This is a genomic window from Paraburkholderia sp. RL17-373-BIF-A (assembly GCF_046030175.1).
GTDB lineage: Bacteria > Pseudomonadota > Gammaproteobacteria > Burkholderiales > Burkholderiaceae > Paraburkholderia.
Window position 1 is genome coordinate 114294 of record NZ_JARESO010000004.1, and the last position, 57671, is coordinate 171964.

42 protein-coding genes (1 of these 42 only partly in view) are annotated in these 57671 nt (G+C 62.5%); 18 read left to right on the forward strand and 24 right to left on the reverse strand.

All coding sequences use genetic code 11. The features are described 5' to 3' along the window. A protein-coding gene (locus P0D80_RS06365) for an SLC26A/SulP transporter family protein (RefSeq protein ID WP_408282150.1) crosses the window boundary here: on the reverse strand, window positions 1-2100 show its 5' portion. It extends 129 nt beyond the left edge of the window; 2100 of the gene's 2229 nt are visible here — the first part of the coding sequence; it begins with the start codon at window positions 2098-2100; its stop codon lies off the left edge, out of view. Window positions 2101-2365: 265 nt separating this feature from the next. Between P0D80_RS06365 and P0D80_RS06370 the strand changes: the two genes are divergently transcribed. Next, window positions 2366-5659, forward strand: coding sequence for an adenylate/guanylate cyclase domain-containing protein (locus tag P0D80_RS06370; RefSeq protein WP_408282152.1), 3294 nt, complete (start codon window positions 2366-2368; stop codon window positions 5657-5659). Window positions 5660-5917: 258 nt separating this feature from the next. On the opposite strand, the gene P0D80_RS06375 is transcribed toward P0D80_RS06370, so the two are convergent. From P0D80_RS06375 to P0D80_RS06385, 3 genes are all read right to left on the reverse strand, one after another. Further along, on the reverse strand, window positions 5918-7426 hold the full coding sequence (locus P0D80_RS06375) for an MltF family protein (protein WP_408176621.1): 1509 nt from the start codon (window positions 7424-7426) through the stop codon (window positions 5918-5920). Between the two features lie 256 nt (window positions 7427-7682). Further along, a complete protein-coding gene (gene gfa / locus P0D80_RS06380) occupies window positions 7683-8258 on the reverse strand; it encodes an S-(hydroxymethyl)glutathione synthase (protein ID WP_408176622.1) in 576 nt (191 codons plus the stop codon). A gap of 73 nt (window positions 8259-8331) precedes the next feature. Next, window positions 8332-9441, reverse strand: a complete 1110-nt coding sequence (locus P0D80_RS06385) for an S-(hydroxymethyl)glutathione dehydrogenase/class III alcohol dehydrogenase (protein ID WP_132374385.1) — start codon at window positions 9439-9441, stop codon at window positions 8332-8334. A 370-nt stretch (window positions 9442-9811) separates the two neighbouring features. Between P0D80_RS06385 and P0D80_RS06390 the strand changes: the two genes are divergently transcribed. The 3 genes from P0D80_RS06390 to P0D80_RS06400 all read left to right on the forward strand — a co-directional run bounded on the left by P0D80_RS06390 (window position 9812) and on the right by P0D80_RS06400 (window position 12675). Beyond that, entirely contained in the window at window positions 9812-10774 is a 963-nt protein-coding gene (locus tag P0D80_RS06390; RefSeq protein WP_408282485.1) for an aromatic ring-hydroxylating dioxygenase subunit alpha, read from the forward strand. Window positions 10775-10793: 19 nt separating this feature from the next. After that, window positions 10794-11768 carry a PDR/VanB family oxidoreductase gene (locus P0D80_RS06395; protein ID WP_408282157.1) on the forward strand — a complete coding sequence of 325 codons (975 nt, stop codon included), beginning with the start codon at window positions 10794-10796 and terminating at the stop codon, window positions 11766-11768. 100 nt (window positions 11769-11868) lie between these two features. Next, complete coding sequence (locus tag P0D80_RS06400; protein ID WP_408282487.1) at window positions 11869-12675, forward strand: transporter substrate-binding domain-containing protein; 807 nt, start codon at window positions 11869-11871, stop codon at window positions 12673-12675. 97 nt (window positions 12676-12772) lie between these two features. On the opposite strand, the gene hutH is transcribed toward P0D80_RS06400, so the two are convergent. The 3 genes from hutH to P0D80_RS06415 form a co-directional block, all read right to left on the reverse strand. Continuing rightward, window positions 12773-14347 carry a histidine ammonia-lyase gene (gene hutH, locus P0D80_RS06405; protein WP_408176626.1) on the reverse strand — a complete coding sequence of 525 codons (1575 nt, stop codon included), beginning with the start codon at window positions 14345-14347 and terminating at the stop codon, window positions 12773-12775. A 197-nt stretch (window positions 14348-14544) separates the two neighbouring features. Beyond that, the gene (locus P0D80_RS06410; protein ID WP_408282160.1) at window positions 14545-15465 is read right to left on the reverse strand and encodes a LysR substrate-binding domain-containing protein; all 921 of its coding nucleotides are present in this window, start codon (window positions 15463-15465) and stop codon (window positions 14545-14547) included. Window positions 15466-15789: 324 nt separating this feature from the next. Next, a complete protein-coding gene (locus P0D80_RS06415) occupies window positions 15790-16686 on the reverse strand; it encodes a fructose bisphosphate aldolase (RefSeq protein WP_459252755.1) in 897 nt (298 codons plus the stop codon). A 338-nt stretch (window positions 16687-17024) separates the two neighbouring features. Between P0D80_RS06415 and P0D80_RS06420 the strand changes: the two genes are divergently transcribed. Together P0D80_RS06420 and P0D80_RS06425 are read left to right on the forward strand one after the other, a co-directional pair. Then, window positions 17025-17423 (forward strand): RcnB family protein, encoded by a 399-nt coding sequence (locus P0D80_RS06420; RefSeq protein WP_408282166.1) that lies wholly within the window; start codon window positions 17025-17027, stop codon window positions 17421-17423. Between the two features lie 191 nt (window positions 17424-17614). Then, window positions 17615-18199: a TMEM175 family protein gene (locus tag P0D80_RS06425; RefSeq protein WP_408176632.1), complete on the forward strand. Its 585-nt coding sequence runs from the start codon at window positions 17615-17617 to the stop codon at window positions 18197-18199. Window positions 18200-18264: 65 nt separating this feature from the next. On the opposite strand, the gene P0D80_RS06430 is transcribed toward P0D80_RS06425, so the two are convergent. The 5 genes from P0D80_RS06430 to P0D80_RS06450 all read right to left on the reverse strand — a co-directional run bounded on the left by P0D80_RS06430 (window position 18265) and on the right by P0D80_RS06450 (window position 25454). Further along, the gene (locus tag P0D80_RS06430) at window positions 18265-20028 is read right to left on the reverse strand and encodes an MOSC domain-containing protein (RefSeq protein ID WP_408282168.1); all 1764 of its coding nucleotides are present in this window, start codon (window positions 20026-20028) and stop codon (window positions 18265-18267) included. Between the two features lie 79 nt (window positions 20029-20107). Further along, a complete protein-coding gene (locus tag P0D80_RS06435) occupies window positions 20108-21646 on the reverse strand; it encodes an efflux transporter outer membrane subunit (RefSeq protein ID WP_408176635.1) in 1539 nt (512 codons plus the stop codon). Then, a complete protein-coding gene (locus P0D80_RS06440) occupies window positions 21643-22722 on the reverse strand; it encodes an HlyD family secretion protein (protein ID WP_408176636.1) in 1080 nt (359 codons plus the stop codon). Before P0D80_RS06440 ends, P0D80_RS06435 begins: the two co-directional genes overlap by 4 nt. Before the next feature lie 12 nt (window positions 22723-22734). Continuing rightward, window positions 22735-24360, reverse strand: coding sequence for an MFS transporter (locus P0D80_RS06445; RefSeq protein ID WP_408282171.1), 1626 nt, complete (start codon window positions 24358-24360; stop codon window positions 22735-22737). Window positions 24361-24779: 419 nt separating this feature from the next. Then, window positions 24780-25454 carry an antibiotic biosynthesis monooxygenase family protein gene (locus tag P0D80_RS06450; protein WP_408282174.1) on the reverse strand — a complete coding sequence of 225 codons (675 nt, stop codon included), beginning with the start codon at window positions 25452-25454 and terminating at the stop codon, window positions 24780-24782. Between P0D80_RS06450 and P0D80_RS06455 the strand changes: the two genes are divergently transcribed. Together P0D80_RS06455 and P0D80_RS06460 are read left to right on the forward strand one after the other, a co-directional pair. After that, a complete protein-coding gene (locus P0D80_RS06455) occupies window positions 25453-25857 on the forward strand; it encodes a hypothetical protein (RefSeq protein WP_408282176.1) in 405 nt (134 codons plus the stop codon). The genes P0D80_RS06450 and P0D80_RS06455 overlap by 2 nt on opposite strands. A gap of 78 nt (window positions 25858-25935) precedes the next feature. Then, window positions 25936-26892: a LysR family transcriptional regulator gene (locus P0D80_RS06460; RefSeq protein WP_408176637.1), complete on the forward strand. Its 957-nt coding sequence runs from the start codon at window positions 25936-25938 to the stop codon at window positions 26890-26892. Between the two features lie 60 nt (window positions 26893-26952). On the opposite strand, the gene mug is transcribed toward P0D80_RS06460, so the two are convergent. Continuing rightward, window positions 26953-27489: a G/U mismatch-specific DNA glycosylase gene (gene mug / locus P0D80_RS06465; RefSeq protein ID WP_408282180.1), complete on the reverse strand. Its 537-nt coding sequence runs from the start codon at window positions 27487-27489 to the stop codon at window positions 26953-26955. A 180-nt stretch (window positions 27490-27669) separates the two neighbouring features. After that, window positions 27670-28698, reverse strand: a complete 1029-nt coding sequence (locus P0D80_RS06470) for a GlxA family transcriptional regulator (protein WP_408282183.1) — start codon at window positions 28696-28698, stop codon at window positions 27670-27672. 515 nt (window positions 28699-29213) lie between these two features. Between P0D80_RS06470 and P0D80_RS06475 the strand changes: the two genes are divergently transcribed. The 7 genes from P0D80_RS06475 to P0D80_RS06505 all read left to right on the forward strand — a co-directional run bounded on the left by P0D80_RS06475 (window position 29214) and on the right by P0D80_RS06505 (window position 41297). Then, a complete protein-coding gene (locus tag P0D80_RS06475) occupies window positions 29214-32045 on the forward strand; it encodes a 2-oxoglutarate dehydrogenase E1 component (protein WP_408282185.1) in 2832 nt (943 codons plus the stop codon). Window positions 32046-32441: 396 nt separating this feature from the next. Next, a complete protein-coding gene (gene ilvB, locus P0D80_RS06480; protein ID WP_408282187.1) occupies window positions 32442-34307 on the forward strand; it encodes a biosynthetic-type acetolactate synthase large subunit in 1866 nt (621 codons plus the stop codon). Between the two features lie 83 nt (window positions 34308-34390). Further along, window positions 34391-34756, forward strand: coding sequence for a hypothetical protein (locus tag P0D80_RS06485; RefSeq protein WP_408282189.1), 366 nt, complete (start codon window positions 34391-34393; stop codon window positions 34754-34756). Window positions 34757-34868: 112 nt separating this feature from the next. Then, window positions 34869-36170, forward strand: coding sequence for a TolC family protein (locus P0D80_RS06490; RefSeq protein WP_408282191.1), 1302 nt, complete (start codon window positions 34869-34871; stop codon window positions 36168-36170). Window positions 36171-36181: 11 nt separating this feature from the next. Further along, complete coding sequence (locus tag P0D80_RS06495) at window positions 36182-37732, forward strand: efflux RND transporter periplasmic adaptor subunit (RefSeq protein WP_408282193.1); 1551 nt, start codon at window positions 36182-36184, stop codon at window positions 37730-37732. Continuing rightward, complete coding sequence (locus tag P0D80_RS06500) at window positions 37729-40947, forward strand: efflux RND transporter permease subunit (RefSeq protein WP_408282195.1); 3219 nt, start codon at window positions 37729-37731, stop codon at window positions 40945-40947. Before P0D80_RS06495 ends, P0D80_RS06500 begins: the two co-directional genes overlap by 4 nt. After that, window positions 40944-41297 (forward strand): copper-binding protein, encoded by a 354-nt coding sequence (locus tag P0D80_RS06505; protein ID WP_408282198.1) that lies wholly within the window; start codon window positions 40944-40946, stop codon window positions 41295-41297. Before P0D80_RS06500 ends, P0D80_RS06505 begins: the two co-directional genes overlap by 4 nt. 109 nt (window positions 41298-41406) lie before the next feature. Here P0D80_RS06505 and P0D80_RS06510 read toward each other — a convergent pair whose 3' ends face one another. Continuing rightward, entirely contained in the window at window positions 41407-43026 is a 1620-nt protein-coding gene (locus tag P0D80_RS06510) for a PqiB family protein (protein ID WP_408282199.1), read from the reverse strand. Between P0D80_RS06510 and P0D80_RS06515 the strand changes: the two genes are divergently transcribed. After that, window positions 43012-44124 carry a hypothetical protein gene (locus tag P0D80_RS06515; RefSeq protein ID WP_408282202.1) on the forward strand — a complete coding sequence of 371 codons (1113 nt, stop codon included), beginning with the start codon at window positions 43012-43014 and terminating at the stop codon, window positions 44122-44124. The genes P0D80_RS06510 and P0D80_RS06515 overlap by 15 nt on opposite strands. A 257-nt stretch (window positions 44125-44381) precedes the next feature. Here P0D80_RS06515 and P0D80_RS06520 read toward each other — a convergent pair whose 3' ends face one another. The 5 genes from P0D80_RS06520 to P0D80_RS06540 form a co-directional block, all read right to left on the reverse strand. After that, window positions 44382-45335 carry an isocitrate lyase/PEP mutase family protein gene (locus tag P0D80_RS06520; RefSeq protein WP_132374409.1) on the reverse strand — a complete coding sequence of 318 codons (954 nt, stop codon included), beginning with the start codon at window positions 45333-45335 and terminating at the stop codon, window positions 44382-44384. Window positions 45336-45374: 39 nt separating this feature from the next. Beyond that, the gene (locus tag P0D80_RS06525) at window positions 45375-46265 is read right to left on the reverse strand and encodes an amidohydrolase family protein (protein WP_408282205.1); all 891 of its coding nucleotides are present in this window, start codon (window positions 46263-46265) and stop codon (window positions 45375-45377) included. A 26-nt stretch (window positions 46266-46291) separates the two neighbouring features. Beyond that, complete coding sequence (locus P0D80_RS06530) at window positions 46292-47227, reverse strand: isocitrate lyase/PEP mutase family protein (protein WP_408282206.1); 936 nt, start codon at window positions 47225-47227, stop codon at window positions 46292-46294. A 48-nt stretch (window positions 47228-47275) separates the two neighbouring features. Beyond that, window positions 47276-47839 (reverse strand): hypothetical protein, encoded by a 564-nt coding sequence (locus tag P0D80_RS06535; protein WP_132374412.1) that lies wholly within the window; start codon window positions 47837-47839, stop codon window positions 47276-47278. A gap of 398 nt (window positions 47840-48237) precedes the next feature. Further along, complete coding sequence (locus tag P0D80_RS06540) at window positions 48238-49170, reverse strand: LysR family transcriptional regulator (RefSeq protein WP_408282210.1); 933 nt, start codon at window positions 49168-49170, stop codon at window positions 48238-48240. Between the two features lie 177 nt (window positions 49171-49347). On the opposite strand from P0D80_RS06540, the gene P0D80_RS06545 reads away from it, so the two are divergent. Next, window positions 49348-50379, forward strand: a complete 1032-nt coding sequence (locus P0D80_RS06545) for an isocitrate/isopropylmalate dehydrogenase family protein (protein WP_408282212.1) — start codon at window positions 49348-49350, stop codon at window positions 50377-50379. An 81-nt stretch (window positions 50380-50460) separates the two neighbouring features. On the opposite strand, the gene P0D80_RS06550 is transcribed toward P0D80_RS06545, so the two are convergent. From P0D80_RS06550 to P0D80_RS06560, 3 genes are all read right to left on the reverse strand, one after another. Continuing rightward, complete coding sequence (locus tag P0D80_RS06550; RefSeq protein WP_408176658.1) at window positions 50461-51831, reverse strand: MFS transporter; 1371 nt, start codon at window positions 51829-51831, stop codon at window positions 50461-50463. A 116-nt stretch (window positions 51832-51947) separates the two neighbouring features. Further along, window positions 51948-53120 (reverse strand): porin, encoded by a 1173-nt coding sequence (locus P0D80_RS06555; RefSeq protein WP_408282490.1) that lies wholly within the window; start codon window positions 53118-53120, stop codon window positions 51948-51950. A gap of 49 nt (window positions 53121-53169) precedes the next feature. Beyond that, on the reverse strand, window positions 53170-55008 hold the full coding sequence (locus P0D80_RS06560; RefSeq protein ID WP_408282215.1) for a thiamine pyrophosphate-dependent enzyme: 1839 nt from the start codon (window positions 55006-55008) through the stop codon (window positions 53170-53172). 143 nt (window positions 55009-55151) lie between these two features. Here P0D80_RS06560 and P0D80_RS06565 point away from each other — a divergent pair, with 143 nt between their 5' ends. Continuing rightward, complete coding sequence (locus tag P0D80_RS06565; protein WP_408176660.1) at window positions 55152-56162, forward strand: LysR substrate-binding domain-containing protein; 1011 nt, start codon at window positions 55152-55154, stop codon at window positions 56160-56162. Window positions 56163-56219: 57 nt separating this feature from the next. On the opposite strand, the gene P0D80_RS06570 is transcribed toward P0D80_RS06565, so the two are convergent. After that, window positions 56220-57614: an MFS transporter gene (locus P0D80_RS06570; RefSeq protein WP_408282219.1), complete on the reverse strand. Its 1395-nt coding sequence runs from the start codon at window positions 57612-57614 to the stop codon at window positions 56220-56222. Window positions 57615-57671: the final 57 nt, after the last annotated feature.

Below are 57671 nucleotides of genomic sequence, written 5' to 3' on the forward strand. Positions count from 1 at the left end.
CAGCCTGCGCACGCGCGTCGGCACCTCGGCGAACACGTCCGCGCTGCGCGGCTGCTGCGTGTACACGGCCATTTCGCCGACGACCGTGCCCGGGCCGGAAGCGCGCAGCCTCACCGACCGCCCGTTGCCGAGCGGCAGCGAAACCGCGACCCGCCCGCGCTCGATGATGTAGAGTGCGTCGCCCGGCTCCCCGCGACGAAACAGCGGCTGGCCGGCTAGCAACTCATGCACTTCGAGATAGGTGGACAGGGTGTCCAGCGCGCTGGCCGTGAAATGCCGCGCGAGCATCGCGTGGAGGTCGTCACCGCGTTTCGGCGCCAGCGCGTTTGAGGCGAGCAGTTGGTCTTCGACCCATTCCAGGCCCGCATCGAGCGTGTCGAATTCACGAATCCGCAGATTGAGCGTGCCGGTTTTAGTCAGCAGATCGCGCGAGTGCGGCGGCAGCGCGGTCAAGATCAAGTCTGCGTGGGTCGCCGCGCAGAGCTGCCGCAGTTTGACGAAGCTGATCGATACCGACGCGTCTATGCCTTGGGTCGACGCGAAGTCGAGCACGACGAATCGGACCGACGCCGGTTCGCGCGCGGCGAGCCGCTCGCGTATGCGGTGGAGAATCGAGTTGGCCGTGCCGAAGAAGAGAAACCCTTGCAGGCACATTCCGCACACCTGTGCGCCGAGCCCGCACAGCGATTCGGTCTCCTCGATGTTGCGCTCGACATTCGATGTCCGGGTGAGCAGGTCGAATTCCATGCGTATGCAACTAACCCGCCCGTAGAGCAGCGTGAACATCACGCAGGCGGCGACGACGCCTGCGACCACGCCGATGATCACGCCCCAGGCCGCGATCGTGCCGAGTATGACGGGCACGAGCAGGTACTCGTACCAATTGAGCTTCGCATAGGCGCCGACAAGCCACTGCACGAGGAGGCGCAGCCCCATGAAAAGCTGGAGGCCGACGAGCACCGGCACGGGAAAGAGCGCGACGAGACCGGGCGACGCGGCAAGCACGACGAGGCACGCGAGCGACGCGAACACGCCCGCCATCCGGCTCGTCGCGCCAACGCGCGCGTTGAGCATCGAGCGATTGAACGACTGGTAGCCGACCATTCCGCCCAGAAGCCCGCTCGCGAGATTGGCGAGGCCCGCGGCCCGCATCTCGCGATTGAGATCGACTTCCTCGCCCGTCGCTGCGCCGATTGCCGTCGAATTCATCAGGATGGTGACAGCCGAGACCGACGTGACGATGAGGGTCTCCGGAAGATGTGCGGCGATCGCCGACCAGTCGATGCCACCCTGCGCGAGCTGCGCTGTCAGGTGCAGCTCCGGAAACCCCGAGAGCCGCAGCGCCACGCGCGGCAGCAGCAGCCCCATGCCGCGCGCTTCGTCGATCGACAGGCCCGCGGCGCGCAGCAGGACGTAGAAGAGGACGATCCCGAAGGCGAGCGTAAGCGGCAGCGCCGCGACGTGCTTCCAGGTGCGCATCAGGATGGTGGCCAGCACCCCTACGACAAGCGCGGGGATCCACGCGAGCCAGTGAAGATGCGTCAACAGCACGAGCGTCAGCCATTGCAGGGACTCGCCCGTCAGCACGCGGAACGCGCCGGCGAGGAGCAGATAGCCCGTGCCGGCGAGGAATCCGCCGAGGACCGGGTAAGGCAGGAACTGCAGCGAGCGGCTGCGCTTCGACGAACCAATCGCGTAGAGCACGATGCCGGTCACGAGTGAACAGAGCGCGATCGCGATCAGCACGGTCAGCAGGAGGGTCTGCGGGGAGCCGCCGTCCGCGCGCACGCTGCTCGCGACGCCTGCCGCCACACCCGCGAGAAACGCCGCCGCATTGCTGTCGGGGCCGCCGATGTTCAGGCGCATCGAGCTCGTCAGGGAAATCACGAGCGCCGTGACGACACAGCTGACGAGCGCGGTGGGCACGCCGAGCATCGCGTAGCGGGCGAGATCGGCGCTGAAGATCATCGTGCCGAGGCTCATCGCGTAGCACAGCATGACGAGCGCCGATACCGCCCCGGCCGCCAGATCGCCGGGCAGCCCCGCGAGGCGCGAGCGTGGCGGGACGTCGGAGACGGAAACGGTCTTGCCCGGCTTCACGTGAATTCCCGGTGGAATGCGGAGGGGCGATAGGGAGCCGTCCAGTATCCGTCCTCGATCGAAAGCCTGTCAAACGCATACGCGGGCCGTGGCGGACGCCTACACTGGGTATTCATCGGCACGATCCCCGACAGGCTCGGGGCCATTCGCATCGGCAAGCGGCGCGCGCTTTTCGTCTGCGCTTTGAGCCCATGGGAAGGAACCGGAAGCGGACCCGGGCGGCAGAGCGGCGCGCGCCGCCCGGCATTGGATGCAGGCGGCGAACATGGATATCGAGCAATGGCTGCACGTCCTGGGACTTGAGCAGTACGCGCTAGCGTTCGCGGCAAACGACATCGATCTGTCGCTGCTCGCGCAGCTGACCGATGGCGACCTGAAGGAGCTCGGGGTGCAGTCGCTCGGCCACCGCAAACGCATCCTCGCCGCCGCCGCGCGGGACTCGGCGACCGCGGGCCAGCCGGCGGCGCGGGCGCCCTTCGCCGTGGACACCCCCGCGGACGAACGCAGGCAGGTCACGATCCTCTTTGCCGATCTCTGCGGCTTCACGGCGCTGTCGCGCACGCTCGATCCGGAGGAACTGCGCGCGCTGATCGGCCGCTACACGGCGCTCGTCGACGGCATCGTGCTCGCCTATGGCGGCACGACCGACAGGCACATCGGCGATGCGGTGATGGCGCTGTTCGGCGCTCCCCGCGCGCACGAGACGGACACGCTGCGCGCGGCCCGCGCGGCGCTCGACATCCATGACGCGTTGACCCAGTTGAGCGCGCAAGCGGGGCGGACGTTGCAGGCACATGTCGGCATTGCGAGCGGCGAGGTGGTCGCGGGCGCGCTAGGCTGCGTCGACGCGCGGGACTACACCGTGACCGGCAATCCGGTGAACCTGGCCGCACGGCTCCAGACCGCGGCGGCGGCCGGTGAGACCTGGCTTTCCGATGACGTGGCGCGCGCGCTCGGCGATGCCGTTGTCTGCGACGCGATCGGTGAGCAGCGGTTCAAGGGCATCGATACGCCGGTGCGGGCATGGCGGCTGCGCGCCATCGCGAGCGAATCGGCGAAGGCGAGCCAGAGCCTTTTCGTCGGACGCCAGGCGGAGCTCGAACAGTTTCACGGTATCGTCCACGCGTGCATCGCGAGGCGGGCCGGCCACGTGGTCCTGGTGCGCGGCGAAGCGGGCATCGGCAAGACGCGTCTCGTCGACGAGATGCGCCGCTACGCGCAGTCGCAGGGCTTCGCGATCCATCGGGGCCTCGTGCTCGACTTCGGCGTGGGCAAGGGGCAGGACCCCGTGCACGCGATCGTCGGCAGCCTGCTCGGCCTGCCGGCCGGCGCATCGAGCGACGCGCGCCAGGCCGCCGCCGCGCGTCTCGCCGCTGAGGGCGTCGTCAAGGCCGAGCAGCTCGCGTTTCTCCACGATCTCCTCGATCTCCCGCTCGCGGGCGAATGGCGAGCCCTCTACGACGCGATGGACCACGGCGCGCGCAAGCGCGGCAAGCAGGCGCTCGCCGCAAGACTGACCGAGGACGCGTGCAGGCAGGCGGCGACGCTGATCGTCGTCGAAGACCTGCATTGGGCTGACCCCGAAGTGCTCGACTATTTCGCGGCCTTCGCGTCGGGCATCGCAAACGGCCCGGGCCTCCTCGTGACGACCTCGCGCGTGGAAGGCGATCCGATCGATGCGGCGTGGCGCGCGCGCTGCCGGGACACCCCGTTCGCGACGATCGATCTCGGACCGCTGCGAAAGGACGAGGCCCTGAGCCTCGCGGGCAACTTCATCGACGCGACGCAGCGTGTCGCGCGCGCCTGCATCGAGCGCGCGGGCGGCAACCCGCTGTTCCTCGAGCAGCTGTTGCGCAACGCGGAGGAGGGCGGCGGCAGCGCCGTGCCCGCCTCGATCCGCAGCCTCGTGCTCGCGCGGATGGACCGGCTCGCGTCACACGACCGCCTGGCCTTCCAGGCGGCCGCCGTGATCGGCCAGCGTTTCGACATCGCGTTGCTGCGGCGGCTCATCGACGATCCCGGCTACGTCTGCGACGGCCTGCTCGCCAATGCGCTCGTCCTGCCGGAGGGCGAGGACTTCCTGTTCGCCCATGCGCTGATTCAGGAGAGCGCGTACTCGACGCTGCTGCGCGCGCGCCGGCGCGAGTTGCACCGCTGCGCGGCCGACTGGTTCGCGCACGGCGACTCCACGCTGCACGCCCAGCATCTCGACCGCGCCGAGGACGAACACGCGCCGCGGGCCTATCTGGCGGCCGCGGGCGCGCAGCGCACGGCCCACCTGGTCGAGGCCGCGCTGCGCCTCGCCGAGCGGGGCCTCGAGATCGCGCAGACAGATGCGGACCGGCACGCCCTGAGCTGTTGCAAGGGCGAGCTCCAGCGCGACCTCGGCGACATCGCGGGATCGACCGCTACCTATCGCGCGGCGCTGGCGGCCGCCCCCGACGACGCGAGTCTGTGCCGCTGTCAGCTCGGGCTTGCGGAAGGCCTGCGCGTGAGCGAAGGTCTCGACGAAGCGCTAGACCTGCTCGCGGCCGCGCAGCGGATCGCGGAGCGCGACGACCGGGTGGCCGAACTCGCGAGCCTTCACCATCTGCGCGGCAACATCCTCTTTCCGCTCGGGAAGATCGATGCCTGCAGCGCCGAGCACGAACGCGGGCTCGCCTATGCGCGGCGCCTCGGCCTGCCGGAGGCGGAGGCCCGCGCGCTCGGCGGCCTCGCCGATGCCGCGTACGCGCAGGGGCGGATGCAGACCGCGTTCCGCCATTTCAGCGATTGCGTGGCGTTGAGCCGCGAGCATGGGTTCGGCCGCATCGAAGTCGCCAACCGTTCGATGCAGGGCTTCAGCCGCATCTATCTGAACGACGCGCGGCAGGCGTGCGAAGACGCCGTTGCCGCCGCGCGCGCCGCCGAGCTGATCGGGCAGCCGCGCGCGCAATTGCTGGGCGAGACGCTCGGCGTATTCGCCTGTTACGAGCTAGGCGATGTGCAGGCTGCGCGGGTTCATCTGGAGCAGGAAATGCGGGTGATCCGGCAGTTAGGCGCGCGCCGATTCGAAGCGCAGAACCTGGAGATGCAGGCACGCGTATGGCTGGACGATGGATGCCGCGGCGAAGCGGTGAAAGCGCTTCGCGAGGCGCTCGCGATCTCGCGCGAAGTCGGCACGCAGTTCTGCGGGCCGAAGGTCCTGGGCGCTCTTGCCCGCGCGGTCGACGAGAACGACGAGCGTGCGCGGCTGCTGGTGGAAGGCGAGAATCTCCTGCGCCTCGGCGCGGTCGGCCACAACCACCTCTGGTTCTACCGCGACGCCATCGAAGCGATGCTGTCGGCCCGCGATCCGGCCGGCGTGCTGCTCTACGTGACGGCATTAGAGGACTACACGCGCCGCGAACCGCTGCCTTGGGCCGAGCTGTTCGCGGCGCGCGGCCGCGTGCTCGCGCGCACCCTGCGGGAGCACGCGGACGAAGCCGTGCGAAGCGAGCTCGGGCGCGTGCGAATCGAGCTGCTGCAGGCTGGCTTTCGGCACTACGTTGCCGCGGTCGATGCCGCGCTCGCCGCTTGAGGCGAGCGTCACGCCAGCGCCGCGTGTCTATCCGTCCGGCCGATCGAGTCCGCGCGGTTGCATGTCGGCCGGGGTCGAAGTGAGGCCTGAGCAGATGTAGAACTTCAGGCCTGGCGTTGCGACCTTGCGAGAAGTGACGGCCACGCTCGGCATCAGCGCAACATATGTCGGCGACCTGGATGGTCAAGACGCGGCCATGTACGTCATTCGCGCGCAAGGCCATCGAGCATTCGGACGTCGGCTGCGCACCGGCAACGATCAACCGCCGGGACGCATGTTGCGAATCGCCTTGTCGCGCGTTTGCTGCGCATCGACGATCAAGCGGTATGCGGCGTAATACTTGTAGATGTTGCGCACATACGTCGTGGTTTCGATGCCGATCTTCTCCGCGACTACGATCTCGACGTTATTGAACCACTTGTCCCGATCCAGCCCACGTGCGGTGGCTTCCGCGCGCATCCTGGCAATATTGGCGGCCCCCGCGTTATAACTCGCGAACGCAAACAATGCACGATTGGTGTCATCGAAGTGCGCGTCCTGAAAGTAGCGTGTCATCAGCCGATCCATGTATTTGGTGCCCGCATGGATGTTTGATTCGGTTACACCAATGTTTCCGACTGCCATTTCCTTGCCTGTTCCCGGCATCAACTGCATGACGCCGACCGCGCCAACGTGACTGCGCGCCGACTGGTTCAGCTGCGATTCCTGATAGCCCTGGGCGGCCAGCATCAGAGGATCGAAGCCATACTGCTTGCCATACTTCTCGAAGAGGGTCAGTGTTTCTTCGAAACGCTTGCGCTCCGCAGCACCTGAAGCATCAGTGACCTGCTTGATACGCTTCATGAACTGTGCGAGCCGATAGTCGATGACACCCTGCTTTTTGGCGAACTCGTTATAGAAATCGGTCGCCGCAGCCTGCAACTGCGGGCTGTTTTTCCTGATCGCCCAACCGACATAGCCTTCGCTGCGTACCACGAGATCCTCCCTGACCTTGATTCTGGGCAGAACCTGGGCCCATATCTTTGCTTTCCAGTCGTCGACCACCACGATGCCGAGCATCCCCGCATTTAGCATTTCGAGTATGTCCTCATCTTCTAGTGCGTCGGGCAGCAGCGTGATCTGCATGACCGGCTTGCCTCCTTTCCTGAACCGGTCGTTGAGCGCGGTCAGACTCTCGTAGTAACTCGTCACCTTGCGTACATACACCTGCTTTCCCGCGAGGTCGTCCAGCGTGGCGATAGCCGGAGCGCGAGGACCGGTCACGATCAGTTCGCGGACCGGCTTGCGGTCACGCGGCGCAACAAAGTCGACAAGCTTGCGTCGTTCATCGGTCGCCGTCAGGTTGCCCGCCGAGATATCGCCCAAACCGGCCTGCAGGTTCGTCAGAAGTTTGTCCCGGGTTGTCGGAATCAGAAAGACCGTGACCGGGCGTTTGCCAAGCCGGCTGGCGTAGCGGGTGTTGACGTAACGTTCGAAGTCTCGTGCGAGTTCAGCGGTCAAACCGCGTTCTTGACCTTTGTCGGCGAAGTACAGCGTCCGGCTGTACGGCACGAGAAAGCGGATCATGCGGCGCTCGAGCATCGCGTCGAAGTCGCCGGTCCACGGTTTGACCGCGAGGTTCAACCGGCGGGCTTTCGCGACCGCGGCCGGGGGCGATGATGCGGGGGCGGCAGCGGACGCACTCTGTCCCGGCTCGGCTCGCGCCGGCGACGACGAGAGCACCGAGATCCCAACCAGCAGGGCGGCAAGAAAACGAAGTCCCGTCATGGCGTACCCTTCCCATGCGAACGATTGCCGGGAAAACGTATGACATTTTGCGTCGGCGTATTCGCGGTTCTGTCGCAGCAGGTCGCTACGGAGCTTCGACTGGCGATCGCGGTTGCACGCCCCCTGAGCCCGTGCATCGGATGCGGGGCGTGACAGCTAAAGGCTGCCACATATGCCGCATCGCTGCCACTCTATCCGTTCCATTGCGAATCCTGTGGACGGGCGGATCGGTACGGACGAGCCGCCCTGAGTTGCACTACTTCAGCACGCCAGTGCGCTTGGCGATATGCGTGGACATCGCGTCCATCAACGGCGGGTTGAGCGCGTCGTACGGTGGGAGTCCGAGCTCAGTGAGCCGCGCACGCACATCGTCCATCTGTTCCGGTTTCGCGCCGCCAGCTTCGATTACCGACGAGACGAAAGCCGCAAAGCGCGGCTCTTCCCAGCCGCTTTCATCGGAGAGTTCGACGTGAATGAAGTCGAGACCGTAGAACGGATGGTCACGGTTTTCTATCCGGCCATACATGTGCGCTCCGCACGCCTTGCAGGCATGACGTTGGATGGCCGCTTTCTCGTCGACGATCTGGAGCTTCTCGGCATGAGCGGTGACCGTGACCTTGTCGCGCGGCACCACGCCTATCATTGCGAAAGCTGCGCCAGCCGGTTTCCAGCATTTCGTACAGCCGCAAATGTGGTTGTGCGCGACGTTACTCTCTACCCGGACTTCGACTTTGTCGCTCGGGCATTGGCAGTGGAGCGTGCCGCCGGTGAAACCGGGCGTGCCCTTCTTGACGCCGGCGTCCACTGACGGGTGTATTGTCAAGGTACTCATTCTGTCACCTCCAATGTTTCTGAATGAAAATCGGCGCGATGAAGTTGCACCGAAGACGGCGCACAGTCGTGTCCTAGTAGTTGATCACCGTGCGAATCGATTTGCCGTCGTGCATCAGATCGAATGCTTCGTTAATCTGATCAAGCGGCAATCTGTGCGTGACGAACGGGGCAAGCTGAATATCGCCTCGCATGGCGTCTTCCACCATGCCCGGCAGTTGTGAGCGGCCCTTCACGCCACCAAATGCTGTGCCTTTCCATGTGCGGCCGGTCACCAGTTGGAACGGGCGTGTCGAGATTTCCTGACCGGCCCCCGCAACACCTATGACGACGGACTGTCCCCAGCCGCGGTGTGCGCACTCGAGCGCCGCACGCATGATATTGACGTTGCCGATGCATTCGAATGAATGGTCGACGCCCCAACCGGTCATCTCGACGATGACCTGCTGGATCGGCTTTTCATGGTCTTTCGGATTCACGCAATCCGTGGCGCCGAAGACTTTCGCCAGCTCGAACTTCGAAGGGTTTGTGTCGATCGCGATGATCCGGCCGGCCTTGGCCTGGCGAGCCCCCTGAATGACAGCGAGCCCTATGCCGCCGAGTCCGAACACGGCGACGCTGTCGCCAGGCTGCACCTTCGCGGTATTGTGCACGGCGCCGATACCCGTTGTGACGCCGCAACCCAGCAGGCAGACCTGTTCGTGATTCGCAGCCGGATTGATCTTTGCAAGGGAGACTTCGGCGACCACGGTGTACTCGCTGAACGTCGAGCAACCCATGTAGTGATAGATCGGCTGGCCGTTGTAGGAGAAGCGGGTGGTACCGTCCGGCATCACGCCTTTGCCTTGGGTGGCGCGTACGGCGACGCACAGGTTCGTCTTGCCGGACTTGCAGAACAGGCATTCGCCGCACTCAGCGGTGTAGAGCGGGATCACGTGGTCGCCGGGCTGGACCGAGGTGACGCCTTCGCCGATTTCCACGACAACGCCTGCGCCTTCATGGCCGAGCACGCAGGGAAACAGGCCTTCAGGGTCGTCGCCCGAGAGCGTGAAGGCGTCCGTGTGGCATACGCCCGTATGGGAGATCTTTACCAGCACTTCGCCTTTCTTCGGCGGCGCAACATCGATCTCGACGATTTCCAGGGGTTGTCCTGGACCGAATGCAACTGCAGCACGTGATTTCATGACTGGTCCCTTAGTGACTTGCGCGACAAAATTTGTATAGACAAGTCTGCACAATTAAAACATCTGCCGCAAGAGGTTTTGATCCGGAAGCGGTCAATCCTCGGGAAACTCCTTACATATTAAGAGTACTTAGCATCATGCCGGGAAGCGTTGCACGAAGCGAATTGAAGTGCCCTCGCGAGAGTCTTTAGAAAAACTAAGCCTCGGCTGTAGTTCAAATCGTTTGATGATCTGCTGCTGTTGTTCCTATTCTTTGCCCACTGGACGATTGATTGAACACGAAAGGGGGCAGGGAATGTATTTGCGGAACGCGTGGTATGTCGCTGCCTGGAGCGACGAGATCGAAGACAAGCCGGTGAGGTGAATCCTTCTGGAGGAGCCGGTCGTACTCTATCGCGGTTCGGAGCATGCGGTGACCGCGCTTGAAGATGCGTGCCCGCATCGCAAGCTGCCTCTTTCGATGGGCGAGGTGACGGGCGACAACCTGCGCTGTGGTTATCACGGACTGGAGTTCGGTCCCGACGGCGTTTGCGTGCATGCGCCAGGTCTTGCGAGGATTCCACCGAAGGCTTGCGTGAGACGCTATCCGGTAGCCGAACGCTACGGATTGGTCTGGATCTGGACGGGCAACCCCGAGTTGGCTGATCCGGACGAAATACTGACCGTTGCGCACTACGACGATCCGGCGTGGGGCGTCAATCTCGGTCCTGCGATGGACGTCAACTGCGGCTATCAGTACATGACGGATAACCTGCTCGATCCGTCTCACGTCACGTATGTCCACAAGACTTCGCTGGGTAACGTTGCCACCGCGGATGTACCGGTCAGGATGTCGGTCCTCGACAACGGCGTGCTCGCCTCGCGATGGATGCTGGATTGCGAACTCGCGCCGTTCTTCCGCCCGTATGTGAGCTTCGCCGGACATGCCGACCGGCTGCAGCATTATGAAGTGCGCTATCCGTCGCACGCGATTATTCGCGACATCATTGCACCGGCGAATTCAGGCGCGCCGCAGGGGCGGTTGCATCCGGACGTGTTCCTGCTCGACTCATATAACTTCGTTACGCCGGTGACCGGGCATACCTGTCGCTACTTCTGGTTTCAGGTGCGCAACTTCCGGCCTGATTGCGCAGCGACAGACCGCGCGCTCACCGACGATTTCATCAGCGCCTTCAATGAGGATCTGGTCGTGCTGTCCGCGGTCGATGACGGCATGACGAACAAGCGAACGCCTAATACGGACATTGAAACCGACGCTGCGCCGCTGCGTTTTCGCCGCATGCTGCAAAAGATGATCGAAGCCGAACATGCGCCGCAACAGGTCACGTCGTGACATGCCCGGAGATACTGCGATGAGCGCCAGTACAGATACGATTGAAGTGCGCATCATTGACGTCAACGCGGCGGCTGACGACATCCGTGTGTTCCGGCTAGCCCGTACAGACAGTGCGGCGTTGCCGGCGTACGCGCCCGGCTCGCATATCGACGTTCATCTTCCGAATGGACGGGTGCGCCAGTACTCGTTGTGCGGCGCCGACGCCAGCGCACCGGAGTACCGCATCGCCGTCAAACGCGAACCCGCGTCCCGCGGCGGATCCGCATGGCTGCATAGCGCCGCGCAGGTCGGCACGCGCATGCGGATCGGGACGCCGCGCAACGCGTTTGCCTTGAGCGACACGGCAGATCAGCACCTTTTGATTGCCGGCGGAATCGGCGTCACGCCGATTCTCTCGATGGCCTACGCGCTCGCGACATCGCAAAAGCGGTACACGCTCGCCTATTTTGCTCGCAGCGACGCGTCTGCCGTATTCCGTACGGAGTTCGGACGACCACCGCTTGCGGACCACGCGCGTATCCACGTCGGCCTCTCGCCAGCCGCGACTCGCGAGTGTATTGCCGGTCTGCTGTCGGCCGCGTTGCCCAACACGCATCTCTATGTTTGCGGACCGCCCGCCTTCATGGAGATGACGGTAGGCCTTGCCCGCGACATGCTGGGCGAATCGTTCGTGCATCAGGAGTCGTTCGGCCCTGCGGTGCCGGTTGCCGGCGACGAACGCGAGTTTTCGGTACGGCTCGAAGGCAGGAGCGACGCAATACCCGTCCCGCCAGGCAAGACCGTGCTGGCGTCTCTGCGCGAGGCGGGATTCGACCTGCCATCGTCGTGCGAAGTGGGCGTGTGCGGGACTTGCATGATGCGCGTTCTCGCGGGCGAGCCCGATCATCGCGACACCTATCTGACCGATGACGAACGCGCGGCCGGGACGTGCTTCCTGCCGTGCGTATCGAGGTCGAATTCATCCGTGTTGGTGCTTGACGAGTTGGCGTGAGCGGCACGGGTATTTGCATTCAAATCCATAGGCAGGGAGACTTCAAATGAACCTCAGTCGTCGGGACGTTGTAAAGGCAGTGGCTTGCGCGGCGTCCGTCATGGCCGTCGCGTTTTCTTCAACCAGCTACGCGAAGGAGTGGAAGACCGTCACCATTGCCCTCGAGGGCAGCTATGAACCGTGGAATCTGACACGTCCGGACGGCACGCTGGATGGGTTCGAACCGGAGCTTGCGAAAAATCTCTGCACGCGTATGCGCGTCCAGTGCAAACTGATCGCGCAAGACTGGGACGGGTTGATTCCCGGGTTGAACTCCGGCAAATTCGACGTGATCATGGATGCCCTGTCGATCAGTGACGAGCGTAAGAAGGCGATCACCTTTTCAAAGCCATATGCAAATACGCCAGCCGCTTTTGTCTCGGTCGGGTCGGGCGTGCTGCCGAAGCTGCCGCCGGGCGCCATACCCATCAAGCTGACCGGTAATCCGGCAGCCGACAAGCCGGCCGTCGACCTGCTGCGCGTCAGCTTGAAGGGCAAATCGATCGGGATCGTCACGGGGACGGTCTATAGCAAATTCATCAACGAGAACTTCAAGGATATTGCGAGCATTCGCGAATACAAGAACGCTCCGGAACACGACATCGATCTGATCGCGGGACGTATCGACGTGGCGTTCGACGACGCATCCTACTATGCGTCCGCCTTGTCGAAACCCGCCAACGCGACGTTGGGATTCACCGGTCCGAAGATCGGCGGTCCAATCTGGGGGGACGGTGAAGCGCTCGGTTTGCGCAAAGCCGACACGGACCTGAAAGCCATGTTCGATCAGGCAATTGCCGCGGCGCTTGCCGACGGGACGGTGCACACGCTCAGTCAGAAGTGGTTCAAAACGGACGTCACGCCCTGAAGCTGAATTTATGGTCGATACGTAGTTTAGCTATACTGATTTTAACGAGCCGTCGATATCCCTGGAATCGACGGCTCATTTGCCATTAGTGGAGCAGTTATTCGTGCAGCGCGCCGGTGATGTTCTCGACGACGCTCAGCAGATCGCCCTGCGTGACCAGTTCGTGAATGTGCACCATGTCCGGGTGGAAGAAGCGATCGTCCTCCACCTTGGGCACCTTCTGCCTGATCCGGGCGTAGACCGCTGCCGTGGCAGGCGAGGCGTCTGCCGGGTCGAAGAAATCCAGAGCCTGGGTTGCCACCATCAGTTCGATCGCGAGCACATGCTGGAGTTTCTGCGACGTCTCGTAAGCCTTGCGTGCGGCAAGATACGCAAAGCTCACGGGGTCTTCCTGATTGCCGCTCGTCGAGACGCTATCCACGCTTGCAGGATGAGACAGGATACGCATTTCTCCGAGCAGGCCCGCGGCGGTGTACTGAACGATCATGTAGCCGCTATTCAGACCGGGGCGCGGCGCGAGGAACGCCGGCAGTTCGCTGAAGTGCGGGTTCACCAGCCGGTCGGTCCGGCGTTCGGAGATTTTGGCGAGATTGGTCATCGCGATGCAGAGGAGGTCGCTCGCGATGCCAACGAACGTGCCATCGAAATTCGCGCCTGAAATGGCGAGGCCGTCGCCTTCGTGGGGATAGATGACGGGGTTGTCGCCGCAAGAACCGACCTCGTCGAGAATGGCTTCGCGCGCATCATTGATGGCTCGCTTCGAGGCACCGTGGACTTGCGCCATGGCTCGCAGACTGTAGGTATCCTGCAAGCGGTAATCGACAAAGCGTTCGGTCAATGCGCTGCCGGCGAGAATTCGTCGCAGATTGTCGGCCGCGTTGGACTGGTCCCGGTGTTTCTTGACCGAGTGGTAGCGCGCGTCGAGCGAGCGTGTTGTGCCCTTGAGCGGCTGCAGGGACATGGCAGCGGCAATGTCGGCGACCTTGGACGCTTCCAGCGCGTTATGCAGCGCGAGCATGCCGATTGCGGTCACCGAGGTCGTGCCGTTGACCAGCGCGAGCCCCTCCTTGCAACGCAGGGTATGAGGTTTCAGGCCGGCTTTCTGCAGCGCTTCCAGACCGCTCATCCGTTCACCGCCATAGGTCGCCTCGCCTTCGCCAATCAGCACGAGGGCCATGTGCGCTTCGGGTCCGAGGTAGCCGACCGACCCGTCACCAGGCGCTACCGGCGTGATGCCGTGATTGAGCAATTCCGCAATCTGCTGCAGTAAGTCGAGCGTGACACCGGAATAGCCTTTTCCAAGGCTGTTCAGGATCATGAGCTGAGTCGCGCGGACGACCTCGCGCGGCAGCGGGGCGCCCACCGAGACCGCGTGCGAGCGCACGATATTGCGTTGCAGGTCCTCGGCCTCTTCTGGCCGGATCACGCGGGTGGAGTTGTCGCCGAATCCGGTAGTGACGCCGTAGACGAGGCGATTTTCCTCGAGAAACCGTTCGACCAGCATGCGCGAGCGCGACACGCGCTCGCAATATTTCTGCGAGAAGCGGACCTTCGCGCCATGTTTTGCGACCGCGATAAATTCCTCGATCGATATGTCGTCATCGCCGAGCAGCACTTCACTAATGTGCTTTGGACGAGCCCGCAGGCTATCGTGCCCTGTGTTCATGTTCATGCGTGATCCCTATGATTTGGCTGGTTAGCTGAAACCATGCGGCAGGCACGCAGCGGCAAACGGCGATGGCTGATGCGCATGGATTCGCTTTCGAGCATAGGGTGGCGCATAGACGCCGACAAACCATTTAATCTGCGGAGTCTCTATAGTTTTTCTAAAACACGAGCGGTGCGCCCGGGGTCCGTAATGACGAAGGATCAACCAAATATCGCGTTGATGTCGCGTTGCGTCTGTGCGGCTTCCTCGGTCAGCCAGTCGAGGAATTGCCGTGCGTCCGGCGCCTCGAGCGCGCCGGGTTGCCACACCAGGTAGTACGGATACGGCATGGGCAGCGAGATCCTGAAGGGTGCGATCAGCAGTCCCTGCGTCAGGCTATCGGCGGTGAAAAGTCCCTGACCGAGCGACACGCCTCTGCCGCGTAGCGTCGCATCGACGGCCATGCCCGAAAGCGAGTAGGTCAACGGAGCAAGTGTGTCTGGCACGGGGACGCCGGCCGCGCGCAACCAGTCGCCCCAGGTCGGCGGCGACCTCTCGTTCCAGCCCCACTCGACATGGACAAGCGGGTAGTGCAGCAAATCCGCGGGCTGCTCGATCGGCTGGTCCGCCCGCAGCAGTGACGGCGAGCACACCGGTGTCACCCGGTCGGTGAACAGCAGGCGGTGGTGGGCTCCGTCCGCGGGCGGCGTTCCGTACGTCATACGGACATCCCAATTGCTTTCGCCGCGCTTCGGCTCGCGATCCGTGGCATCCACGTGGACGCGCACGCCGGGTGATAGCGTGTGCCACTTATCCAGCCGCGACGCAAACCAATGCGTTGCAACCGAAGGGAACGTGCTGAGTGTCAGGTGAGGACCATGCTGCGCCGCTTCCAGGGCCGTGTGCGCGGCATGAAAGCATTCGAAGCCGCGGGCCACGTGCTCGTGGTAGAGGTGGCCGAGCGCGGTGGGGCGCAGGCCGGTGCTTTCGCGGTCGAACAGCGCGACGCCGAGGAATTCTTCGAGCTGGCGGATCTGTTGACTGACTGCTCCGGGCGTCACGTGCAGTGATTCGGCGGCGGCGACGACATTCTTGTTGCGAACCACGGCATCGAATGCCTGGAGGGCGCGCAGCGGCGGCAAACGGTTCATCTTCGGGGTTCCGGAACTGGCGGCACGCTGGCCATTCGGAGCGGACGCCAGCGCCCCGATATTAGTGTAAAAAGACGGTCCGAAGCTGCTCGCCAAAATAAGCAGGATGCAGCGTTCGCCGTGTCGCGGCGAGAGGCCGAAGTTGGATCGATAGCGGTGCTTAGGCCATGTCGCGCCTTACGCGAATGTGCGAGGAAGAATTCGAGGAGCATCAGGCCGCGCGCTTTGTCCGGCCATGAGGCCGGACAAAGCAGCCCGTTCACGTTCGGCGAACCAGGGCCTCGATTCGCCAGGCGCCGTCTCCTGAAAGCCGCTTCAAACCTTGACGACGGAGGCTTGATAGATCTCGTCGACGGATTTCTCGAGCGTCATGTTGAATTCACTGTCGCTCATCGATGCCTTGAGCTCGTTGATCAAAGCCCGTGAGAAGCTGGCGATCATGCCGTGATTCGACGCGAGCCGTTTGCACGCGTCGGCTCGCGTGTAGCCGCCGGAAAGCGCGACTACTCGTGCGACACGCGGGTGCTCGATCAGCGGACGATAGAAGTCCGCTACGTCCGGTATGGTCAGCTTGAGCATCACTTGACGGCTATCCGGCAACGCATCGAGACCTTTGGTCAGTTCCGCGAGGAGGGTGGCTTCCGCCCCCGGCTTGTCCGGACTCTTGATCGAAATCTCGGGCTCGAGGATCGGCATGAGACCGTGCGCGTCGATCTGAGCGGCCAGCTCGAACTGTTGCCTGGCAATCGCAGCGATCCCGGCTGGCGAATTCAGGTTGATGACCGAGCGCATCTTGGTGCCGCAGATACCGAGCTTCGCGGCCCTGGCAAGCAGATCGTCCAGGCCGGGAATCGGCTTCATCAACTGGACACCGTCGGCTTCGGCTGCCAGGCCCTTATCGACCTTCAGGAACGGCACGACGCCGCGCTCCTCCCACAGGAAGGTCGGAACGGGTTTCCCCTGCGCCTGTCCGTCCATGGTCGCTTCGAACAGGATGGCCCCGATGATCTTCTCCCCCGTAAAGGCGGGTGCCGTGATGATGCGCACGCGCATCTCGTGTATCAGCTTGAACATCTCGGCGTCATTGCTGTAGGCGCTCTCCGGAATGCCATAAAGCCGCAATGCGCCAGGGGTCGATCCGCCGCTCTGGTCCAGGGCGGCAAAAAATCCCTGTTTCTCACAAACTTGCGCCAGCATCTTCTCATCAGCCACGATCGTCTCCCTCTTCACGGTGGAATATCAAACCAGCATTTCTGGTCGCGACACGTTGCGTTCAATACGTTCAGTGTGACGATGTTAATGCAAATGTGGGACTCGATGAAAAAACGGTCGCCGACGTCGGCTATTGAGGCTTGTGTCGTTTTTATTACGCGTGACGCCCAAACACTATTTAACATACACTTACATCGCATTTTGCTAGGCTTGCCGTCGCACGCGGCGCGGCTGGGGAGCAGGCCCATGGCCGCTCAATAGCCAGTCTGTCAGACGCCCCTTCGCGCACCAAACCGCGTGTTAAACCGATCTCCCGCCCTTCTCTCTGGGACACTGACATGAAGTCGAGAATCATCGCACCGCTTTTGATCGCTTCGTTACTTGGCACGTCCGTGGCCGCTTTCGCGCAGCCGCACCACGATGACCACGGCAATGGCCAGTCTTCGCACAACAAGGCAAACCCAGGTCACGGGGCTCCGCATGGAAAGGGTCACGGGCCTGCTCCGCACGACGCGTCGCGCGGAGGTCCTGGTGGTCCCATTCCTCATAACGACTGGCACAAGGGCGAGCGGCTTCCGGCGGAGTACCGCGATCATAATTACGTCGTCAACGACTGGCACGGGCATGGACTGCAAGCGCCGCCGCGCGGGTATCAGTGGGTGGGCGTGAACGGGGACTACGTACTCGCTGCCATCGCGACAGGGGTCATCGCCAACGTTCTGCTTTCCGGGCACTAAGCGGCCGGATCGATATCGATCGATCCGCCGAATCGCTGGACGTTGGTCGTTCTGCGAATATGAGGACCGTGCCCGCCCTTGGCGGCCATGGTTCTGCTTATGTCGCATGTTTTGGTTTGTATGCTGTCTTGACTGTCCGAGCGCGGCCGTTGCTGTTGAAATGACTTCTTGCTTATCCCAGGGAGCCCGCCATGCGTGAAGCAAAAGCAACCGCCGAACGTCTAGCTGCTTTTTCAGACGGCGTCTTCGCAGTGATCGTGACCATCATGGTGCTGGAGCTCAAGGCACCGGAGGAGCATTCGTTCTCGGCACTGTTGCCTCTATGGCCGATCGCCCTCAGCTACGCGGTGAGCTATCTTTTCGTCGCGATCATCTGGATCAATCACCATCACCTGATGCGGTTCGTCGGTCCGCCGACGCTGGGAATGATATGGGTCAACTTCGTTCATCTCTTCCTGGTTTCGCTGTTGCCGTTTGCGACCGCGTGGGTAGCAACGACCCAGCTCGCGTCGTCGTCCGTGATGTTTTACGCAGGTCTGTTTATATGTATCGACGCGGCGTACAACGTTTTCGAACATCAGGTATTGACTCAGGCGGATGCCAGCATGGTGTCCGCGCGTATGCGGCGTACAGCGAGATACCGATCGCTGATCGTCCTTGCGGGGTTCACGTCAGCCATGCTGGTTGCGATCGTCGCCCCGCGCGTCGGCTTCGGTCTGATATGCGTAGCGTTGACGCTCCACTTGAGGCCGGATCTCTCCGAGTTCAGGCCGTGACCGATCTTCAAGGGCAGCGTTTGTGAAAAGGCTGTTCGCCTCGAAAGAGGCGGACAGGTTCGTGCTCACAAATCAATGACGACGTCACCAGCCGGCTGGGAACAGCAGACAAGCACGTTCCCTTGCGCGGGCATGTCGAGCGGCTCGGGACTATAGTTCACCGCCCCCGAAACCAGTCCGCTTTCACAGTTGTGACAAACACCGGTTCGACACGACCATCGAACCGGCACGTCACACGCTTCGGCAAGCTCCAGAATGTTCGGATACAGCGCCGCATTCCAGTGCGCCGCGACGCCGCTGCGGGCAAATGAAACCAGCGGCCCGGTGTCGGCATCCTCTGTCGGCTGGTGCGGCGCGCGCGCCGAAGTGCCGACGATGCCCGGTGTCAAAGTCTCACCACCGGTGAAGATTTCAGCGTGAATCCGTTCCGGCGCGACGCTCATCCCGGCGAGCACCATTTTCATGTCCGCCATGAAGCGCGTCGGGCCGCAGAGGTAGAAATCCGCACCTTGCGGCACGCCTGCCTCGTCGAGTGCCGTCCCCGAGAGGTGGCCGATCGCATCAAAATTCTCGCCGATGCGCTCGCTCGCATCCGGCCGGCTGTAGCAGACATAGCTGCGCCCGTGCGTCAGTTTGTGCACCAGAGCGCGGGCATCGTCCGCGAATGCATGGTGCTGCCGATCGCGAGCGCCGTGGAGCCACCACACCTGCCGCGTCGAGCCCGCCGCGGCCAGCGCGTGCAACATGGCAAGAACCGGCGTCACGCCGATTCCCGCGCTGAGAAGAACAAGCGGACCGTCTCCCGGCTGCAGAACAAAGCTGCCGCGTGGCGCACTGACATCGAGTGCATCGCCTACACGGACGTGCGCTTGCAGGTAGGTTCCCGCTGCCCCATGCGGCTCGACCTTGACGCTGATCCGATAGCGCTCGGCCGATGCTTCGCCCGAAAGCGAGTAGCTGCGAAAGAGTGGCGGGCCGTCGGCGGGCCGTGGCAGACGCAACACCACGTACTGACCGGGCAGCGCCGTTTGCAGCGGTTGACCGTTCGCGCTTTGCAACGTCAGCGAGAGCACATCGGCGCACGCCGGTTCAATCGCCGTCACCGTGAGTGACCGGAATCCGGGGGCAACCGGATGCGCGGCAGCGGCGGGTGCAAGGCCTGCATTCCCGCTCGCTGCACCCGTCGTCTGGTCGCGCAACAACGCCTCGAACGACCCACGCCAGCCGGGCGATAGTGCCTCGATGCGCAAGGCCTGCTCCAGCCGATCGCGCGGATGATGAGGGGAATACAGGAGCGCATTGATCTCGGCGACGCTCATGCGCTCTGTTGCCTCGCCGACTTTCACGATGTCGTCGCCGGCGCCGACGGCACCCTCCTGCAGGACGCGCAAATAGAAACCCGGCCGTCCGCTGGATGTCAGCAACGCAGGCATGCGGGGCTCGTTCGTCCGAATGCCGACGCGATAGCAGGTCACGCGAGGTTGCGTCACCTCGAACAAGGCCGTGCCGATCCGATAGCGGTCGCCGATGCACACGTCGGAGTCCGGCATGCCTTCGATCGTGAAGTTCTCGCCGAACTGTCCGTAGACGAAGTCGGTCCGCTTCAGTTGCGCCTGCCAATGGCGATAGGACTCGATCTGGTAGACGAACACGGCTCGCTGCTCGCCGCCGTGCCCAGCCAGATCGCCCTGGCCGTCGCCGGTCAGATTCAGGCGGCCGGCCCAACAACGCGCGTGCGCCGGCTCCTTCCAGATTCCCGTGTAGACCGTGCGGCCTTTCCAGTCAATGTCGCGCGGCAGTCCGACATTCACCGAGAGCAATCGAGCCATGCTTCCTCCTGAATCACGAGAGCGCGCCTACAACGTCAGCTCATGGCCAGCGCACAATCACACGCAATAGCATGCCACGTCAATGCGCACTGTCCTGTCTGGCATACGTTGACTCCCACCCGCCGCCGAGCACCTTGCATAACGTGATGAGATTCGCGTCGGCGTCGGCCTTGCTTTGTTCGAGGTTGCTCTGCGCATCGAGTAACTGTTTCTGCACGTTCAGCACGTCGAGAAAATCGACCGCACCCGCCTTGTACCGTTGCCGCGCAATCGACAGCGCACGCTGGTTCAGGCTCACGACCGTTTTCAGGCGATCACGCCGCCGCTGTTCCGCGTCATAGACGACGAGCGCATCGTCCACCTCGCGCCATGCCTGAAGCACGGTGTGCTTGTAGACGATCGCCGCCTCCTGCTGCTGTGCCTCGCGCAGATGAAGCGTGCCCTTGAGGCGTCCGCCTTCGAAGATAGGCAGCGTGATCGACGGTCCCACGACAAACTGCCCGGACGCCCAGTCGGCGAGATTCGAGAGCTGCAGGCTCTGGAACCCGGCGCTGCCGTTCAGCGAGATGCGTGGATAGAAGTCGGCCTTCGCCATGCCGATCGTCGCGGTGGCCGCGTGCAGCTGAGCCTCCGCTTTCCTGATGTCGGGTCTGCGCTGCACCAGTTCCGACGGCACGCCAATGGGCACCTGATCAGGCAGTGCCGGTACATCGTGCGGCTCGGCGAGCATCTGTTTTAATGCGCCAGGTTCCTTCGCCAGTAGCACGCCAATCGCATTGATGGTGGTCTCGTTGCGCGATTCGAGCGTCGGGATCAGGCTTTCGATCGACTCCGCCTGGGCCATCGCGTTGGCTACATCCAGCTCCGTGGTGACACCTTCATGCACCCGCGTTTGCGTGAGCTTCGTGGCGTCGTGCGCAATCTCCAGGTTCTGTTTCGCGATCTGCAGCAGCGCTTGCGTGTCGCGCAACTGGATGTAGTCGCGGGCGAGTTCGGCGCGGGCGGACAACAGGATCGCGTTGCGGTCCTCGTACGACGCATCGGCGAGCGCCGACGCGGCCTCGACTCCGCGTCGGGCACGACCCCAGAAATCGAGCTCCCATGATGCATCGAAGCCGAACTGGTAGAGATCGTAAGCGGGCGAGCCTTTGGCGCCCGGCAACGGCGCCACGCCTAGCGGCGCGCTGCCCGATGCAGACTGCGGCTGACTTCCCGTCGGGGTGACGCCAAGCAGCGACAGGATGCCGTTCGGACTTCCGCGCTCGCGGTTATAGGAGGCGGCGCCGGCCAGCGTCGGATATTCTTCGGCACCGGCAATGCGCTGTTCCGCCCGGCTTTGCCGCAGGCGCGCCGACGCGGCCGCGACGTCGAGATTCGCATCGCTCAGCTGGTTCTCCAGCGAGTCCAGCACGGGATCGTTGAACAGCGTCCACCATTGCGGACTGAATTCGGATTCGACCGCTTTGCTCGAAGCCTGCGCGGTCTGGGTGCGGTTGAACACGTCGGGCGTCGCCGTCTGCGGACGTTCGAAGTTCGGGCCGACCAGGCAGCCCGTGAGCAGGGAGCTCAGCAGCAACGCGAGCGCCGGTGTGCGGAGGGAGAAGTCGCTCGCATTCATTTCGCGTCCGCTCCCGCGATGCGCATATCGGCACGCTTGCCGACGGCGACCTCCGTTTCGACGGACAGGCCCACGCTCAAAGCGGACGCGGCCTGTTGTCCGTGGTCGATCGTGATCTTGACCGGCACGCGCTGGACGACCTTCGTGAAGTTGCCCGTTGCGTTATCGGGCGCGATAGGCGCGAAGCTCACACCTGTGGCGGGGGCAAGACTATCGACGTGTCCCCGGATCACTTCGCCCGGAAAGCTGTCGACCTTGATCCGAACAGCGTCGCCGGGCCGCATCCGTGCGAGCTGGTTTTCCTGGAAGTTGGCGACGATATAGGCGTCCGACAGCGGTACGATCGCGAGCAGCGGCGCGCCGGTCGTCACGAATGCGCCGACCCGTGCCGAACGCCGTCCAACCTTGCCGTCGACGGGCGCGCGGATCTCCGTATACGACAGGTTGAGCTTCGCCTGTTCGAGCGCGGCTTCGGCGTGGGCCAGCGCGCCGGCTGCCTTGTCGCGCTGGGTCTTCAGCACGTCGAGGTTCTGCTCGGTCGCCACGAGTGCGGCCCGGTTGCGGGCCTGCTGCGCGAGTTCCTCGGCCAGCGCGCTCGCGGCGTGCTGCTGCTCCTGCGTCGTGCCCGCGCCGGTTTCCGACAGATTGCGGTAGCGCGAGGCGTTCGCACGCGCAAACTCGAGCGTCGCGTCATCCGCGCGAAGCGTGGCACGCGCCTGATCGACGAGCGCGGGCTGCCGCGCAATCTCGGCCTCGTAGTTCGCGACCGATGCCTTTGCCGCCGCCACGTCCGCCTGCGCACTCATCAGCGCGGCGTGGAAGTCGCGGTCGTCGATGCGTACCAGCAGTTGCCCGGCTTTCACCTGCTGGTTGTCTTCGACGAGCACCTCGGAAAGCTGGCCCGCGACACGCGGCGCGACCAGCGTAAAGTCGGCCGTCACATAGGCATCATTGGTGGTCTCGCTGGTCGAGCCGGTGAATAGCCAAAGGCAGGCCGCCAGTACAGCGACGCCGAGTATGAGCACATACGCGGCAAGACGGATCGTTCTGGGAGGAAATCGGGTAGCGGATGACATAGATAGCGTCGCCTAGCGGGAAGAGGGGGGCGTTGTGCTCCAGGGCGGATAAACGCGCACGGGTAACACCGGAATAACGAAAAGGAAGGCGACGGCGATACCCGCCATCACGCGATAGAGATCCGCCGATGTCAGCACGACGGCCTGCTCGTGAATCCGGTGCGCGAGTTCGCCGATGCTGTGAGCCGCATCGATGCTCTGGCTCGTGACCAGCGCGTTGTTGCCCAGGTGGTCCACCAGCATGCTCGAATGGAAATGCTCGCGTGCCGTACCGAGCCCATCGATGAGACCGGTTGCCGCTGCGCCGGTAAATGTTTTGAGCGTGTTGAACATGGCCGAGGCAAACGGACCTTCCGTTGGGGGCAGGCCGGTCGTGACGCCCATCAGGATGCCCATGATCACCATGGGCTGAGCAACGATCTCCAGCGACTGAAGCCAGTAAAAGTTCTCGCGAATCCACTCGGAGGTCATGAAGCTCCCCAGAAAGCACGTGGTGGCGATCAGGCAAAGTCCAATGGCCATGACCCAGCGGTGGTCGACCTGCCGGAGATTGAGCAGCGCGGCGGTCGCGGGCAGCGCAATCAATAGCGGAATGGCGACGAGCAACGACAGCGGCGCGGTTTGCAGCGGCCGGTAGCCGTGAATCTGCGCGAGATACTGGCCGGGTATGGCGGCGACGCCCACCAGCAGGATCACCGCGCCGACCAGTGTGAGAAGCCCGTGCGCGAAGTTCCGGCGGGCAAGCAGTTGCAGTTTGAAAAACGGCAGCGGATGAAACCACTCGTTGACAAGGAATGCCACGAACAACAGCGTCCCGCCGCAAAACATCGTGGAGATAAACGTCGAATTCAGCCAGTCAAGCCGATCGCCCTGCAGCAGGCCGATGACGAGCATGGCGATGGCGGGATAGCCGAGCAGGAATCCGGTCCAGTTGAATGAACGGAAGCGTTCGAGTCTGGTTGGATCGGCTGGAAGCCCCTTGTAGATCGCCAGGCAGCTCACGAGGCCAAGCGGCACGATTTGCCAGAAGGCCATTTGCCAGCCGACATATTCGGTCCACAACGCGGCGAGCGGCGTGCCGAGCGCCGGTCCGAAGGTCGCGGTGAGTGCGTAGCCCGCGAGTCCGTATAACTTGACCCTCGGGGGCAGGTAACGCAGCGCGACGATGATCAGCATCGGCGGCAGACATCCGCCTGCGACGCCCTGCAGCGCACGCAACACATAGAGCGTCAGCAGGTTCGGCGCGAAGGGACACAGAAATCCAAGCAACATCACGGCCAGCACCGCGCCGATCGTGAATCGCTTCAGCGTGAACGTCACGCCGAACCACGGCGCGAATACCATCGTGGCCACGTTCGTCGCCTCGAAGAGCGCGGTCAGCCAGGTTCCATCGTCTCGTCCGATCGAGAACGCACCGCGAATATCAGCGAGTGCCACCGCGGTGACCTGTTCGTTTAGTATGGCCAGCAGCGACGCCAGCAGCATTCCGATCAGGCCGATAGCGAGGCGCAGTGGCAATTCGGCTTCGGTGGGCGTCTGCTGCACAGGAGTTCCTGTCTGGGGCACAGAGACCGGCGTCGACGATGGCGCGAGCTTCGCATCTCCTGTTCCAGTTATCGATGGGTTGGCGGTGTTCATAGGGGTCCGGCTACCAGTGTTTAATGGGGCATTCCGTCGGAAAATCTTCCTGCCATGCCCGGTGTTCGCGAAGATCCAGCCGGCTCGCTAACGTATTGCCGCCGCGCGATGGGTTTTATGAATTCTAGGAGGCGGCCCGGCTTTCTTAAAGCTGACACATGTCGCGTATCTGGCCATTTCGTGCGCGAATCTGGCCAATGTCATTGTCGCTCCCTGGGCAACGTGCGAACCCCCGGCAATGAATCTTTTCCATTCGGTCAACAGAACACGTTTCACCGACATGGGGCGGCACGAACAGCCACCTTTTTGTAGCGGCCGAGGGTAACCGTAGATGAATCGCGCGAATGCGGAAGCGGCATACCATTACGCCACTGGCCGCCGCCTCGTTACAGAAATGCCGAATTCGCGCGGCGTCCGGCTCACGCCTTGGGCTGCGCCTCGGCGAAGTATTGAGGCGCCTCGCGGCGATCGAACATTCCGTACTCCCGGACAACGCGGATGTGCCGCAGGCGCACGAACTTCGGCAGGGTCGTATTGCGCTCGAAGGCTTCAGCGGCCGCGAGGTCTTCCCACGTCGCTACCGCGATGACGTCGCCGGGTGTCATCAACGCGTCGAATGCGTCCCAGGCGACGAGACCGGGCGCCTTCGTATCGAGTCCCAGCGATTGCGCAACCGCGTCCGCGCTCACCAGCTTGACCCAATCCGGTGCGTACGTGGCATCGAGTAGCGTTATCGCCTTGCCTACTCCCGTTTCGGTGGTGTCGAGGCGTTGCTCGATCAACGTCTGCCCGGCAGGGACGCACGTATCCGCGACGGTCTGGCCAATGCGCAAGCGGTAGTCGGCAAAGACGCGATCGCGCGCCGCCTGCTGCACCTTGTGATGGTTCGTCGTCACTCGCCAACGTATCAGCGACTTCTCATCGCGCCAGCTCGATAGAGAAAGCAGCCATCCCTCGCGTGTCAGACTTGCGTAGCGGGTATTGTCGACGAAACCATCGATCGCTTCGAGCTCCGGGCGCAGCATCTTGGCCATGCCGAGATAGGCGTCGAATTGTTCGGATAACGGATTGACTTCGAGCATTGCAGAAAACATGGATTCCTTCGTCTGGTTGAGGATGCCTGGTCATGTGGGGACAGGTAACCGCAGCGATGCAGTCGATTCATCACCATGTGACTGTCGCGCGATGGGTCATTTGATTGTCGGAGATGGAGAGGGCTTCTTGAAGCCTCATCAGGCCGCGTATTGGGCCATTCCATGCGCGAATTTTGCCAGGCTGGCTCATCACGGATCACCCAGGCGAAGCGCCGATCCGGAAACGGTCATTTTCCGTTTGGCTAACAAACAAAATCCGACTGAGATGGGATATCGCGAAGGCCACTTCCTTTGCTCGTTAAAAGAGTGCGAAATCGGCCATTCGTGGTCTTCTTCGAGTCAGCCGCGGAAAGAGAGCGTCACCATGCAGGACATGGCGCTTACTATTGCGGCATCTTCCTAGCGCCCGATGACGCCGCGTCCCCGTGAGGAGGGCGTAGATCTATTGGCAGGCTGAAAACACATTCAAGTTGGAATCAAGATGGACAGATTACGTGAGATGGAGGTTTTCGTAGCCATTGTCGACCGAGGCAGTTTTACCAGCGCGTCGGAGAAACTCGGAATGTCGGCGCCTGCGGTCTCGCGGGCGCTCAACTCGCTCGAAGCCCGCTTGGGCGCGCAACTGCTGGCGCGAACAACCCGTTCAGTCCGACCGACAGAGGCAGGCATGTCGTACCTCGATGCCTGCCGCAAGGTGTTGGATGCCGTCACGGACGCAGAAGCCGATGTCGCGGCTTGCCAGGACAACCCGGTAGGCACACTGACCATTTCTGCTCCGGTGCTGTTTGGCCAGCGATTCATCGCTCCGCTAATCGATGCGTATGCCCAGCGTTATCCGGACGTCAGCATCAACGCGGTGTATGTCGATCGCACCACGCGACTTCTGGAGGAGGGCGTGGATATCGCCATCCGGATAGGCCACCTGGGCGATTCTTCGATATATGCCATTCCGTTGGGTTTTGTACGGCGTCGAACCTACGCGGCCCCGGCTTATCTCGTGGCGCATGGAGAACCCGTTCATCCCAGGGAGCTTGCAGATCATCACTGCGTGTCCCTCACGGGAGTGACGAATCCTCTCGAATGGACGTTTTATGAAAACGGCTTGAGGCTATCGGTCCGGGTTCAGCCACGAATGATCGTCAACCTGGCGCCGGCGGCCGTTATGGCAGCCGTCGACCGCGTGGGAATAACGCAATTGTTTTCCTACCAGGGGGCGTCCGAGGTACTCAATGGAACGCTGCTGCCAATCTTGACGGCATTCGAGCCCGAGTCGACGCCGGTCAACTTGCTGCATGTGGAGCGGCGAGGCGCAAGCGGTAAGATTCGAGCCTTCGTGGAGTTCGTCACCGAGACGTTGCGCAGAAACGTGCATCTTCAACACATGGAAACCGCGGTGACGATGAATGGGACCTCTGGAATCTTGAGTCCGGTCAAATAGGGCATGCTGATGAGGCAAGTCGGATCGTGCGGGCTAGTCCACGCGGCGAATTCTTCAAGCTCAAACCGAACCGGCCGGCGCGACTGCAAGACGAAGTTCCCGATAGGCGGTCACCAGCGCATCGAGGCTGAAAGTCCGGTTCAGGCCACTGGGATTGGGCAGCACCCATGCGCGAGCGCCGCCGAATGTGGCCGGTTGAAGTCCCCACTGGATGTCGCGGCTGCCCGACATTGCGCTGAGCGCCATCTTTCCGAGGAAGGCAACGCATCGCGGCGCATATCCTTCGATCTTCCGTTCGAACTCCGTCGCGGCCGCTTTGAATTCCCACTGTAATAGCTGATCCGCTCGTGCGGTCGGACGCGAGACCACCGTGGTGAGACCACAACCATACTGCAGGAGCGTGTGGTCGTCTTCGGGACCAATCTGTTCGGGAGTAAAACCCGCGAGATGAACGGTCCGCCAGAACCGATTGCCTCTGCCGGCAAAGTGGCGGCCGCTCGACGCCGCGCGGACGCCCGGATTGATGCCGCAAAATACAACGGATAAACCCGGCTCAAGCAGATCAGGAAGAGATTGAAGTGAATCGGAGCGAGTCACGGATGGGTGTAGGCCTATTCAAGATGTACATTCGAGGCGCCGAGTGGCAACAACAGGCTACCTCGACGACACCACGAGCGCAGTTTGAACCACGCCGCCACGACGGACAAGCGGCAAGAGCGTCGATTTCAGGTCAAATGTGTCCCGATTCTTGCCAGCCCAACTCGGTAGACCCGAGAGCTAATCGACAGTTTCCAGTTCTGCTGTTTCGACTTGCTCCTCGACCTCGCTAGATGCCCACTGCTGCTTGCCTACCGTGCCGCGGAATCGTTGGCGATACTGTCTGGGCGTAACGTTGAGCCGTCGGAAGAAAGTGGTTCGCATATGCGTGGCGCTATGAAAGCCACAATTGAACGCCACGGTCTTCAGAGGCGCATCGGTCTCCTCGAGCAACTTCCTCGCGGTGTCGACGCGAACCTGCTCGACAAACGCGGACGGCGTCACCTTGGCATACTTCGCGAATAGCCTCGAGAACGTACGGCGGCTGACTGAAACAGCGCTGGCAAGCTGTTCGATCGATAACGCATCGGTAATGTGCTCGGTCACGTACCGGAGCACCTTGCCGACGATCGGATCCTGGTCCTTCCGTACTCCGACGTAAGGACTGTATTGAGACTGTCCTCCTTCTCGCTGGATGTAGACCACCAGGCGTTTCGCAACCCGCACGGCCAGTTCGTGCCCCCAGTCTTCCGTGACCAGCGAAAGACACAGGTCTATGCCCGCCGTCACGCCGGCAGAGGTAAAGAGGCGTCCGTCACGAATGAAGATCCGGTCCGGCTGCACGCGTGCCTGAGGGAATTCGTCAGCGAGGCGATCCGCATCTGCCCAGTGGGTCGTCACGTCCTTGCCGTCGAGCAGCCCGGCGTGTGCGAGCACGAATGCACCGTTGCAAACGGAACCGAAGCGGGTTGCGCCGCGCGCCTGGTCTTGCAACCACTTCAGAAACTCGGGCCGCGGCTCGGCATTGGGCAACCGCGGTCCGCCTGCTACCAGCAGCAAGTCGAATGGCGTGTCGAAGTCCGCATAGCTATACGGAATCGCGAGTTGCATCCCGTTCGAGCACGACACGGTGCCGGCCTCGTTACCCAGCAGAAACACCTCATACTTCTGGTGTTCAGGGAGAAATGTGTTGGCTTCCGCGAATACGTCCAGAGGGCCCGCAACATCCAGCGCCTGCACATCATCGAATACAACAATGGCGACTTTCATGTCGTGACCCTCGTTCCTCGTTGCCGGACTTCGTGTCCGCTGGAGCCACTATAAGAGCGAAGCGCCACGGGATAAATGCGTCGCGCCGAAAATCACTTATTACACGAAGTGCGGGTATGCAAGCCCGGAAATACTGGTAAAGCGGCGCGCAGACCCGTTCGTTGGCCGTCGCAAGGGCGGAGTCAGGAGAGCGCGGTTCATTGCGGCGCCCCTCATGACCCTGTTCGCAGCCGACGCGCGGGGCAACACTGGCTACGTGGCCCAAATCTCACCTCTATTGGCCCGCGACGGCGCCAACGATGCGCACGGTCGCCGTGCCGACTACCTATGCTTTATCTCATCAATGCGGCTGGGATCTTAAAGCTCGGGCGCACCAGAGAATCTGTCGTCGGCGAAATGGTCGTCCGTCCTTAGCCCCTGGTTGCACGCCGGACTGGCCACGATGAGGCTACAGCCGCCTCAACCCATGTCACGGTCGAAGTTCAGACCGGACGCGAATCGAGGACAGATTCATCATGCTGATGGAAAAAATTCAAAGCTCTTTCCTGTTCGGGGGAAACGCCCCCTATGTCGAGGAGCAGTACGAACTCTACCTGGCTGACCCGGCATCGGTCGCGGATGAGTGGCGCGCGTATTTCGATGCGTTGCGCGAAACCCCCGCCATCGACGGCAGCGACCGCGATGACGAACCGCATGCGCCTGTCGTTTCCACCTTCGTCGAGCTGGGCAAGCGCTCGCGCGCTACGGAGACGACGCTCGAAGACGGTCTTGCGATCGCCAGAAAGCAGGTGGCGGTGCAGTCGTTGATTGCCGCGTTCCGCATGGTCGGCACGCGCAAGGCGAAACTCGACCCGCTGCTGTGGACTCCGCCGCAGGCCTCCGTCGAACTCACGCCGGCGTTCTACGGCTTGTCGGCGGCAGACATGTCCACGCGATTCAGCACGGCCGACACGTTTCTTTTCGACGAAGACGCAACGCTGCGCGAGATCGTCGCGGCGCTCGAACAGACCTATTCCGGCACACTCGGCGCCGATTTCATGCATCTGAGCGATGCCGGCGAGCGGCGTTGGTGGCAAATGCAACTTGAGTCGACGCGCGCGAGGCCTTCGTTTTCGGTAGCGGAGAAAAAACGGTTCCTCGAACGCCTGACGGCTGCTGAAGGACTGGAGAAGTACCTGCACACGCGCTATGTCGGGCAAAAACGCTTCTCGCTGGAAGGCGGCGAATCGTTGATCGTGTTGCTGGACGAGCTGGTTCGCTATGGCGCATCGAAGAAGGTCGGCACGGTGGTGATGGGCATGGCGCATCGCGGGCGTCTGAATGTGCTGGTGAACATTGCCGGCAAGCCTTTGCGCGCGCTCTTCGACGAGTTCGAGGGCAAGAGCGGCGACCCTCTGCCGGCCGGCGACGTCAAGTACCACAAGGGCTATAGCGGTGTCACGCAGACGGCCGACGGGCCTGTCGATGTCGTGCTTGCATTCAATCCCTCGCACCTGGAAATCGTCAACCCAGTCGTGCAAGGCATGGCGCGCGCCAAAGGCGAGACCTCGGGCGCGGGCGACGGAAGCGACGTGCTGCCCGTCGAGATTCACGGTGACGCGGCAATGTCCGGGCAAGGCGTCGTGATGGAGACGTTGAGCCTGACGTACACCCGAGGACACGGCACGGGCGGAACGGTCCACGTGGTCGTCAACAATCAGATCGGCTTTACGACTTCGGATCCGCGCGATACACGCTCGTCGTTCTACTGCACGGACATCGCGAAGATGATCGAGGCGCCGGTTTTGCACGTCAACGCTGACGACCCGGAAGCGGTGGCCATGGCGGTGCGCCTCGCGCTCGACTATCGCACGGCGTTCAGGCGCAGCGTGGTGATCGATCTTGTCTGTTTCCGCAAGCACGGGCATCAGGAACAGGACACGCCCGCCATCACGCAGCCGCTCATGTACCGCGCGATTACCAGCCACCCTGGCGTGAGGACCGTGTACGCGCAACAGTTGATCAGGGAAGGCGTAGTGACGCCGGATCAGGTCAAGGACACCCTCGACGCACATCGAGACAGTCTCGAACACGCGCGAGAAGCCGAAGCGCCCGGCGTATCTGTACAGCCAGACGAAATACCCACATGGCCGAAGTTTCTCGATGACTATGCCGGCCCGGTCCAGTATGGTCCTCCGTTGCCCGCTCAGGTGCGCGCGTTGGCGCAACAGATCTCGACCATCCCGGACGGATACGAAATCCATCCGCTGGTCGGCAAGATGATCACCGCGCGCCGCGAGATGGCCGCGGGGAGAAAGCCGATCGATTGGGGCATGGGTGAACACCTGGCGTTCGCCTCGTTGCTCGGCGCCGGGATCGATGTCCGCTTGAGCGGGCAGGACAGCGCGAGGGGCACGTTCAATCACCGCCACGCCGTTCTGCACAATCAGACACGCACGAGCAGGACGGAGGGCGTCTACATCCCGCTCGATCATATCGACGGCGCAAGTGGCCGATTTACGGTGACGAACTCCATTCTGTCGGAGGCGGCCGTGTTGGCCTTCGAGTATGGCTACTCGACGGTCAACCGCAATGCGCTCGTCGTGTGGGAGGCGCAGTTCGGGGACTTCGCGAATGGTGCGCAGGTTGTGATCGATCAGTTCATCGCAGCGGGCGCCGCAAAGTGGGGACAACTCAGCGGCTTGACCCTGTTCCTGCCGCACGGGCAGGACGGGCAGGGACCGGAACACGCGTCGGCGAGACTCGAGCGATATCTGCAGCTTTGCGCGCAGGACAACATGCGGGTCACCCAACCGACCACGCCCGCGCAACTGTTCCATTTGCTGCGGATGCAAGCGGCTGTGTTCGATCGCCGGCCGCTCGTCGTGATGACGCCCAAGTCGCTGCTGCGTCATCCGGAAGCGGTCAGCACGCTCGACGAGCTGGCCACGGGTGCGTTCCGCGAGATCCTGGTGGACACGCAGGTCGAGCCGTCGCGAGTGTCGAATGTGGAGCGCGTCATCGTGTCTTCGGGCAAGGTCTACTTCGACCTGCTCGAACAGCGCCGCACGTCGGGTGTTGACGATACGCCGCTCATCCGCGTCGAACAGCTGTATCCGTTTCCGTCCAGGCAACTCGCCGCGGAGTTTGCACGTTATCCGAATCTGAAGACCGTGGTCTGGTGTCAGGAGGAGTCGCGCAACCAGGGGGCATCGAGCTTCGTTGAACCGCAGTTGCGCGAGATCCTGCCTTCGGGTGCGCAATTGCGGTATGCGGGGCCGGCGGCTTCCGCGTCGACGGCGCCCGGTTATCACGCGGTACATGCGGCGAGACAGGCTGCGCTTATCTCAAGTGCGTTCGCGGAATAATGGCTTGTGCATCTCGCGGTGATACCGCGCGCGGACCTTCAGTCGCTCGGGACGTGGATAAGCGGCCAGCGGCGACCGTTCGCATGCAACCGAAAAAGATCCGCGGACGGCGTGTCATCGCAATGGCTCAAATGCGATCTATCTTGGCCCATATACAAGCACTTTTACGCGTGTGCGCAGCCTCAATCATTGTCAGAATGAATAAAACCGTTTCTCACGATTCTTCCAGACGCACATCAAAAAAGTGCTGGATGGGCTGCGCTTCGTACGGAGAACCCGTCGGAGCAATCGCCCATGAGCTGGTAAGGAACATACGCTGTTCTCGAGTTGGAAGAGAAATCGTCCTTAGATTTTGGCCGCTGATGTTGTCAGCGTCCGTTTCCATGCGAGTCAGCCATGACCCAAAACCCAAACGCTGCTTTAAACGCTCTCCTGAAACCGCCGGCTGCCGGCGAATCGATGTCGGGTGCCGACATCATCCTGCGCGTGCTCAGCGAACAGGGTGTCGATACCGTATTCGGCTATAGCGGCGGCGCAATTTTGCCGACGTACGATGCCGTCTTTCGTTTCAACGAAATGCACGCGCAAACTCCCGAGCGCCAGATCAAACTCGTGGTACCCGCCAATGAACAGGCCGCCGGCTTCATGGCCGCGGGTTATGCGCGCGCGAGCGGCAAGGTCGGCGTATTCATGGTGACGTCAGGTCCTGGGGCGACGAACGCGGTGACGCCGATCGCCGACTGCAACGGCGATTCGATCCCTGTCGTCCTCATATGCGGACAGGTGCCTCGTGCCATGATCGGCACCGATGCTTTCCAGGAAGCGCCCGTTTTCAACATCATGTCGGCGTGCGCAAAGCAGGTGTTTCTGGTGACCGACCCGGCAAAGCTGGAGCAGACGCTGCGGACCGCATTCGAAGTCGCTCGCACCGGCCGTCCAGGCCCGGTTGTCGTGGATGTGCCCAAGGACATCCAGAACTGGAGCGGCGTCTATCACGGGCACGGTACGCTGGAGTTTCGAGGCTACTCCGACCGTCTTCGCATGGTGGCAAAAGGCGCTCGTCTCGAAGAGGACAAGCGCACCGAATTCTTCGATCTGCTGGCGCGCAGCAAACGACCGTTGCTGTATGCCGGCGGCGGCATTATCACGGCCGGCGCAACGGCAGAGTTGCGCCAGTTTGCGGAGCGCTTCGGGATCCCCGTGGTGACCACGTTGATGGGGCTCGGCGCGATATCCGTGAAACACGAACTGGGGCTCGGCATGCTGGGCATGCACGGCGCGGCCTGTGCGAACTACGCGGTCGAAGATTGTGACTTCCTGATCGCGGTAGGCGCCCGATTCGATGACCGGGTTGCCGGTGGCCGCCCTGACGCATTCGCACCCAGAGCGCGGTATGTTGCGCACATCGACATCGACGAGGCGGAAATCAACAAGGTGAAACGGGCGCACTGGACGCACGTAGGCGACGCGAAGGATACCTTGCTGTCACTGATGAAGCATGGTCCAGCCGCGCAACCGCCGTTGGACTGGCTCGATCGAATCAAGGAACTGAAACGCGTCTACGGTATGAACTATGACCGCGGCAGTCCGGCAATTCAGCCGCAGTTCGTAGTCGAAAAGCTCAGTGAAATTACCGGCGGGCGAGCCATCGTCACCACAGGCGTCGGTCAGCACCAGATGTGGGCAGCGCAATTTTTCGACTTCGTCGAGCCGCGCAGTTTCCTGACTTCGGGCAGCATGGGGACGATGGGCTTCGGGCTGCCCGCGGCGATCGGCGCTCAACTGGCGCGACCGGATGCGCTTGTCATCGACATCGATGGTGACGGCAGCATCCGCATGAATATTGGCGACCTGGAGACGGCAACCACCTACGGCGTGCCTGTCAAAGTACTGCTGCTCAACAATCTCGGTGACGGGATGATCCGGCAATGGCAGCGTCTCTTTTACGAGGGGCGCTTGTGCGTGAGCGACAAGTCGCTTCATCGCAAGGATTTCGTCATGGCAGCTCGGGCCGACGGGTTTGAGTTTGCCAGTCGCGTTGACGCAATCAGCGAACTCGAAGGCCAACTCAGGGCCTTCATTGAATTCGACGGACCGGCTTTCCTCGAAGTGATGGTCGACGAGAATGCCGATGTCTTTCCGATGGTCGGACCAGGGCAAAGCTACGCGAATATGATCACCGGGCCGTTTATTCCGTCCCGGGTCGAGCCGGAAACCAAAGGGAAGGGCACGAAGCGTCAAGCGGCTGCGGATATGTTCTAAGCAACTTCGTGTTGATTCACGCGCTCTTACGCGTACGCCTTTGACAGCGTGACAATGCCGATGGCTGCGCTATACTTGCGGCGATGAAAATCCTGCGGACACTTCTCGTCTTGCTGCTGTGTGTGATGCTGCCCCTCAGTGGGCTGGCAGCAAGCGGCACGACTGGAGCGTGTCCAATGGAATCCGCCATGACCGGCGACACCGCCGCCATGTCGGCTGATATGCCCGGCTGCGATTCGGCAAGCCCCATGTCCGGTGAACACGCCAAGTCGAAGGTATCGCTGTGCAAGGTGAGCGCCCAGTGTCAGATGGGCAGCCTCTATCACCCCGTTTCTTCTCCCACCGTGACTCGACCCGCCGGGTCGTTTGTTCCCGTCAGCTTCCACTACGCACAGTCGCTCTCCATCCGCGAGCCGGATGGCCTCTGGCGTCCACCGCAGTACCTCTAACTCCATCGTTCTGGTTCGCCGCTTTTACGCGGTGATGTCGTCCCGTTTCGGGATGTGAGTTCGTGTGTCCGCTCGCGCGGCTACACACGGCTCGACCATTCGAGGTTAGACCATGCTTTCCATCATCGGCACGCCGGCATCCCGGCGCGCCTGGGCTAGCTCGTGCGCCGTCTTCCTTGCGTTCGGCCTGCTGGCTGGCCGCGCGGCGCATGCCCAAGACGCGGGCTTGACGCTCGACGAGGCACTTCAAATAGCCACTAGTCGCTCGTCCTCGATCCAGGCTGCGCAAGCCTCGGTTCGGGGAAGTTCGGACGTGGTTGTCAAAGCCGGGCAATTGCCCAATCCCACGTTGAATCTGAGTGTCCAGGACCTGCCTGTCAATGGACCCAATGCCTTCACGATCGGCCAGGACAATTTCACGATGCGTGGCATCGGCATCCAGCAGGAGTGGGTTTCTCCTGCAAAGCGCCGGCTGCAAACAACGCTGGCCGATCGTGCCGTGGAGCGCGACAAATCGACGTACCTCGAAAAGGTGGCGGAGGTTCGTCAGCAAGTGGCGATGGCCTGGCTCAACGCCATGTACGCAAAGAAAGCCGTCGCGCTGAGTCAGGCGCTGGTCGACCATCTGAGCCAGGAGCTCGCCGCAAAACAGGTGTCGTACCGTGGCGCAAAAGGGGCGGCGATCGATGTCGCCCAGGCGAGCCTGACGCTTGGCAATGCGCGTGATGAACTGATCAGCGCCCAGCAGGACGAGAAGACCGCGTTGATCACGCTGTCGCGCTGGACGGGCGCGGGCAATGTGATCGAAGTGGGCGGCACGCCGCCGGCACTCCAGTCACACGTATCGGGTTTAAGCGTCGAACAGCTTGTTCAGGTTCAGCCTTCGTTGATCGCGGCCCGTGCAGCCATTTCGCTGGCCGATGCCGACACGGACGTTACCCGAAGCAACCGAAGCCCGAACTGGACCTGGGGGCTGACCTACTTCAAGAGCGGTGGCAAGTTCCCGGACTACGTGTCGGTCGGTGTTTCCATCCCTTTGCCGATCCATCGCGGGAACGTCGAAGACCGCGACGTCGAGCAAAAGTCCGAAATGGGTACGCAGGCGCGGCTCGTTTATGAAGACACCGAGCGGCAGGTGGTCGCGGATATCCAGAGTCTGACGGCAAAGCTCGCCAGCGGGCGGGGGCGTCTAGCCAACGCCAGACAAACCGTTCTTCCCGCGGCCGAACAAAAAGTGCAACTGGCCAATGCCGCTTACCGGTCGGGTACCGGCACGCTCTCCGATGCGTTGGACGCGAGACACACACAGCTCGAAGCGGACCTTCAGGTGTTGAACCTTGAACGGGACGTTTCCCTCGTCTGGGCGCAGCTCGAATACCAGGTTTTGCCGCCCGACCTGACCTCCGCCCAGTAAAGAGAAAAAACATGAACCAGAAACTGATCGTACGCGCCGTGGCGGCAGTGTTCACTGCAGCCGCGCTTATAGGCGCCGGCTATGTGGCCGGCAGCCATCGTGCCGCAACAGGTACACCCATGGCGTCAGCCACAGCCGCGACTGCATCCGCAGCCGGAGTCAAGATCGACCCGAAAACTGGCCGCAACGTGCTCTATTGGCACGATCCGATGGTGCCGAACCAGCACTTCGACAAGCCCGGCAAATCACCCTTCATGAACATGGAGCTTCAGCCCGTCTTCGCGGACGAAGGGAGTTCCAGCGGTATGAAGGTCGACTCGACGCTGCAACAGAATCTCGGCATCCGATACGCGACGGTGGTCCGGCAGGACGCCTCTGAAAGTTTCGACGCGATCGGAACCACCCAGTTCGATGAGTCGATGGCCGATGTCGTCCAGTCGCGGGTGACGGGTTATATCTATCACCTATACGCGAGCGCGCCAATGCAACGTGTCGTGAAGGGCGCGCCGATTGCATCGCTCTTCGTGCCCGACTGGTTGGCGCCTCAGGAAGAGTATCTGGCGCTCAAACGCGGGGGCATGGATGCCGGCCTGCTTGCCGCCGCACGTGCACGCATGCGGGCGCTGTCGATTCCGGTCGGGCTGATTGCCAGCCTCGACCGAACCGGAAAAGCGCAGACCCATGTCACGCTATTCGCCCAGCAAGCCGGCGTGCTGACGGAACTCAATGTTCGCGATGGTGCGATGGTGTCGCCTGGACAAACGCTCGCCAAGATCGCGGGTCTGTCGAAGCTGTGGCTGATCGTTGAGATACCCGAGTCGCTCGCATTGCAGGTGCGGCCCGGCATGATGGTCGACGCGACGTTCGCCGGCGACGCTTCGCACCACTTTAGCGGCCACATCCGTGAAATCCTGCCGGGCATCAGTCCGGACAGCCGGACGCTGCAGGCGCGCCTCGAAATCGACAACGCAGGACTGAAGCTGACCCCCGGGATGCTGATGCGCGCACGGGTCAGTGGAGCGAAACCGGTCTCGCGGCTGCTTGTGCCGTCCGAAGCGGTCATCACGACCGGCAAGCGCTCGATCGTCATTGTCAGGAATAGCGACGGCCGGTTGCAGCCTGTCCAGGTTGCGATCGGCCACGATAGCGGCGACGGCACCGAGGTCACGAGCGGGTTGACTGAAGGCCAGCAGGTCGTCGCATCGGGCCAGTTCCTGATCGACTCGGAAGCAAGCCTGAGGTCCGTGCTGCCGAAACTCGAAGGAAGCGCGGCACCGGCTGCGTCGGCCTCGACTTCCGGTCCTGCTCCTGCCTCCGCGCCCGCTGCCGCGCAAACCTACGAAACGACCGGCAAGGTCGAAAAAGTCACCAGCAGCGACATCACGTTCTCACATCAACCCGTGCCGGCGCTAGGCTGGGGTGCGATGACCATGACCTTCGGCAAGCCGTCTCCGACGGCCTTTCCGGACGTCAAGGTCGGCGAGTCCGTGCATTTCGTTTTCAAGCCGTCCGACGACGGCTACCAGTTGACGCAGGTCCAACCGGCCGGAGGCGCGAAATGATTGCACGCGTCATTCGCTGGTCGATTTACAACCGGTTCCTCGTGCTGCTCGCGACAGTGCTCGTCACCGCATGGGGCGTTTATTCGCTGACTCAAACGCCGGTCGACGCATTGCCGGATCTGTCCGACACGCAGGTCATCATCAAGGCATCGTATCCCGGCAAGGCACCGCAAGTCGTCGAAGACCAGGTGACGTATCCGCTCACGACGACCCTGCTGGGGGTGCCGGGCGCCACCACCATCCGCGCCTATTCGTCGTTCGGGGACGCGTTCGTCTACGTGCTATTCGATGACAGGACGGACCCGTATTGGGCCCGCTCGCGCGTGCTCGAATATCTCAACCAGGTGCAGAGCCGTTTGCCGCAGGGCGCGACTGTCTCACTCGGGCCCGATGCCACGGGCGTTGGCTGGGTCTACGAATACGCACTGGTCGACCGCACCGGCAAACACGACCTTGGCCAGCTTCGCGCCTTGAACGACTGGTTTCTGAAGTTCGAGTTGAAATCGGTACCGGACGTTTCGGAGGTCGCCAGCATCGGCGGCATGGTGCGGCAATACCAGGTCGTTCTGGATCCGGACAAGCTGCGCGCCTACGGCATCACACAGGCCAGCGTCGCGGATGCCATCGGCAAGGCGAACCAGGAATCCGGTGGTTCCGTGGTCGAACTGGCCGAGTCCGAGTACATGGTCAGATCGTCGGGATATCTGCGCTCGCTCGACGATTTCCGCCACATCGTGCTGCGCACGAACGGCACTGGAACCCCCGTCTTGCTTGGCGACGTCGCACGCATTCAGATCGGACCTGAAATGCGCCGCGGCATTGCCGAACTGAACGGTGAAGGCGAAGTGGCCGGCGGTGTGATCGTGATGCGCTCAGGCAAGAATGCGCTGACGACCATCGACGCGGTCAAGGCCAGGCTCGCCGGCCTGAAGCAGTCCCTGCCGCCGGGCGTCCAGATCGTGACGACCTATGACCGCTCGCAGCTCATCGAGCGCGCAGTCGACAACCTCAGGGACAAGCTCATCGAGGAGTTCATCATCGTCGGCCTGGTCTGCGCGGTGTTCCTGTTCCACTTGCGTAGCGCGTTCGTTGCGATCCTGTCGCTGCCGCTCGGCGTGTTGACCGCATTTATCGTGATGCGCTACCAGGGCGTCAACGCGAACCTGATGTCATTGGGCGGCATTGCGATCGCGATTGGCGCGATGATCGATGCAGCGATCGTGATGATCGAGAACGCCCACAAACATCTGGAGGCGTACGACCACACGCACCCCGATACGCCGATCACGACTGCCCGGCGGTGGGAGTTGATCGCACAGTCGGCCGCCGAAGTCGGCCCGGCGCTGTTCTTTTCGCTGCTGATCATCACGCTGTCGTTCATTCCGGTGTTTTCGCTCGAAGGCCAGGAAGGGAAGCTGTTTGCGCCATTGGCGTTCACGAAGACCTACACCATTGCCGCTGCCGCCGGCTTGTCCGTCACGCTCGTGCCCGTGCTGATGGGCTATCTGATCCGTGGCCGGATTCCGCATGAGAACGCCAATCCGATCAACCGTGTGTTGATCCGGCTTTATCGTCCTGTGCTCGAAGCGACGTTGCGCCGGCCGTGGATCGCAATCGGGCTGGCAGTGCTGGCGCTTGCCATCACGTTGATTCCCGTGTCGCGGCTCGGCGGCGAATTCATGCCGCCGCTCGACGAAGGGGATCTGCTTTACATGCCGACCGCGTTGCCCGGCATCTCCGCGGACAAAGCCGCCGAGCTTCTCCAGCAGACGGATCGCCTCATCAAGACGGTTCCGGAAGTGAAAAGCGTATTCGGCAAATCGGGACGCGCCGACACGGCGACCGATCCTGCGCCGTTCGAGATGTTCGAGACCACCATCCAGTTCAAGCCGCGCAGCGAATGGCGGGCTGGGATGACACCCGAGAAGCTGGTGGATGAACTCGACGCGCGGGTGAAGATTCCGGGGCTGTCGAATGTTTGGGTGCCGCCGATTCGCAATCGCCTGGACATGCTGTCGACCGGGATCAAGACGCCCGTCGGAGTGAAAATCTCCGGCGCGGACCTGGGGCAGATCGACAAGATCGCCACGCAGGTCGAGTCCGTCCTGAAGAACGTGCCAGGCGTCACGTCGGCGTTGGCCGAACGCCTGAACGGCGGTCATTACATCGACGTCGATATCGACCGGCTCGCGGCCGCCCGCTATGGACTGTCCGTGACGGACATCCAGTCCATCGTGTCGACTGCCGTGGGCGGCGATAACGTCGGCGAGGTGATCGCGGGCCGTGAACGCTTTCCGATCAACATCCGCTATCCGCGGGAGATCAGGGACTCCGTCGACAACCTGCGCCAGTTGCCGGTCGTCACGGATCGCGGCGCGCAGATCACGCTGGGCGATGTGGCGACGATCAGGATCTCGGATGGACCGCCAATGATCCGTAGCGAGAACGCCCGGCTATCAGGCTACGTCTACGTCGACATTCGCGATACGGATTTGCAATCGGCGGTGAAAGCGATGCAGGTCGCGGTTGCGCGGCATGTTGTCCTGCCGCCCGGCTATTCGATCGCCTGGTCGGGTCAGTTCGAGTATCTGGAGCGGGCGGCCGCGAAGTTGCGAACGGTGATTCCGGTAACGCTCGCGGTCATTTTTGTGCTGCTGTTCCTGACGTTCAACTCGGCGGCCGATGCCTTATTGCTGATGTCGACGGTGCCGTTTGCGCTGGTCGGCGGGTTCTGGTTGATCTGGCTTCTCGGGCACGCGGTCTCCGTTGCGACGGCGGTGGGATTCATCGCGTTGTCGGGCGTGGCGGCCGAATTCGGTGTCGTGATGCTGCTTTACCTGAAGGGCGCGCTTAACCACCGCCTCGACGCGGGCGAGCCCTTTACCGAGGCGACCCTGGTCGACGCCATCCGCGAAGGCGCGGTCTTGCGTGTGCGGCCCAAGGCGATGACGGTCGCGGTTGTCCTGGCGGGCCTCATTCCGATCATGCTGGGCCACGGCTCCGGCTCCGAAGTCATGCAGCGCATCGCCGCGCCGATGGTTGGCGGCATGGTGACCGCGCCGCTCCTGTCCATGCTCATCATTCCCGCCGCCTGGCTGTTGCTGCAACGCCGCCGCGTTGCGCGCATGAAAGCCACCACGCAAGAAGCGCTGCAATCCCACGTAGCACCCACTGGCACGCTTGTTCCGCAAACTCACTCTGGAGAAAACCAATGAAGAAGTTGATCACTTTGACGGCTGCGTTCTGCACCGGTCTTACGCTCGCCGGCGCGGCGATAGCGGCGGACGACATGGCCGGCATGAAAATGGGCAATGGCGCGATGGATGCCGGGACACCGAACAACGCAGCGCTCACCGATGCGGTCATCAAAAAGGTGGATCCGTCCACCGGCATGGTGACGCTTCAGCACGGCGAGCTGAAGAACATCGGCATGTCGGCGATGACCATGGCTTACAAGGCCAAGGATGCGGCGATGGTCAAACAGGCCAAGGCGGGTGAGAAGGTCACGGTTCGCGTTGAAAACGTAGATGGCACGCTGACCATCGTGAAGCTTATGAAACAGTAACGGTTCGCGGTTGCGCAGCGATGCGTCGGCGCCTTGTCCTATCGCAAACGCATTGCTGTGTCAGTGCCGACGCCGGTCCGTTGGCTGATGGAGGCGGGCCATGAGGAAGTCATGGCTTGTCTCCAGGTTTGCCGCGCACGAGCGACTCCGGATGGCGCTCCAGATAGTCGGCCAACGCGTTCAGCGATTGCAGCGTGCGGGTCAATTCCTGCAGCGCCTGGTGCACGTCCGACTGCAACGGCGAATCCTGCTGCAAAGTCGCCTCGGCCGAGCCGAGGGTCTGCCGCGCGGCAGCGAGCGTATCGCGCGCCTGCGGCACGACTTCGTTGTTCAGCCGATTGAACAGCGCGTCGGCGTTTTTCAGCGACGTGTTCAGATTCGAGCCGATCTGATCGAACGGAATCCGGTCGAGCTTCTTCGCGATGTCGGCCACCTGGGTCTGCAGCGCGTCGAGCGTGTTCGGGATGGTCGGCAATTGGACCGGTTCGCTATTGGCGTCGAACTTGACGGGCGCGGCGTTCGGGAAGAAGTCGAGCGCAATGTACAACTGGCCCGTGAGCAGGTTGCCGGTGCGCAACTGGCCACGCAGGCCGCGCTTGACGAGACGCTCCAGCAGGTCGTGGCCGGCCGCCGTACCCGCCTCGGGCATCGCCGTGCCACGGGAACGCCGCCGCAGCCGGTCCGGGTACAGATCCAGCGTCACCGGCATGACGAAGCTGCGCGCGTCCGGATCGTATTCGACGCCGATGTCCGTCACCTGGCCAAGCACGATGCCGCGGAAGTCGACCAGCGCGCCCACCGACAGTCCACGCAGCGACTGGTTGAAGGTCATTACCGCGCGCACTGGTGCGCGGTCCGGCGCGCGCATGGCGTCCACCTCGTCGGCGGCGAGCCGGAATTCGGTTTTCTCCGCGGCCGGCGTGCCCATTTGCTGACCAGGCGGCGTCTGGAATGCGAGACCGCCGACCAGAATCGCCGCAAGCGACTGCGTGTTGACGACGAAGCCGGCCGAATCGAGCCGCACATTGACGCCGCTCGCATGCCACCAGCGCGAATTGGTGCCGACGTACTGGTCGTACGGCGCGGCGACGAACACCTGCATCGTCACGCCCGTGCCGTCCTTGTCGAGCGAAATGCCATACACCTGGCCCACCTGCACGCGCCGGTAGAAAATCGGCGAGCCGATGTCGATCGAGCCGAGCGAATCGCCATGCAGCGTGAAGCGATGGCCTTTCTGATCGGTGGTGATGGGCGGCGGCGTCTCCAGTCCGACGAACTCGGTTTGCGTTTCCGTGGAGCGGCCGACGTCCACGCCGATATACGCGCCCGAGAGCAGCGTGCCGATGCCCGACACGCCGGTGGCGCCCACGCGGGGGCGAACTACCCAGAAGCGTGTGTCCTTGACCGCGAAGCTCTCCGCCTGCTTTGTGAGTTGTACGGCGATCTGTACGTGCGTCCGATCCTTCGACAGCGTGATCGACTTCACCGAACCGATTTCGACGTCCTTGTACTTGACCTGGGTCTTGCCGGGTTCGAGGCCTTCGGCATTGTCGAAGACGATCGTGATCGCCGGACCGCGCTCAGTGACCGACTTGATGACCAGCGCGATACCGATCAACGCCGCGATCAGCGGAACGACCCAGACGAGCGAGGGCAGCCAGCTGCGGCGCGGCGCGATGTCGGGATCGGGCAGGTCGGGCGGCAGGGCGGGTCCTTGCGGGCTACTCATGGCGGGGCTCCGAGGCGTGGCTGGGCGCGGCCTCGCTGCGGTTCGCCGCGCGCGTACCGGATCGCGCCGCAGGCGGGCAAGACCTTCGAGATTGAGCCGCTGACCGTTACCGTGTACCCCGGCGGCATGACAGGACCGGCGCAGGTGACGACGCCCGCGTTGAAACTCGTCGCGACCTTGCCGCCAGGCGCTGAAGGCATGACCACCTTTTTCGCCGCGCCCAAACTCACCGTCGAACAGAAAATCGAACCGGCGCCGGGGCACCTCGCCGTCGGCGCGCCGCTCACGCGCACGATTACTCAGCGCGCCGCGGGCACCGAGTCGATGCTGATTCCGCCCGCAATACTCGCCGACGTGGCCGGCCTCAAGCGCTACGCGAAACCCGCGGCGACGCGCAACATCGTCGAGGACCGCGCCGGACTCGTCGCCGGTGAGCGGACCGACAGCGCGAGCTACGTCGCCGATCGCAAGGGCAACTACAATCTGCCGCCCGTGACGATCGAATGGTGGAACACGACGACGCGGCGCAAGGAAAAGATCGTCCTGCCGGCGGTGCGTTTCTCGGCCGCCGCGGTACGGGAAAAGCCGCTATTCGAGCTACCCGTCGACGCCATGCGTGAAGGCATGCCGCATCGACTCGTCGTGATTCATGCGCGGCAGGTCATTGTCGGCTGTGCCGTCGTGCTGGGCATGATCCTGTTGATTGCCCTGCGTGCACGTGTCGCGTCTTTCGTGCGGCGTAGCGAACGTGCGGTGAGTGATGTGCGAAAACGCTGGCTGGCAAGCGACGCGCTTGCCTGGCGCAAGCTCGCAATGGCCGCGCGCAAGGGCGAGTGGCGGCGGACCATTCCGGCCTTGTATGCGTGGATGGATAGAGGAGGCGACTTCGGTCGTCCCGCGCGCTTCGAGAACATCGATGCGACCGGCGATCAGGATGCCGCGAGTTTGATCGCCGCGGTCGAATCGAACTATGCGGGCGACGATGCGCGGCGTCGTCCTCGATGGAAAGAGATCGGCGCGGTTCTACGCCGGAGTGCAAATCGGGCGAGGACGAAGCGCAAGGACGACACCTTGCCAGGACCGCTGAATCGTTATTAGGATTTGCCGAACGCGCACCCTCGACCCCGAACCGCCAGCGCCCATGGGTCACGACGCAGAACGAAAGATGGCATCGACTGCCCGCGTCCTTTCCTCCGTCGCAGACCTGCTATATCAAATGGTTGCAGTGGCGGCGCGACGGCCTTATGTCGAGGATTGCCGAGCAACTGGGCTTGAAGGAAGTTTTATCGACGGACGAGGAAGCGGGCAGCGAGTAAGCCTCGTCCGGTTCGCGAAGCCGCGTGCGTGCTGAAAGCCTAACGTTTCTCACGCACCACGTAGTTCGCCGCGCTCGACCCGTATTTGCGCTCGATATCCTCGGGCAGCAGAAATTCCGTTTCGAGTTTGTCGATCATCGGATAGCCCATCAGGTCGGTAATATCGTCGATGCCCACCAGCAGATCGGGCCGGTCGTGCACCGTGCCGTTCTGCGCGCCGTCGCGAAACAGTTCGAGCGCGCGCATCATGCCCATGATCGCGGCCGCCGGCAACATCCGCGCGACGGTGACGCGTTTTACGCCGAGCTCCTGCAAACGGCGCACGGGGATCAGCGGCGTGGTGGGCCGCGAGCGAATGCCGAAGCCCATGTTGATGCTGACGGGCGCGTTGACGCCGTCGACGAATTTTTTGATCTGCTCTTCCGATGCGATCGCATCGGGATAGACCATGTCCGCGCCGGCGGCCACATACAGTTTCGCGCGTTCGATCGCGGCATCGATACCTTCGACAGCAATTGCATCCGTGCGCGCATTGATCACGAAGCCGGAATCGGATTTCGCCTTCACCGCGGCTTCGATCTTCTTGGCCATTTCCCGTGCGTCGATCACTTCCTTGCCGCGCATGTGGCCGCAACGCTTCGGGCTGACCTGATCCTCGATATTCACGCCGACCACGCCGGCTTCCTCGAACAACTGCACGGTGTGATACACCGACACCGGATTGCCATAGCCGGTGTCCGCATCGGCCATCAGCGGCAGCGAGACGGAACGCGCCAGCCAGTGGCATGCATCGACATTTTCCGTGAGCGTCATGATGCCGATGTCAGGCTGGCTCAGGCGCGAGTTGGCCAGCCCCGCGCCGGTCGTCGAGGCCGCCTTGAAACCCATCTTCTCGATCACTCTCGCGCTGTAGCCGTCGTAGACGCCCGGTGAAATGATGATCTCACCGGAATTCAGAAGCGCTCGCATCTGCTGGATTTTCGTGCTGCCCATATGCCACTCTCCACGTTTGGAAAACGCGCGGCTATACGGCTATTCGAAGCCGTATAGCCGCGCGGGATTGATGCCGAGAATCATGTCGCGGGTGCCGCCCTCGGGCGCCCACTCGCCGACGAGGCCGAGCAGTACGCCCATATTGGGCATCACGCCGTGATAGGACGAGTGCGGCCAGTCGCTGCCCCACACCAGGCGGTCAGGCCGCGCCGCCACGAGTGCTTTGGCGAACGGCAGCACGGCGGCATAGGGGGAAATGTCGTCGCCGAGGCGAAACGGCGCGGATAGTTTGACCCAGCATCGGCCGCTTTCCATGAGCGTCAGCAGCGCTTTGAAACCCGGCTGATCGAGGCCGTCCTGAACGACGATGCGCGCGAAATGATCGAGCACGACAGGCACCGGCAAACGCGCGAGGCGAGGGCCGATCTCCGGGAGGTCACGCGCATCGAGATGCAATTGCACGTGCCAGCCGAGCGGCGCCACGCGCCTTGCCATTGCGTCCAGATCGTCGAGACCCGAGCGCGTATGCAGACGCACGCCGCGGAATCCGGCAGCGTCGAGACGCCGCAACTCCGCGTCGCTCACGTCCGGTTTCAATTGCGCAATGCCGCGCCATGCGCCGGACGATGTGTTGAGCACGTCTAGTGTGATCCGATTGTCGTCATAGACAGTCGGCTGGACGATCACCGCGCGCGTGACGCCGAGCTTCGCGAGCAGTGCGCGATATTCGTCGAGGCCGACAGGCGCGGGCGTATAGCGCCGCTTATCGCGGTACGGATACCGTTCAGGCGGCCCGTAGATGTGCGCATGACAATCGCATGCGCCCGGCGGCAAGACGAACGGTAGCGCAACCGGCGAGGCATCCGGCGACTGGCAGACCGGCGGTTCATCCGTTGATGCGTGGTGGCGATCTTTGGGCAAATCGGTCATGTCAAGCTCCGCGCCAGGGTTGGCAGTCACGGCCGTTTTTCGTACGCGGCATGCTCGTATTTCTGCTGATATTGTTCCGGTGTCAGATAGCGCTGTTCGATGCGTTCGAGCTCCGCGATCCCGACCAGATCGTTGAGTTCCTCGAACGACACGACGAGGTCGGGGCGCTCGATCACATCACCGCTCGCTACCGACTCCTTCAGCGTAGCAATCGCGTTCTTCATGCCCTGAATGGCCGCCGCCGTCAGCAAGCGCGGATAGACCACCACGGCCACGCCCAACTCCTGCAATCGCCGCGCGGAAATCAACGGCGTGGTGGAGCGCTGGCGAATGCCGAATCCCATGTTGACGCAAACCGGCTTGGAGACATTCTTGACGACCGTCGTAATATGATCCGTGGCCAGCAGCGCGTCGGCGAACAGCAGGTCCGCGCCGGCTTCGGCGTACATATTCAACCGCTTGATGACTTCGTCGATGCCATGCGTGGCGAGCGAGTCGGTCCGCGACATGATGAGGAGCTCCGGATCCAGCCGCGCTTCCGCTGCGGCGCGGATTTTTTCCGCGCCTTCCTCGGCGGAGATCACCTGTTTGCCTTTCATATGGCCGCAGCGTTTCGGCCAGACCTGATCTTCGATCATCACGCCAGCGAGGCCCGCGCCGTCGAACGCGCGAACCGTGAAATGCACGTTGACCGCGTTGCCGTAGCCGGTGTCGGCGTCGGCAATCAGCGGCTGCTCGCAACAGGAGGCGAGCGCGCGCGTGACGCGCAGGTTTTCCTCGAGTCCCATGATGCCCTGATCGGCCCAGCCAAGACTGGCTTCACTCACGCCGGCGCCGGTCACAAAGCCCGCGGCGAATCCGGATGCGCCGAGCAGTCTCGTGCTGTAACCATCGAACACGCCCGGCATCACCAGGATTTCAGGGGCGGCAATCAATTCACGCAGCTTGCTTCTCTTGCTCATCGTTTCCTCCAGGCAATACGAACCGGCAATGGCTGCTCACGCTGCGCGTCACTTCGTAATGAAAAGCTCTTTGCGCCAGCGGTCCTTGTGAATGCCGATCACGTCTATCTGATCGACGTAGTAGAGAATCTTGCCTTCGAGCGTGGCGGGGAATTTCGGCGCCTGAGGCGAATGCGTCAGCAGCACGTGCACGATTTCATCGGGAATGCCGTTGCGCAAGGCCAGATGCGCGGCCCAGAAGGCGTGCGGATACTGTTTGCCGATATCGGTCGCGACGACCTTGCCTTCCGCGTCCGGTGCGAACTCGACCACTTTGCTCGCGTCCTGCAACACGGCCGCCGCGATCAGATAATCGCGATTCACCTTGATGCCGTGGTGGCGTTCGAACAGATCGGCGACCGACATCGCCATCTCCAGCACGCACTGGTTATGGGGCAGAGTCGGATAAGGAATTTCAGTCGATGTCGGAACCTCCGCGATCCGCTTCCAGGGGCTCATCTCCCACAGCGTCTCCCATGTGGCAATGACGGCCTTGCGCAGCGTCGCGTCGCTAATGTCGGCGACCTGGGGAAACATCGCCACGACATCGATCGGTTCTTTCGATTGACTCATTGTGTGCTCCATTGCGTCCTCTTCTGTTTGACACCTATCTGCCCTACGATACGGCGCCTCGGCTTGCTCGAGCAGGAACCGTGCGATCGGAATTGCCTCGCGCTGCACAGCAGCATGCGCGACCGATGCACTGGGTGAACGCGAGGTCGGTCGCGGCATGATTGACCGGGCGTTGCGAGAGACGCTGCAGTTCTTGCCGGCGCGATGAAGTGACTGTCACGCAATGCCGATGTAAGGCTGTGGCGCGCGTGACGTGCGAGGGGGTCTCCGTTTAGTGGTTCGCCGTCTTGCGTCTGAGGCGGCTGCGTTGTGTTGCAACCAATATAGAGCAAGCGCCCGCAACGCGGAAATACCAAAACGATGACACGTACATAGCCCAATCCTATGGTTCGCTCACGCTACTGCGGCAGCGAGAGACCATATTGATCGTGCTGCTCGATAAGCCTTGTAAACAGTGCTTTGATCGCCAGTTCCGCAATGCGGATGCCGTGTGTGACCGGACGGTGAACCGCCGTCGCGAGCACGAGCCGCGTGTGCAATTGCGGCCTCGCGAGCGCCCGCGCGCGCAGCGTAGCCGCAGCCAGTTCGCTGAGCACGGCGGGTTTCGCGAGTACCGTGCAGGCGAGGCCGGCGACCACCATTTCCTTGAGCAGTTCGAGCGTGTCGACTTCGTACTGCACGTCGAGCGTCACGCCTTCCTTGCCGGCCGCGTATTCGAGCGTGCGGCGCAGGCCGTGGTTGCGCGTCGGCAAAACCAGCGGTATTTGCGCAACGCCCGCGAGCGTCGTCTCGTCAGGTATCGCGAAGTTCGTGGCGGCGGCCGGCGTGACGAGGAACAACTCCGCGGCCGCCAACGGATCGACCGCGACGGTGGACGAGCGGCGGGCGTCGTGCAGAATCGCCATGTCGAGGCGGCCGTCGATCAGCCACTCGTGCACATAGCCGCTATAGCCCGATACCACGTTCACCTGTAGATTGGGATGTGTCTCGCGCAAACCGGCGATCAACCGCATGCCGATCAGATTGCACACGGTCGGCGTCAAGCCGACGGTAACGAGTCCATGCGGCGAGTCGCGTTCCGACTGGAGATCCGCTGGAATCGCAGCCAACTGGCGCACGAGCGGACTCGCGCGTTCGATCAGTGCGAGGCCTTCCGGCGTCAGCGAAATGCCGCGGCCGTGGCGGTAGAGTAGACGCAGTCCGCATTCCTCTTCGAGCTTCTGGATCTGCCGGCCCAACGCAGGTTGCGCGATGCCCAGCACAGTGGCGGCTTTCGAAAAACTGCCGAATGCGGACACCTGCATCAGCAATTCGAGTCGTCTCAGATCCATTCTGACGCTCCTGCTTTTTTGCGGCATAGCTGCTATGCCCGATAAACCGATTGTGAGGCGCGCACAAAATTTTGATAATAGTGCTCTACCCGGGCATCCGGCGGCATTGCCCGCGAGCATGTCGCCGTGTATTGCCGTTGTATTGCCGTGTCTGGAACACACAGAAGGAGTTGCACGATGAGTTCAAGCAAATCATCCCCCATTCCCGCGACATTGATACCGGGCGACGGCATCGGCCCGGAAATCACCGCTGCCACAGTCAAGGTACTCGACGCATTAGGCGCGCCCTTTGCGTGGGACATTCAGCACGCGGGCATGGCCGGAATCGAACGTGGCGGCGAACCATTGCCGGAGACGACGCTCGACAGCATTCGTCGCACGAGGCTCGCGTTGAAAGGGCCGTTGACCACACCCGTAGGCGGAGGATTTCGCTCCGTCAATGTGCGGCTGCGCGAGGCGTTTTCGCTTTACGCCAATCTCCGGCCGGTGCGCACCATCGTGCCGGGGCGCTATGACGATATCGATATCGTGCTGGTGCGCGAGAACATCGGGGGGCTTTATGTGGCGCACGAACATTACATTCCGATAGGTGACGATCCGCATGGCGTCGCCGTTCTGACGGGAATGAACACGCGCGAAGGTTGCCGGCGCATCGCGCAATACGCGTTCGATTACGCGGTCAAGCATGGACGCAAAAAAATCACCGTGGTTCACAAGGCGAATGTGCTGAAGGCGTTGACCGGTCTTTTTCTCGAGACGGCGCGAGAGGTTGCGAGCGATTACGAGGGCAGGGTGGCCGTCGACGATCGCATCGTCGACGCCTGTGCGATGCAGCTCGTGTTGAATCCTTGGCAGTTCGACATGCTGCTGTGCACGAATCTGTTCGGCGATATTCTCTCGGACGAACTCGCGGGACTGGTCGGCGGACTCGGCCTCGCGCCCGGCGCGAATATCGGCGCCGACGCCGCCATTTTCGAAGCCGTGCACGGCTCGGCGCCGGATATCGCCGGGCGCGGCATTGCCAATCCTGTCTCGCAGATGCTGGCCGCGGGCCTGATGCTCGAACACGTCGGCGCGGGCGATCTCGCGCAGCGCCTCAATCAGGCGATCAGACAGACGCTCAACGACGACAACGTGCGCACGCCCGATCTGGGCGGGCATGCATCGACGGCGGTATTTACGGACGCACTGATCGCGCGGCTCGGTTGAGCGGGGCCGCGAGGATATCGCTGCCGCTTCCATTGCGACGGGCGTTGCCGCCCGGCGCAGGAACCGGCAGCGATCGGCGCGTCAATGCTTCACTTCGAGATCTTCCAGACTGATGTTGGTCGTATCCACGGCGACGATCGCGGCAACGAGCGCACAGGCAAACCACGCCGCGGCGCCGATGCCGATCAACCAGCTATGCCCCGCACCGATCCCCAGCAGGAACGACGCGACGAGCGGCGCGAAAAAACCGCCCAACCGGCTGAGCGCGAAGCTGATGCCGGCGCCGCGCGCCCGAATGCCCGTCGGATAGATTTCAGCCTCATACGTATGCAGCAACGGGCCGTTGATGAAGATCATGGCCTCGGTGAGAAAGCCGAACAGCACGATCATGTAGGTCGAGTCGGCCAGCAGAAAACACAGGCCGAAGATCATATTCAGCACATACGCGAACGCCATGCCCCATTTGCGCTGGATCTTGTCCGTAATGTAGACGGAGACCAGACATCCGACCGGGTACGCGATCTGGATGACGGCGGTGTAGGTCAGCGCGTGCACGATCGAATAGCCGCGCGAGTAAAGGAAGAACGGCACGAACGTGGCAAAGCCGTATGCACCGAATCCCTGTAGCAGTTCGATTCCCCACGCACTCATGGTTCTGCGGAGATAGGCGCGCGACAGCAGCAGGCTGATCGGCGATACGCCGCTCTCGATTTCGTATTCCGTTTTCGGCGGGGGCGGCAGCATCACGAGGTTCTTTTCGCGCATGACGCGGCGCTCGATTTTATCCATCACGTCGTCGGCTTCGTCGCGCCGGCCCATGCGTTCCAGCCAGCGCGGCGACTCGGGCAAGCCCATCCGCAGCAGAAGCGATGAAAAGCCGCCGAGCGCCGCGAGCAGCAATGCGATGCGAAATCCTGGTAGCGGCAAGTCATTCAGCGGCACGAGCAGCATCGAGGCGAAACCGCCCACCGTGCCGCCGAGAAAACCGATCGTCAGCGCGAAGCTCGACATTTTGCCGCGCGCTCGCGCGGGCGACAGTTCCTGCACGTAGGTCGTCGACAACGGCAATTCCGCGCCGGTGCCGATGCCCGCAATAAACAGCGCGATCAGCAATACCGTGGCATTCGGTGAGAACGCGGCGAGCAGCGCGCCGGTCGCGAGAATGCACAGGTCGAGCGTGAAGGCACCGCGCCGGCCGATCTTGTCGGCCACCGTGCTCAAGCCGACCGCACCCACGAACGTGCCGAAAAAAAGCGCCAGCGGCAATTCGGTGGCGAGATGCGGCTGCCCGAGGTAAGCGAAAAAATGCGCGGAAATGGGCCCAACTGAAAATAGCATGTACGAATCCCAGAACGTGCCAAGCGAAATCAACAGAATCGATAAGCGCAGGTAGTTCGATTCGGGAAGGCGCTCGATTCGCGCGGCGATGGGAATGCGCAGGTTGGTTGTCATGGTGCATCCTTGTGTCCGTTGGGACTGCGCACGTTCATTGCGCGCGGGCGTCACGCGCAAACGTGGGAGAAAGCGGCTGAGGTCGGCGGCTTGGACCGCGCGCGGAGTGAGTTTCATCAGAACTTGTGGCGAAAGCCGAGCGACACGACGGTCTGACTATTGCTGTTCGACGCGGTGACCTGATTGATCGCCGCGACCGCCGGCTTGCCGGTCGAGTCTACTCCCGAGGCGTGTTGATAAACGCCGACCAGATACACATCGGTTCGCTTCGAAAGAAAGTAGTCCACGCCGAGCGTGCCCTGGTGGTACTGGGCCGCATCTGCACCGTTCACCGAACTACCTCGCGTGTAGTCGTATTCGAGCCCGACCAGCAGGCTGGCCAGCACCTGGTACTTGAAACTGAGTTCGACGTTATTGAATGTCACTTCGCCGCCGAGGTGGCGTGGATTCGGGCCGCTTTGCGCGGTATTGCCGAGGCCCATGAATTTGGTGTTCGAATAGGTTGCGCCGAGTGTGGCGGCGCCGATCGTGTAATTGCCGCCGGCGCCGATCACCTGATAGGTGTTCGCCGACGCGTAACCGCTGTACACAGGGCTCGTGATCGAATTGGCCGCCGGCGTGGCCGTGCCCGTCGTGCTGTTGCCGAAGAAACTGACGTTCGGATTTCGCACGTTGAGATACGCGGCGCCGAGCGCGAGCGGTCCGTTCGTATAGCCGGCGCCGAGCGACCACACCTGATTCTGCGTGACGTTGCCCGCCACGCCGCCGAGACTGTACAGACCGCCGAACGTGATGCCGTCGTAGTTCGCGCTCGCGTACTTGACCGAGTTGTTGGTGCGCTGGCTATTGTCGAAGTTATCGAGGTCGCCGGGGTGCGAACCGATCGTGCCGCCCCACTGGTCGCCCACCGTCAGCGGCCCGATATAGTCGACCACCGAATCATATTGACGTCCCAGCGTGACGGAGCCGAAGCGCGTGGACGTCAACCCGACGTAGGCCTGCCGGCCGAACATCAGGCCGCCCTGGCCCAGTTTGCCGGTGCCGAGATCGAAGCCGTTCTCCAACCTGAAGATGGCGCTCAGGCCGCCGCCGAGATCTTCCGAGCCACGAAACCCCCAACGGCTGCCACCCTGCGCGGCCGTGGTCAGGTTGTACAGGTGCTTGCCTCCTGCGTTGCTGTTGTATTCGGGCCCTTCGTCGATCATTCCGTACAGCGTGAGGCTCGACTGGGCGAAAGCGGATGGCGCGGTTGCGGCAATGATTGCCAGCAGTCCCGCCGTGGACATCATCTTCATGTTGTCTCCTTGCGTCTCTGTAGTTGTAGGGTGATAACCGCAATCAGTGCTCCTGGTTGAGCGCCATCGACGGCACGCTCGAAAGTGGCTGAACGGATTCGATGCTCGACATGACTTCGATGAAATAGGGCCGCTGTGCCGCGAGACCACGTTTGACGGCTGCGTCGATTTCGTCTGAAGCCGTGACGCGCTCGGCGTCGATGCCGAACGCGCCGGCAATCAGGGTGAAATCCGGATTGGTCAGCGTGGTGCCGATATGCCGTCCCGGATAGGTGCGATCCTGGTGAACGCGGATCGATCCGTAGCAGTTGTTGTTGGAGAGAATGAAGAGGATCGGCAAGCGGCGCGCCACTGCGGCAATCATCTCGTTGCCGGTCATGGCAAAGCCGCCGTCGCCGACGAGGCAGATCGTTTTTTGCGCCGGCAAGCGGAGCTGCGTCGCAATGGCGGCCGGCGTGCCGTAACCCATTGCGCCGGACAGCGGTGACATCAGGCGTTGCGGATAGCGAAAAGGAAAATGGCGGTACACGGGCGCGGCGAACGTGCCGGCGTCGACGCAGATCACGGCATCCACGGGGGCATGCTCCGCCAGTGAGCGAACGACGTCGACGAATCGCACGCCAGCGCCAGTGTCGCCGTTGCTATCGCCAGGTTCGACGGTGCGGTGCGGCCATTGGGCGATGTGCGTGGCGATGCCTCGCAAGCGCATAGACCATCGTTGCGAACGCGCTGGTGAACGATGCACACCAACGAGCGCATCGGCAAGCGCCACGGGATCGCACACGACACCGATATCCGGCGCCACATGCAGGCCGACGGCGTGGCCGTCCGCGTGGCAATGCACGAATGTCTGCGCCGCGCGCGGCGGCTCCGGGAAGCGATAACCCTGTGTCGTGATATCGCCGAGCCGCGTGCCGAGTGCGAGCACGAAGTCGCTCGACTCGAAGGCTTCGATCTGCTCCGCCGGATTGGCCAATCCCAGATCGCCCGCATACAGCGGATGCCGGTTGGGGAAAATGTCCTGGCGTCGAAACGACACCGCGACCGGAACGTCGTACGTTTGCGCGAACCTCAGCAGCGACTCGCGCCCGCGCGGCGCCTCGAACGCGCCACCGGCGATGATGAGTGGCCGCTGCGCCTGTTCGAGCAGAAGGGCGATACGTTCGAGCGTTGCGTCGGAGGGGATTGTCGCTACGGCAGGCGGCACCTGCCATGCATCCGACTCGACCTGCTGCTGTTGAATATCTTCGGGTACGACCAGCACGACGGCGCCGGGCGTGTCGGCCATTGCAATACGCAGCGCCTTGAACGCGGCGGTCGCCAACTGTTCCGGCTCCGTGACTTCCACGACCCATTTGGCGATCGACCCATACATCCTTTGATAGTCGATCTCCTGAAATGCTTCCTTGCGCAAATCCGCTTTGGGGATCTGTCCGACGATCAACAGCAGAGGAATGCCGTCCTGTTGCGCGGTATGCAAAGCAATCGACGCGTTGCTCGCGCCGGGTCCACGGCTGACCATGACGACGCCGGGACGGCGCGTCAGGCGTCCGTCCGCGCATGCCATGAAACCGGCGCCCGCTTCGTGGCGGCACGTCACCACGTCGATTTGCGGAAAGTCCGCGAGCGCATCGAGAATCCCCAGATAACTTTCACCGGGCACGAGAAAAACGCGATCGATTCCGTTTGCGGCGAGCACGGAAAGCAGGGCGTGGGATGAAGTCGTTGCGGTTGCAGGATTCATGAGCCGTAAATAGAAGTGGGCGAAAGGGGAGTCGACGAGTCCATTGTTGTTTTGATCGCCGTGCAGCATCAATTGGATCGACGGCATATCAGCTATGCCGCTATCGATGCTTTCTCTCTCGCGAAGAACGGTCTGCATTTCCTGTCGGGCGCCAGCGTGTCGGCGCGCTTGTGTGATGCCAATTGAAAGACTGTAGAAGAAGTGCGGTTTGCGTGGAAATACCAATTGAATGAGTCCATCATAGGCATAACCTCTGACCGTTAAACTCAGGATCACGAATCATGGATACCCGTCAGCTTCGGTACTTCGTTGCGATCGTCGATTGCGGCAGCATGGGCAAGGCCGCCGAGAAGCTGTATGTCGCGCAGCCTTCGCTGAGCCAGCAGATGAGCCGCCTCGAGGAGGAACTCGAAACGAAGCTGTTGATCAGAAGCCGGCAAGGCGTGGCGCCGACCGCCGCGGGCCAGTCGCTCTATCGTCATAGCCGGCTGGTATTGCGGCAAATGGAGGAACTCAAGCAGGAAGTGCGGGAGGGTGGAAATGCCGAAAGCGGCACCGTCGCCGTGGGTTTTCCGACCACCATGGCGTCGATTCTCGCCATGCCGCTATTCGCGCGCATTCAGGAGCGCTTTCCTCGCATCCGTTTGCAGTTCTTTGAAAGCATGAGTGGCTTTATCAGCGAACTACTCGCGAACGAACGCATCGATCTGGCCATTCTGTTTCGCGATGCGGACACGCTGGGCGTGACCGCGCTGCCGGTTCTCGAAGAACAGCTGTACGTATTCGGCGAGCCGGGCGGAGCAGTGGGCGCGCTTGCACAAACCTGCACCCTCGCGCAACTCAGCGGCGTGAAACTCGTGGCGCCCGGCATCTCGAACGGTTTGCGCCTGTTGCTCGAACGGGTGTTCGCGCGCGAGAACGTCGAGCTGAATATCGTCGCCGATATCGACTCGCTTCCCACGCTCATCTCCGTTGCGCAATCGGGCGCGGCGTGCACGATCCTGCCGGTGTCGGCATTGGCGCAACGCGATCCGGCAAGGCGCCCACGAGTGCGCAGGATCGTCGACCCGGCGTTGAAGCGCCCGGCGAGCGTCTGCTGGTCCAGCGCGACGCCGATGAACTCCGCGACTTCCGTGGTGTGTCAGACCATCGTCGATCTGATTCACGAACTGTCCGCGCAGGGCGAGTGGTCCGGCATCACGCTGCTCGACCCCGCCATGAATCATGCACGCGTCACCTCGCATCGCAGCGAAGAGGCGAATGTGTTTCGCCGGTTCGCTCATATGCGGTGAGCGCCTCGCGCGACGGCCTTCCATGAAGCCGCGCGTGCAAACTCCTATCACTTATCTTCAGGACGCCGGCGACTTCGCATGCTTATGATCCGCGCTCAAGTCCACGCCCGCGAGAATTTCCCGCTCGACATCTTCGAGCGTTTTGCGGCGCGTTTCCGGACCGACCGCGAGCACCAGCAGGCACAACAGCAGCAGCACGCTCGCCAGCATCACGAACACGGCGAACGAGCCAAAGCCATTCAGCACGAACAGCACGAAATACGGCATGATCGCGGCCGACACTCGCCCAACTGCGGTGGACGCGCCAAAGCCCGTGCCACGGATATCGGTCGGAAAGAGTTCGGGCAGGTAGACGGCGAGCACCGTATTCGCGGTGATCTGCACGAATAGCACTTCGAGAAAGCCGGTGGTGACGAGCAGCCAGGCCGGCGCATCGAGTGCGAACGCATAGCCGATGCCGACTGCGGCGGCCAGAAAAGACGCCGTCGCCACCACGGTCCGGCGCCCCAGCCGGTCGACGAGAAAAATCGGAATCAGCATGCCGATCGGCGCGCCCATTGCCATCACCGCGGAGTAGGTGAGCGAGTGCACGATCGACTGGCCACGATGCAGCAGCAGCGTCGGCACCCAGCCGATAAAACCGTACTGGCTCGCGAGGATCAGCGACACGATCGCAAAGCAGAACAGCGTGCGTCCGAGCCGATGGCGGCCGAACAGCGCGGTCCACGGCAACTCATTGCGCTCCGGCAGGAAGCTCGCCGGCGCGACGCGCGGCGCGTGCGCGTCGCCGGTATTTTCGAGCCACAGGGCGTCGAGCACCTCATGCATTTCCGCGGTGCGGCCCTGACGTTCGAGCCAGCGCGGCGATTCCGGCAGCGCCCGGCGCAGATACCAGACGATCAGTGCCGGCACCGCGCCGACCACGAACATCGCGCGCCAGCCGACAGCCGGCAGAAACCATGCGCCGACAAATGCGGACAGCGGCTGCGCGCAATTCACCAGCAGCCCGAGCGTCACGCCCCAGCGTCCGCGGCAATGCGCGGGCGTCATCTCGGCCATGATCGCGTAGCCCACCACCAGCTCGCCGCCCAGTCCGATCCCTGCGATGAAGCGCAAGATCACGACCAGCGTGAACGAGGGCGCCGCCGCGGTCGCGAGCGTCGCGAGGCTGAACAGCAGCAGATTGAACTGGTAGAGCGATTTGCGTCCGAAGCGATCGGTGAGCGTGCCGCTCATGACCGACCCGATCGCAAGCCCAAAGAAGGTGGCGAAGATGAATTGCGCAACGCCGCCGGTGCCGGTGAAGTTCGTGTGCACCATCGAAGCCACCACGCCCGATTGCATGAACAACTCGAACGCATCGATCAGCATGCCCGCGCCGAGCAGCCAGAACATCCGGCGGTGCGCCGCGCCGACAGGCATCCGTTCGATAGTTGCCTCTGCGATCGACATGGTGTCTTCCTCCAGAATTACGCGTCTCGTTCCCGAGTGTTTGAGGCTCCTAGCGGA

Bases quoted from the DNA above. Each gene is read 5' to 3' on its own strand.
- P0D80_RS06545 (WP_408282212.1), top strand. From the start codon at position 49,348: ATGAGTTCAAGCAAATCATCCCCCATTCCCGCGACATTGATACCGGGC.
- P0D80_RS06450 (WP_408282174.1), bottom strand. From the start codon at position 25,454: ATGTTTTCTGCAATGCTCGAAGTCAATCCGTTATCCGAACAATTCGAC.
- hutH (WP_408176626.1), bottom strand. From the start codon at position 14,347: ATGAACATGAACACAGGGCACGATAGCCTGCGGGCTCGTCCAAAGCAC.
- P0D80_RS06470 (WP_408282183.1), bottom strand. From the start codon at position 28,698: ATGAAAGTCGCCATTGTTGTATTCGATGATGTGCAGGCGCTGGATGTT.
- P0D80_RS06460 (WP_408176637.1), top strand. From the start codon at position 25,936: ATGGACAGATTACGTGAGATGGAGGTTTTCGTAGCCATTGTCGACCGA.
- P0D80_RS06495 (WP_408282193.1), top strand. From the start codon at position 36,182: ATGAACCAGAAACTGATCGTACGCGCCGTGGCGGCAGTGTTCACTGCA.
- P0D80_RS06370 (WP_408282152.1), top strand. From the start codon at position 2,366: ATGGATATCGAGCAATGGCTGCACGTCCTGGGACTTGAGCAGTACGCG.
- P0D80_RS06530 (WP_408282206.1), bottom strand. From the start codon at position 47,227: ATGAGCAAGAGAAGCAAGCTGCGTGAATTGATTGCCGCCCCTGAAATC.
- P0D80_RS06385 (WP_132374385.1), bottom strand. From the start codon at position 9,441: ATGAAATCACGTGCTGCAGTTGCATTCGGTCCAGGACAACCCCTGGAA.
- P0D80_RS06560 (WP_408282215.1), bottom strand. From the start codon at position 55,008: ATGCAGACCGTTCTTCGCGAGAGAGAAAGCATCGATAGCGGCATAGCT.
- P0D80_RS06505 (WP_408282198.1), top strand. From the start codon at position 40,944: ATGAAGAAGTTGATCACTTTGACGGCTGCGTTCTGCACCGGTCTTACG.
- P0D80_RS06455 (WP_408282176.1), top strand. From the start codon at position 25,453: ATGGATTCCTTCGTCTGGTTGAGGATGCCTGGTCATGTGGGGACAGGT.
- P0D80_RS06500 (WP_408282195.1), top strand. From the start codon at position 37,729: ATGATTGCACGCGTCATTCGCTGGTCGATTTACAACCGGTTCCTCGTG.
- P0D80_RS06430 (WP_408282168.1), bottom strand. From the start codon at position 20,028: ATGGCTCGATTGCTCTCGGTGAATGTCGGACTGCCGCGCGACATTGAC.
- P0D80_RS06440 (WP_408176636.1), bottom strand. From the start codon at position 22,722: ATGTCATCCGCTACCCGATTTCCTCCCAGAACGATCCGTCTTGCCGCG.
- P0D80_RS06375 (WP_408176621.1), bottom strand. From the start codon at position 7,426: ATGACGGGACTTCGTTTTCTTGCCGCCCTGCTGGTTGGGATCTCGGTG.
- P0D80_RS06540 (WP_408282210.1), bottom strand. From the start codon at position 49,170: ATGGATCTGAGACGACTCGAATTGCTGATGCAGGTGTCCGCATTCGGC.
- P0D80_RS06550 (WP_408176658.1), bottom strand. From the start codon at position 51,831: ATGACAACCAACCTGCGCATTCCCATCGCCGCGCGAATCGAGCGCCTT.
- gfa (WP_408176622.1), bottom strand. From the start codon at position 8,258: ATGAGTACCTTGACAATACACCCGTCAGTGGACGCCGGCGTCAAGAAG.
- P0D80_RS06485 (WP_408282189.1), top strand. From the start codon at position 34,391: ATGAAAATCCTGCGGACACTTCTCGTCTTGCTGCTGTGTGTGATGCTG.
- P0D80_RS06510 (WP_408282199.1), bottom strand. From the start codon at position 43,026: ATGAGTAGCCCGCAAGGACCCGCCCTGCCGCCCGACCTGCCCGATCCC.
- P0D80_RS06555 (WP_408282490.1), bottom strand. From the start codon at position 53,120: ATGATGTCCACGGCGGGACTGCTGGCAATCATTGCCGCAACCGCGCCA.
- P0D80_RS06445 (WP_408282171.1), bottom strand. From the start codon at position 24,360: ATGAACACCGCCAACCCATCGATAACTGGAACAGGAGATGCGAAGCTC.
- P0D80_RS06570 (WP_408282219.1), bottom strand. From the start codon at position 57,614: ATGTCGATCGCAGAGGCAACTATCGAACGGATGCCTGTCGGCGCGGCG.
- P0D80_RS06400 (WP_408282487.1), top strand. From the start codon at position 11,869: ATGGCCGTCGCGTTTTCTTCAACCAGCTACGCGAAGGAGTGGAAGACC.
- P0D80_RS06420 (WP_408282166.1), top strand. From the start codon at position 17,025: ATGAAGTCGAGAATCATCGCACCGCTTTTGATCGCTTCGTTACTTGGC.
- P0D80_RS06425 (WP_408176632.1), top strand. From the start codon at position 17,615: ATGCGTGAAGCAAAAGCAACCGCCGAACGTCTAGCTGCTTTTTCAGAC.
- P0D80_RS06520 (WP_132374409.1), bottom strand. From the start codon at position 45,335: ATGGGCAGCACGAAAATCCAGCAGATGCGAGCGCTTCTGAATTCCGGT.
- P0D80_RS06395 (WP_408282157.1), top strand. From the start codon at position 10,794: ATGAGCGCCAGTACAGATACGATTGAAGTGCGCATCATTGACGTCAAC.
- P0D80_RS06475 (WP_408282185.1), top strand. From the start codon at position 29,214: ATGCTGATGGAAAAAATTCAAAGCTCTTTCCTGTTCGGGGGAAACGCC.
- P0D80_RS06565 (WP_408176660.1), top strand. From the start codon at position 55,152: ATGGATACCCGTCAGCTTCGGTACTTCGTTGCGATCGTCGATTGCGGC.
- P0D80_RS06435 (WP_408176635.1), bottom strand. From the start codon at position 21,646: ATGAATGCGAGCGACTTCTCCCTCCGCACACCGGCGCTCGCGTTGCTG.
- P0D80_RS06525 (WP_408282205.1), bottom strand. From the start codon at position 46,265: ATGACCGATTTGCCCAAAGATCGCCACCACGCATCAACGGATGAACCG.
- P0D80_RS06535 (WP_132374412.1), bottom strand. From the start codon at position 47,839: ATGAGTCAATCGAAAGAACCGATCGATGTCGTGGCGATGTTTCCCCAG.
- P0D80_RS06490 (WP_408282191.1), top strand. From the start codon at position 34,869: ATGCTTTCCATCATCGGCACGCCGGCATCCCGGCGCGCCTGGGCTAGC.
- ilvB (WP_408282187.1), top strand. From the start codon at position 32,442: ATGACCCAAAACCCAAACGCTGCTTTAAACGCTCTCCTGAAACCGCCG.